The 56849-nt window shown below is 70.9% G+C and carries 55 protein-coding genes and 1 riboswitch (1 of these 56 only partly in view); of the genes, 50 read left to right on the plus strand and 5 right to left on the minus strand.

The window, feature by feature from the left end:
- The first annotated feature begins 200 nt into the window (after window positions 1-200).
- The 15 genes from pyrH to HMPREF2833_RS01285 all read left to right on the plus strand — a co-directional run bounded on the left by pyrH (window position 201) and on the right by HMPREF2833_RS01285 (window position 15333).
- On the plus strand, window positions 201-932 hold the full coding sequence (pyrH, locus tag HMPREF2833_RS01215; RefSeq protein ID WP_029603509.1) for a UMP kinase: 732 nt from the start codon (window positions 201-203) through the stop codon (window positions 930-932).
- 128 nt (window positions 933-1060) lie between these two features.
- Window positions 1061-1618, plus strand: coding sequence for a ribosome recycling factor (frr, locus tag HMPREF2833_RS01220; RefSeq protein WP_019310869.1), 558 nt, complete (start codon window positions 1061-1063; stop codon window positions 1616-1618).
- Window positions 1618-2595: a phosphatidate cytidylyltransferase gene (locus HMPREF2833_RS01225; protein WP_039102327.1), complete on the plus strand. Its 978-nt coding sequence runs from the start codon at window positions 1618-1620 to the stop codon at window positions 2593-2595. Before frr ends, HMPREF2833_RS01225 begins: the two co-directional genes overlap by 1 nt.
- Before the next feature lie 76 nt (window positions 2596-2671).
- Window positions 2672-3352, plus strand: a complete 681-nt coding sequence (locus tag HMPREF2833_RS01230; RefSeq protein WP_070636358.1) for a DivIVA domain-containing protein — start codon at window positions 2672-2674, stop codon at window positions 3350-3352.
- A gap of 153 nt (window positions 3353-3505) precedes the next feature.
- On the plus strand, window positions 3506-3895 hold the full coding sequence (locus HMPREF2833_RS01235) for a DUF485 domain-containing protein (RefSeq protein WP_070636360.1): 390 nt from the start codon (window positions 3506-3508) through the stop codon (window positions 3893-3895).
- On the plus strand, window positions 3892-5532 hold the full coding sequence (locus HMPREF2833_RS01240) for a solute symporter family protein (RefSeq protein WP_070636361.1): 1641 nt from the start codon (window positions 3892-3894) through the stop codon (window positions 5530-5532). Before HMPREF2833_RS01235 ends, HMPREF2833_RS01240 begins: the two co-directional genes overlap by 4 nt.
- A gap of 150 nt (window positions 5533-5682) precedes the next feature.
- Complete coding sequence (locus tag HMPREF2833_RS01245) at window positions 5683-5946, plus strand: GlsB/YeaQ/YmgE family stress response membrane protein (RefSeq protein WP_047978649.1); 264 nt, start codon at window positions 5683-5685, stop codon at window positions 5944-5946.
- 168 nt (window positions 5947-6114) lie between these two features.
- The gene (dxr, locus tag HMPREF2833_RS01250) at window positions 6115-7395 is read left to right on the plus strand and encodes a 1-deoxy-D-xylulose-5-phosphate reductoisomerase (protein ID WP_083310888.1); all 1281 of its coding nucleotides are present in this window, start codon (window positions 6115-6117) and stop codon (window positions 7393-7395) included.
- A 191-nt stretch (window positions 7396-7586) separates the two neighbouring features.
- A riboswitch (SAM riboswitch) is annotated at window positions 7587-7701 on the plus strand.
- Window positions 7702-7792: 91 nt separating this feature from the next.
- Complete coding sequence (locus tag HMPREF2833_RS01255; RefSeq protein WP_019310875.1) at window positions 7793-8674, plus strand: MetQ/NlpA family ABC transporter substrate-binding protein; 882 nt, start codon at window positions 7793-7795, stop codon at window positions 8672-8674.
- On the plus strand, window positions 8671-9723 hold the full coding sequence (locus HMPREF2833_RS01260) for a methionine ABC transporter ATP-binding protein (RefSeq protein ID WP_019310876.1): 1053 nt from the start codon (window positions 8671-8673) through the stop codon (window positions 9721-9723). The genes HMPREF2833_RS01255 and HMPREF2833_RS01260 overlap by 4 nt, the downstream gene beginning before the upstream one ends.
- Complete coding sequence (locus HMPREF2833_RS01265; RefSeq protein ID WP_019310877.1) at window positions 9723-10379, plus strand: methionine ABC transporter permease; 657 nt, start codon at window positions 9723-9725, stop codon at window positions 10377-10379. Before HMPREF2833_RS01260 ends, HMPREF2833_RS01265 begins: the two co-directional genes overlap by 1 nt.
- Before the next feature lie 179 nt (window positions 10380-10558).
- Complete coding sequence (gene ispG, locus HMPREF2833_RS01270; RefSeq protein WP_019310878.1) at window positions 10559-11725, plus strand: flavodoxin-dependent (E)-4-hydroxy-3-methylbut-2-enyl-diphosphate synthase; 1167 nt, start codon at window positions 10559-10561, stop codon at window positions 11723-11725.
- Window positions 11722-12579, plus strand: coding sequence for a GNAT family N-acetyltransferase (locus tag HMPREF2833_RS01275; RefSeq protein WP_019310879.1), 858 nt, complete (start codon window positions 11722-11724; stop codon window positions 12577-12579). The genes ispG and HMPREF2833_RS01275 overlap by 4 nt, the downstream gene beginning before the upstream one ends.
- Window positions 12580-12678: 99 nt before the next feature.
- Window positions 12679-14505 (plus strand): proline--tRNA ligase, encoded by a 1827-nt coding sequence (locus tag HMPREF2833_RS01280; RefSeq protein ID WP_019310880.1) that lies wholly within the window; start codon window positions 12679-12681, stop codon window positions 14503-14505.
- 21 nt (window positions 14506-14526) lie between these two features.
- On the plus strand, window positions 14527-15333 hold the full coding sequence (locus HMPREF2833_RS01285) for a sulfite exporter TauE/SafE family protein (RefSeq protein ID WP_019310881.1): 807 nt from the start codon (window positions 14527-14529) through the stop codon (window positions 15331-15333).
- Window positions 15334-15370: 37 nt separating this feature from the next.
- On the opposite strand, the gene HMPREF2833_RS01290 is transcribed toward HMPREF2833_RS01285, so the two are convergent.
- Window positions 15371-16423: a hypothetical protein gene (locus tag HMPREF2833_RS01290; protein WP_029603517.1), complete on the minus strand. Its 1053-nt coding sequence runs from the start codon at window positions 16421-16423 to the stop codon at window positions 15371-15373.
- 96 nt (window positions 16424-16519) lie between these two features.
- Between HMPREF2833_RS01290 and rimP the strand changes: the two genes are divergently transcribed.
- The 9 genes from rimP (at window position 16520) to HMPREF2833_RS01335 (ending at window position 25431) form a co-directional block, all read left to right on the plus strand.
- Window positions 16520-17011 (plus strand): ribosome maturation factor RimP, encoded by a 492-nt coding sequence (gene rimP, locus HMPREF2833_RS01295; RefSeq protein WP_019310882.1) that lies wholly within the window; start codon window positions 16520-16522, stop codon window positions 17009-17011.
- A gap of 149 nt (window positions 17012-17160) precedes the next feature.
- On the plus strand, window positions 17161-18138 hold the full coding sequence (gene nusA / locus HMPREF2833_RS01300; protein WP_019310883.1) for a transcription termination factor NusA: 978 nt from the start codon (window positions 17161-17163) through the stop codon (window positions 18136-18138).
- Between the two features lie 127 nt (window positions 18139-18265).
- Window positions 18266-18598 carry a YlxR family protein gene (locus HMPREF2833_RS01305; protein WP_019310884.1) on the plus strand — a complete coding sequence of 111 codons (333 nt, stop codon included), beginning with the start codon at window positions 18266-18268 and terminating at the stop codon, window positions 18596-18598.
- 125 nt (window positions 18599-18723) lie between these two features.
- Window positions 18724-21615, plus strand: coding sequence for a translation initiation factor IF-2 (gene infB / locus HMPREF2833_RS01310; protein ID WP_070636365.1), 2892 nt, complete (start codon window positions 18724-18726; stop codon window positions 21613-21615).
- Between the two features lie 213 nt (window positions 21616-21828).
- Window positions 21829-22290, plus strand: coding sequence for a 30S ribosome-binding factor RbfA (gene rbfA / locus HMPREF2833_RS01315; RefSeq protein ID WP_019310886.1), 462 nt, complete (start codon window positions 21829-21831; stop codon window positions 22288-22290).
- 5 nt (window positions 22291-22295) lie between these two features.
- Window positions 22296-23474 (plus strand): tRNA pseudouridine(55) synthase TruB, encoded by a 1179-nt coding sequence (gene truB, locus HMPREF2833_RS01320; RefSeq protein ID WP_019310887.1) that lies wholly within the window; start codon window positions 22296-22298, stop codon window positions 23472-23474.
- Complete coding sequence (locus tag HMPREF2833_RS01325) at window positions 23474-23845, plus strand: hypothetical protein (RefSeq protein ID WP_019310888.1); 372 nt, start codon at window positions 23474-23476, stop codon at window positions 23843-23845. The genes truB and HMPREF2833_RS01325 overlap by 1 nt, the downstream gene beginning before the upstream one ends.
- A gap of 44 nt (window positions 23846-23889) precedes the next feature.
- Window positions 23890-24357, plus strand: a complete 468-nt coding sequence (locus HMPREF2833_RS01330; RefSeq protein WP_019310889.1) for a hypothetical protein — start codon at window positions 23890-23892, stop codon at window positions 24355-24357.
- Window positions 24358-24402: 45 nt separating this feature from the next.
- Window positions 24403-25431, plus strand: a complete 1029-nt coding sequence (locus tag HMPREF2833_RS01335) for a bifunctional riboflavin kinase/FAD synthetase (RefSeq protein WP_019310890.1) — start codon at window positions 24403-24405, stop codon at window positions 25429-25431.
- A gap of 211 nt (window positions 25432-25642) precedes the next feature.
- On the opposite strand, the gene HMPREF2833_RS01340 is transcribed toward HMPREF2833_RS01335, so the two are convergent.
- Together HMPREF2833_RS01340 and mtnN are read right to left on the minus strand one after the other, a co-directional pair.
- Window positions 25643-26515, minus strand: a complete 873-nt coding sequence (locus tag HMPREF2833_RS01340) for an aldo/keto reductase (RefSeq protein WP_019310891.1) — start codon at window positions 26513-26515, stop codon at window positions 25643-25645.
- 77 nt (window positions 26516-26592) lie between these two features.
- Window positions 26593-27354 carry a 5'-methylthioadenosine/S-adenosylhomocysteine nucleosidase gene (gene mtnN, locus HMPREF2833_RS01345; protein WP_019310892.1) on the minus strand — a complete coding sequence of 254 codons (762 nt, stop codon included), beginning with the start codon at window positions 27352-27354 and terminating at the stop codon, window positions 26593-26595.
- 188 nt (window positions 27355-27542) lie between these two features.
- On the opposite strand from mtnN, the gene rpsO reads away from it, so the two are divergent.
- The 17 genes from rpsO (at window position 27543) to dapF (ending at window position 46459) form a co-directional block, all read left to right on the plus strand.
- Entirely contained in the window at window positions 27543-27812 is a 270-nt protein-coding gene (gene rpsO / locus HMPREF2833_RS01350; RefSeq protein WP_019310893.1) for a 30S ribosomal protein S15, read from the plus strand.
- A 274-nt stretch (window positions 27813-28086) separates the two neighbouring features.
- On the plus strand, window positions 28087-30342 hold the full coding sequence (locus tag HMPREF2833_RS01355; RefSeq protein ID WP_019310894.1) for a polyribonucleotide nucleotidyltransferase: 2256 nt from the start codon (window positions 28087-28089) through the stop codon (window positions 30340-30342).
- 20 nt (window positions 30343-30362) lie between these two features.
- On the plus strand, window positions 30363-31769 hold the full coding sequence (locus tag HMPREF2833_RS01360; RefSeq protein WP_019310895.1) for a M16 family metallopeptidase: 1407 nt from the start codon (window positions 30363-30365) through the stop codon (window positions 31767-31769).
- 11 nt (window positions 31770-31780) lie between these two features.
- Window positions 31781-32539 carry a 4-hydroxy-tetrahydrodipicolinate reductase gene (gene dapB / locus HMPREF2833_RS01365; RefSeq protein ID WP_019310896.1) on the plus strand — a complete coding sequence of 253 codons (759 nt, stop codon included), beginning with the start codon at window positions 31781-31783 and terminating at the stop codon, window positions 32537-32539.
- On the plus strand, window positions 32536-33171 hold the full coding sequence (locus HMPREF2833_RS01370) for a tetratricopeptide repeat protein (protein WP_019310897.1): 636 nt from the start codon (window positions 32536-32538) through the stop codon (window positions 33169-33171). Before dapB ends, HMPREF2833_RS01370 begins: the two co-directional genes overlap by 4 nt.
- A 9-nt stretch (window positions 33172-33180) precedes the next feature.
- On the plus strand, window positions 33181-34116 hold the full coding sequence (gene dapA / locus HMPREF2833_RS01375) for a 4-hydroxy-tetrahydrodipicolinate synthase (protein WP_019310898.1): 936 nt from the start codon (window positions 33181-33183) through the stop codon (window positions 34114-34116).
- 16 nt (window positions 34117-34132) lie between these two features.
- Window positions 34133-35827, plus strand: coding sequence for a ribonuclease J (locus tag HMPREF2833_RS01380; RefSeq protein ID WP_019310899.1), 1695 nt, complete (start codon window positions 34133-34135; stop codon window positions 35825-35827).
- Window positions 35828-35910: 83 nt separating this feature from the next.
- Complete coding sequence (locus tag HMPREF2833_RS01385; protein WP_019310900.1) at window positions 35911-38814, plus strand: FtsK/SpoIIIE family DNA translocase; 2904 nt, start codon at window positions 35911-35913, stop codon at window positions 38812-38814.
- On the plus strand, window positions 38811-39443 hold the full coding sequence (gene pgsA, locus HMPREF2833_RS01390) for a CDP-diacylglycerol--glycerol-3-phosphate 3-phosphatidyltransferase (protein ID WP_019310901.1): 633 nt from the start codon (window positions 38811-38813) through the stop codon (window positions 39441-39443). Before HMPREF2833_RS01385 ends, pgsA begins: the two co-directional genes overlap by 4 nt.
- A complete protein-coding gene (locus HMPREF2833_RS01395; RefSeq protein WP_019310902.1) occupies window positions 39440-39979 on the plus strand; it encodes a CinA family protein in 540 nt (179 codons plus the stop codon). Before pgsA ends, HMPREF2833_RS01395 begins: the two co-directional genes overlap by 4 nt.
- Before the next feature lie 148 nt (window positions 39980-40127).
- Window positions 40128-40553, plus strand: a complete 426-nt coding sequence (locus tag HMPREF2833_RS01400; protein WP_035885382.1) for a helix-turn-helix domain-containing protein — start codon at window positions 40128-40130, stop codon at window positions 40551-40553.
- Between the two features lie 177 nt (window positions 40554-40730).
- Window positions 40731-40952, plus strand: coding sequence for a DUF3046 domain-containing protein (locus HMPREF2833_RS01405; protein ID WP_019310904.1), 222 nt, complete (start codon window positions 40731-40733; stop codon window positions 40950-40952).
- Window positions 40953-41106: 154 nt separating this feature from the next.
- Window positions 41107-42258: a recombinase RecA gene (gene recA, locus HMPREF2833_RS01410; RefSeq protein WP_019310905.1), complete on the plus strand. Its 1152-nt coding sequence runs from the start codon at window positions 41107-41109 to the stop codon at window positions 42256-42258.
- A gap of 13 nt (window positions 42259-42271) precedes the next feature.
- The gene (locus HMPREF2833_RS01415) at window positions 42272-42955 is read left to right on the plus strand and encodes a regulatory protein RecX (RefSeq protein ID WP_237708752.1); all 684 of its coding nucleotides are present in this window, start codon (window positions 42272-42274) and stop codon (window positions 42953-42955) included.
- Between the two features lie 93 nt (window positions 42956-43048).
- Complete coding sequence (miaB, locus tag HMPREF2833_RS01420; protein WP_070636367.1) at window positions 43049-44572, plus strand: tRNA (N6-isopentenyl adenosine(37)-C2)-methylthiotransferase MiaB; 1524 nt, start codon at window positions 43049-43051, stop codon at window positions 44570-44572.
- Between the two features lie 5 nt (window positions 44573-44577).
- On the plus strand, window positions 44578-45504 hold the full coding sequence (gene miaA, locus HMPREF2833_RS01425) for a tRNA (adenosine(37)-N6)-dimethylallyltransferase MiaA (protein ID WP_019310908.1): 927 nt from the start codon (window positions 44578-44580) through the stop codon (window positions 45502-45504).
- A gap of 10 nt (window positions 45505-45514) precedes the next feature.
- On the plus strand, window positions 45515-46459 hold the full coding sequence (gene dapF, locus HMPREF2833_RS01430) for a diaminopimelate epimerase (RefSeq protein ID WP_050899515.1): 945 nt from the start codon (window positions 45515-45517) through the stop codon (window positions 46457-46459).
- Between the two features lie 91 nt (window positions 46460-46550).
- Here the strand turns inward: dapF and HMPREF2833_RS01435 are convergent, their stop codons facing one another.
- Entirely contained in the window at window positions 46551-47168 is a 618-nt protein-coding gene (locus HMPREF2833_RS01435) for a class I SAM-dependent methyltransferase (protein ID WP_019310910.1), read from the minus strand.
- Between the two features lie 85 nt (window positions 47169-47253).
- Here HMPREF2833_RS01435 and hflX point away from each other — a divergent pair, with 85 nt between their 5' ends.
- Window positions 47254-48915: a GTPase HflX gene (gene hflX / locus HMPREF2833_RS01440; protein WP_019310911.1), complete on the plus strand. Its 1662-nt coding sequence runs from the start codon at window positions 47254-47256 to the stop codon at window positions 48913-48915.
- Complete coding sequence (locus tag HMPREF2833_RS01445) at window positions 48912-50969, plus strand: ATP-dependent DNA helicase (protein WP_019310912.1); 2058 nt, start codon at window positions 48912-48914, stop codon at window positions 50967-50969. Before hflX ends, HMPREF2833_RS01445 begins: the two co-directional genes overlap by 4 nt.
- Before the next feature lie 21 nt (window positions 50970-50990).
- Here the strand turns inward: HMPREF2833_RS01445 and lexA are convergent, their stop codons facing one another.
- Window positions 50991-51749, minus strand: coding sequence for a transcriptional repressor LexA (gene lexA, locus HMPREF2833_RS01450; protein WP_070636369.1), 759 nt, complete (start codon window positions 51747-51749; stop codon window positions 50991-50993).
- Window positions 51750-52028: 279 nt separating this feature from the next.
- Here lexA and HMPREF2833_RS01455 point away from each other — a divergent pair, with 279 nt between their 5' ends.
- The 7 genes from HMPREF2833_RS01455 to HMPREF2833_RS01480 all read left to right on the plus strand — a co-directional run.
- Entirely contained in the window at window positions 52029-52466 is a 438-nt protein-coding gene (locus HMPREF2833_RS01455; RefSeq protein ID WP_019310914.1) for a LysM peptidoglycan-binding domain-containing protein, read from the plus strand.
- Window positions 52467-52511: 45 nt separating this feature from the next.
- Window positions 52512-53615 (plus strand): histidinol-phosphate transaminase, encoded by a 1104-nt coding sequence (locus HMPREF2833_RS01460; protein WP_019310915.1) that lies wholly within the window; start codon window positions 52512-52514, stop codon window positions 53613-53615.
- A 178-nt stretch (window positions 53616-53793) separates the two neighbouring features.
- Window positions 53794-54411: an imidazoleglycerol-phosphate dehydratase HisB gene (gene hisB / locus HMPREF2833_RS01465; protein WP_019310916.1), complete on the plus strand. Its 618-nt coding sequence runs from the start codon at window positions 53794-53796 to the stop codon at window positions 54409-54411.
- An 11-nt stretch (window positions 54412-54422) separates the two neighbouring features.
- The gene (gene hisH / locus HMPREF2833_RS01470; protein ID WP_050899518.1) at window positions 54423-55124 is read left to right on the plus strand and encodes an imidazole glycerol phosphate synthase subunit HisH; all 702 of its coding nucleotides are present in this window, start codon (window positions 54423-54425) and stop codon (window positions 55122-55124) included.
- A complete protein-coding gene (locus HMPREF2833_RS12480) occupies window positions 55121-55282 on the plus strand; it encodes a hypothetical protein (RefSeq protein ID WP_019310918.1) in 162 nt (53 codons plus the stop codon). Before hisH ends, HMPREF2833_RS12480 begins: the two co-directional genes overlap by 4 nt.
- Window positions 55283-55523: 241 nt before the next feature.
- Window positions 55524-56273 (plus strand): bifunctional 1-(5-phosphoribosyl)-5-((5-phosphoribosylamino)methylideneamino)imidazole-4-carboxamide isomerase/phosphoribosylanthranilate isomerase PriA, encoded by a 750-nt coding sequence (gene priA / locus HMPREF2833_RS01475; protein WP_019310919.1) that lies wholly within the window; start codon window positions 55524-55526, stop codon window positions 56271-56273.
- A protein-coding gene (locus HMPREF2833_RS01480) for an SseB family protein (RefSeq protein ID WP_070636371.1) crosses the window boundary here: on the plus strand, window positions 56266-56849 show its 5' portion. The gene runs 274 nt beyond the window's last position; only the first 584 of its 858 coding nucleotides appear in the window; its start codon is at window positions 56266-56268; its stop codon lies beyond the right edge, outside the window. Before priA ends, HMPREF2833_RS01480 begins: the two co-directional genes overlap by 8 nt.

Below are 56849 nucleotides of genomic sequence, written 5' to 3' on the forward strand. Positions count from 1 at the left end.
CCCCGCCGTTTCTGTATGCTGGAGGGCGGTCTGCCGAGCCCGTGACGGACGCGATGTGTCCGCTGTGCCGCCCGAGGGCGGGGACACGCCCTGCGGACGGGTCCGACGACCAGCTCGACCACTGCCCTGACGACTCATCGCCCCCGGGAGGATCCATGCCCACCACCAACGAATCCGAGCCCCAGGACGAGGCGATCCGCATGAGCCGCGACTCCCGCCGCGCCGAGCCGGCGCGCCGCAGGGTCCTGCTGAAGCTCTCGGGCGAGGTCTTCGGCGGTGGCAGCGTTGGCGTGGACACCACCGTGGTGCGCCAGATCGCCGAGCAGATCGCCGCGACCGTGGGCCAGGTGGAGACCTCCATCGTGGTGGGCGGCGGCAACTTCTTCCGCGGCGCCGAGCTCTCCCAGGCCGGGATGGACCGCTCGCGGGCGGACTACATGGGCATGCTGGGCACCGTGATGAACTGCCTGGCGCTGCAGGACTTCCTGGAGCAGTGCGGGGTGGACACGCGCGTGCAGTCCGCGATCAAGATGGAGCAGGTCGCGGAGACCTACATTCCGCGCCGGGCCATCCGACACATGGAGAAGGACCGCGTGGTCATCTTCGGTGCGGGTGCCGGACTGCCCTACTTCTCCACGGACACCGTGGCCGCCCAGCGCGCGCTGGAGGTGCACGCCACCGAGGTGCTGATGGCCAAGAACGGCGTGGACGGCGTCTACACCGCGGATCCCCGCAAGGACCCGGACGCGCAGCGCCTGGCGAGCCTGACCTACGACGAGGCCCTCGCGAGGGACATCCGCGTGATGGACCAGACCGCGTTCGCCCTGTGCCGGGACAACCACGTGACCATGCGCGTGTTCGGCATGGAGGGCGCGGGCAACGTGACCCGTGCGGTGCTGGGCGAGGAGATCGGCACCCTCGTCACCGCCTGACGGGGCCGGACCGTCCCGTGGCGTGAGAGCCCGGGCGCGACCACCCGGGCGCGACCGTTAGAGTGGAGACCACGTTCCGTTGCCGCCGGTGCCAGACGACCGCGGCCGTTGCATAAGGAGAACCACCCGTGATTTCAGACGTCCTCTCGGAGGCCACCACCAAGATGGGCAAGGCGGTGGACGCGGCGAAGACCGACTTCTCCACGGTGCGCACCGGCCGTGCGAACCCGGCCCTGTTCTCGAGCCTGCTCGTGGAGTACTACGGCACGCCCACCCCGCTGCAGCAGCTCGCGTCCTTCCAGACGCCCGAGGCCCGCACGCTGCTCATCACGCCCTACGACCGCAGCGCGCTCAACGACATCGAGAAGGCCCTGCGGGACTCGGACATCGGCGCCAACCCCGCGAACGACGGCAACGTGATCCGCGTGGTCATGCCCGAGCTCACCGAGGAGCGCCGCAAGGAGTACGTGAAGATCGTCCACGCCAAGGCCGAGGAGGCCCGGGTGTCGGTGCGCAACATCCGCCGCCACGCCAAGGAGTCCATCGAGAAGTTCGTCAAGGACGGGGACGTGGGCGAGGACGACGGCAAGCGCGGGGAGAAGGATCTCGACGCCGCCACCAAGAAGCACATCGACCAGGTGGACGAGCTGCTCAAGAACAAGGAAGCCGAACTGCTCGGCGCCTGATGGCCTCGCCAGACTCCGACTCCGCGCCCACCTCGCACCCCGCGACCGCGCCCACGGCGCCCGCGGGGCAGGGCGTGCCGCAGCGCGACCGGGACCCGCTGGCCACCGGCTCCCTGCGGCAGGTCCTCGCGCGCCCCTTCCACCGCAGCTCCGAGCACAGGGCACCGTCCCGTGCGGGACGCAACCTCCCCGCGGCCGTGACCGTGGCGGTGGTGCTGATCGCCACGCTGCTCACCGGCCTGTTCTACGTTCCGCTGGTGCTGGCCCTGCTGGCCGGGGCCGCGTCGGGCATCGGGGTGTGGGAGGTTGCACGGTCCCTGACCTACAAGGGTGTGCAGATCCCCAAGGTCCCCGCCGTCATCGCCGCGGTGCTCATGCCCCTGGCCGCGTTCTTCGGAGGCGGCGAGGCACTGTCCATGGCGCTCGTGCTCGCGGTGACGCTCGTGGTGGTGTGGCGCGCCTTCGGGCCGCGGCACGGCATGATGCTCTCGATCATGGGATCCGTGTTCGCCCTGGTGTGGGCGTCCTTCCTGCTGAGCACCGCGGTGCTGCTCTACCACTCGCCGGACGGCTCCCGGAAGGTGCTCACGGTCATTCTCCTGGCCATCAGCTCCGACACCTTCGGCTACGCGGTGGGGGTGGTGTGGGGCAAGCACCCCATGGCTCCCAGGATCTCGCCCAAGAAGTCCTGGGAGGGTTTCGCCGGCTCCGTGGGCGGCGCCGTGGTGGTGGGTGTGCTGTGCGCCGAGTTCCTGCTGGAGATGCCGTGGTGGCAGGGTGCGGTGCTGGCCGTGGCCATCGTGGCAGTCTCCACGGTGGGGGACTTCTCCGAGTCCATGATCAAGCGCGAGATCGGGATCAAGGACATGGGGACCCTGCTGCCGGGCCACGGCGGTGTGATGGACCGGATCGACTCGATCCTGTTCGCGGTGATCACCGGCTACGTCATCTTCGAACTGTTCAGCGCCCTGGCCTGACGCCACGCCGGGGCACCGCTGCCGGGGCCGGTCACCGCGCGTGACCGGTCCCGATCTCGTTCTCGAAAGGGCTCGCATGACATCTCAGGACCGTTTCCCCCGCTGCGGCGACCGGCTGTGGGGCTACGACACCGCCCAGGTGGACGACCTCCTGGACCGCCTCGACGCCCTGCGCGCCACCACGACGCCGCCCGCGGCCTCCGAGCCCGTGCCCACCTCCGTGCGGGTGGATTCCGCCGCCCGCACCCCCGCCGGCGAGGGCACCGACTCGGCCACGGGCTCCCACGCGGTGGGGGACCGGCGCATGGGCAGTCGGCAGCTGCGCGAGCGGGTCTTCGACCGCGCCCGCGGCGGCTACGACCCCGCGGCCGTGGACGCGCACCTGGACGTGCTGGAGGACGAGCTGTTCGAGCGCGAGCGCACCGTGTTCATCGAGGAGCACGGCGAGCAGCGGTGGAACGAGCACGTGGAGTGGCTGGGCGGGCTGCTGCTGGGACGGCTCAACCGGCCCCACTCCGAACGCTTCCGCCGCCCCCGCAAGCACCGCACCCAGGGGTACTCCGCGGCAGAGGTGGACGTCCTGTGCGACCGCCTGGTGGCGGAGCTGCGCAGCGGTGAGGACGTCTCTCCCGAGCTCCTGCGCCACGCGGTGTTCCGCCCGGCCCAGGGCCAGCGGTGCTACGAGGAGCAGCAGGTGGACGCCTTCCTGGACCGCGCGGTGGAGTTCGTGCTCGCGGTGCGCGGCAGGGGCGCCTGACCGGCGATTCTGTATACACAGTGTCGGACGATCTGCATGGACTGCCAGTGAATCGCCCGTAATTTCAAGGATTGTTGCAGCAGTTTTCCGCCACCTCTTGTGTCTTTGGATACACAACTCCTAGTGTGGTGCTCATCACACTAGGAGGCACTCATGGCATCCACGTCCTCGGTCGACCCGAACGGCTCCCCGGCAGCCTTCGTCATCGACTTCCCCGCGGTGCAGCGCTCGGAGCAGTTCCAGCGCCTGCGCAAGACCCACCGGTCCTTCGTGTTCCCCATGGCCGTGGCGTTCCTGGTCTGGTACCTGCTCTACGTGGTGCTGGCCATCTACGCTCCCGGCTTCATGTCCACCCCGGTGGCGGGCAACATCAACCTGGGGCTCGTCCTCGGGCTGCTGCAGTTCGTCACCACGTTCGGCATCACCGCGGCGTACGTCGCGTTCGCCAACCGCACCCTCGACCCGCAGGCCACGGCGCTGCGCGAGGAGCTCGAGGCATCCCTCGACAAGCAGACCGAGACCGACCAGGAGGTCCGGCCATGATCGCCGTTCCCGCCATGTCCCTGCCTGCGGTGCACCTCGCGCAGGAGAGCTCCGCGACCGTGGGCAACCCCGCGATCAACATCTCGATCTTCCTGGGCTTCGTGCTCGTCACGCTGGTGGTGGTGATCCGGGCGTCCAAGTCCACCGCCACGGCGGCCGACTACTACGCCGGCGGACGCTCCTTCTCCGGAACGCAGAACGGGCTGGCCATTGCCGGTGACTACCTCTCCGCGGCGTCGTTCCTGGGCATCGTGGGGGCCATCGCCCTGCAGGGCTACGACGGGTTCCTCTACTCGATCGGTTTCTTCGTCGCGTGGCTCGTGGCGCTGCTGCTCATCGCGGAGCCGCTGCGCAACACGGGCAAGTTCACCATGGCGGACGTCCTCTCGTTCCGGCTGCGCCAGCGCCCGGTCCGTGTGGCGGCCTCCATTTCTACGCTGGCGGTCACCTTCTTCTACCTTCTGGCGCAGATGGCGGGCGCGGGTGCGCTCGTGTCCCTCCTGCTGGGCATCAGCTCCAAGGCTGGCCAGTCACTGGTGATCGTGATCGTGGGCGTCATCATGATCGTCTATGTGCTTGTGGGTGGAATGAAGGGCACCACCTGGGTGCAGATCATCAAGGCGTGTCTGCTCGTGACCGGCGTGGCCGTCATGACGGTGTGGATCCTCGCGATGTTCGGCTTCAACCTCTCCGCCATCATGGGTGCCGCGGTGGAGACCAACAACAACCCCGCGATGCTCGAGCCCGGACTGAAGTACGGAGTGAGCGAGATCTCCAAGCTGGACTTCATCTCCCTCGGACTCGCGCTCGTGCTCGGCGCGGCGGGGCTGCCCCACGTGCTCATGCGCTTCTACACGGTCCCCACGGCCAAGGAGGCCCGCAAGTCCGTGGTGTGGGCCATCACCCTGATCGGCATGTTCTACCTCTTCACCCTGGTGCTCGGCTTCGGCGCCTCCGCCCTCATCGGAGCGGACCGGATCAAGAGCGCACCCGGGGGAGTGAACTCCGCCGCACCCCTGCTGGCCTACGAGCTCGGTGGATCGGTGCTCATGGGTCTGATCGCGGCGGTCGCGTTCGCCACCATCCTGGCCGTGGTCGCGGGACTGGCCATCACGGCGTCGGCGTCCTTCGCGCACGACATCTACACCTCCGTGATCAAGAAGGGGAACTCGGACCCGCGCCAGGAGCTGCGCGTGGCCAAGACCACCGTGGTGGTCATCGGCCTGATCTCCATCGCCGGCGGCATCGGCGCCCAGGGGCAGAACGTGGCATTCCTCGTGGCTCTGGCCTTCGCGGTTGCGGCCTCCGCCAACCTCCCGACCATCCTGTACTCCCTGTACTGGAAGCGCTTCACCACCCGCGGGGCCGTGTGGTCCATGTACGGCGGGCTGATCCTCTCCGTGGTGCTGATCGTCTTCTCGCCGGTGATGTCCGGCTCGGAGACCTCCATGATCCCCGGTGCGGACTTCGCCATCTACCCGCTGTCCAACCCGGGCATCATCTCCATCCCAGCCTCGTTCCTGCTGGGCTTCCTGGGATCGGTGACCGAGCGGCGCCGTGAGGATCCCCTCAAGCAGTCCGAGATGGAAGTGCGTTCCCTCACAGGTGTGGGCGCCGAGAAGGCCGTCTCGCACTGACTCCACCGCGACGGCCCCGGTTTTCAGGGGCCGCCGCGGTGCACCGGAGCCCATAGACCCCCAAACTGGTAGTACACTGAGCGACGGTTCGCTGACCAGAGCGACTGCGGGCAACCGCACGCGTTTGCAACGAAAACTTGAGGTGGAGAAATGGGCATTTTCAGCTGGATCATCCTCGGCATCATCGCTGGCGCTCTCGCCAAGCTGATCCTGCCGGGCAAGCAGGGTGGCGGGATCATCGTCACCATGATCCTCGGCATCGTGGGCGCCCTGCTGGGCGGCTGGCTCGGGTCGTTCATCCCGGGTCTGAGCAACGGCATCGACGGCATCAGCTTCGGCACCATCATCACGTCCATCGTGGGCGCGATCATCGTGCTGCTGATCTACGGCTTCGTCGTCGGCCGTCGCCGCTGACACGCACGGGTCCGAGAGGACCATTGGGCAAGGGCGTCACCCTCGGGTGGCGCCCTTGCCGTCTGTCCAGGGCCGTGACGACAACCCCCGGTGGCTAGGGCGGATCTCGGGCGTGCCAGAACCCTGGGCGGGGAAGGCCTGGTCGGACGGGCGCGTCATACTGGTGCCATGACCTCCGCAGCCATGACTCCCGACCTCGACCGCGCCACCCGTGAGGCTCCCCGCCGTCTGGTGGTTCTCGGCTCCACGGGGTCCATCGGCACGCAGGCGCTCGAGGTGGTCGGAGCCGCCGCCCGCCTGGCCCGTCCGGAGAGCGGAGCCACCCACCCGCCCTTCGAGGTCCTCGCCCTCGCCGCGGGTGCGGGCCACCTCGAGCTCCTCGCGCAGCAGGCGGTGGACTTCAGCGTGGCGGCCGTCGCCACCAGCGGGTCCGCGCAGGACGCCGCCCGGCTGGGTGAGCTGATCGACGACGCCGCCCGGGCGGCACGCTCCCCGGCGCCGCGGCCCGAGATCCTCCACGGCCCCCGAGCCGCCGCACAGGTGGCCGCGTGGGAGGGCGCGGACGTGGTCCTCAACGGCATCACCGGAAGCATCGGTCTGGAGCCCACGCTGGCGGCCCTGGAGGTCGGGCGCCGGGTGGCGCTCGCCAACAAGGAGTCGTTGATCGCGGGCGGTCCGCTGGTCACGGCGGCCGCCGCGGCCACGGGTCTCACGGATGCGCTGATCCCCGTGGACTCCGAGCACTCCGCGATCGCCCAGGCGCTGCGCTCCGGGACGGCCGGGGAGGTGGACCGTCTGGTGCTCACGGCGTCCGGGGGACCGTTTCGCGGCATGACCCGGGAGCAGCTGGCCCACGTGAGCCCCGAGCAGGCCCTGCGGCACCCCACCTGGGACATGGGCCCCATGGTCACCACGAATTCCGCGACCCTGGTCAACAAGGCCCTCGAGGTGCTCGAGGCCAGCCTGCTCTTCGACGTCCCGCTCGAGCGGATCGACGTGACGGTCCACCCCCAGTCCGTGGTGCACTCCATGGTCCAGTTCACGGACGGCTCCACTCTCGCGCAGGCCTCGCCGCCGGACATGCGGCTGCCGATCGCGCTGGGCATCGCGTGGCCCCACCGGGTCACGGGTGCGGCCGCCGCGTGCGACTGGACGCGCGCCGCCGAGTGGACCTTCGAGCCGCTGGACGCCGAGGCCTTCCCCGCCGTGGAGCTGATCAAGCACGCCGGGGGGCTCGGCGGCACGTGGCCCGCGGTGTTCAACGCCGCGAACGAGCAGGCGGTGCACGCGTTCCACCGCGGGGAGCTCGGATTCCTGCAGATCGTCGAGCTGGTCTCGCGCGTGGTCGACGAGCACGACGGCGTGCGCGAACCCCGCCTGGAGGACGTGCTCGAGGCGGAGACGTGGGCCAGGGCGCGCGCGGACGAACGGATCGCGGGAGGTCGCTGAACCGGTCTGCCAGTCCGAACTCCCACTGCGGGCGTCGCCATGCCCGGGGGGGCGCTCGAGGGGGGGGAGGGAGCCAGGCGCGGCCCCGGGGTGCGCCGTGGCACGCGATGACGCCGTGCGGACGGGGGCGGACCGGGCGGCGTCGTCCGGCGGTACGGGAACCTGCGAGCACCGTGCTACAGTTCTGGGCGGATGACGAGATCCGGCGCGAAGCTCTGGCTGGCCGGACGGCAACCCTCTCCCGTAGCGGGGTGCCCCAGATGACCATCCGGCCGCGGTTCGAACAGATCACGGCAAGTGCGGTTTTCCTCGAATGGCACGTGTCTGATCATTGCCCTCATCCAGGTGGGACTGTTTGCTCCGCGCATCCGTATCCCGACCCTGGAAAGGCATCACCGTGCGAAGCAAGCGCCTGATCCCCGTTGTACTGGCCACCACCCTGGGCCTGACCCTCACCGCGTGCGGCGGCCCCGAGAACACCGATCCCATGGCCGACGGCAAGATCACCATCGGCATCGTGGGCGCCACCCCCGTCCAGGATGCGTTCAAGGAGGTGGCGGCGCAGAACGACGTCACCGTGGAGTTCGTGGACTTCAGCGACTACAGCCAGCCGAATCCCGCCCTGAAGAGCGGGGACATCGACATGAACTGGTTCCAGCACATCGCCTACCTGGCGGACTACAACAACAACTCGGGTGACACGATCACCCCCGTGGGCTCCACGTCCATCTTCCCGCTGGGGCTGTACTCCAAGTCCGTGAAGTCCGTGGCCGACTTCAAGGACGGGGACGAGATCGCCGTTCCCAACGACTCCATCAACCTCTCCCGGGCGCTGAGCCTGCTGGAGCAGCAGGGCCTGGTGACCTTCACCAAGGACACGATCGCCCCCACCGAGCAGGACGTGGACACCGAGAAGTCCAAGGTGAAGGTCCGCCCCGTCTCCGCGGAGCAGACCGTGCTGTCCATGGATTCCGTGGCCGCCTCCGTGGTGAACAACGACTTCCTGGACCGCGCCGGGCTGGACCCGAACAAGGCACTGGCCCAGGACGACCCCACCGCGGACAGCGCCAAGGTGTACGACAACATCTTCGCCGCCACGCAGGCCAATGCGGAGAACGAGACCCTCAAGAAGGTTGCGGGTTTCTACTACGACGACAAGGTGCTGGAGGCCGAGAAGCAGGAGACCAAGGGCACCGCGGTGCCCACCGAGGTGGACCAGCAGGAGCTCAAGGACCTGCTGTCCCGCTACTCCGAGGACCTCAAGGGGCAGAGCAAGTGAGCCCGGCGCCCGAGGCGCAGACACTGGTCAGCTTCCGGGACGTCAGCAAGGTCTTCGTGACCGGCTCCAAGCGCCGCACGCGCACGGTCACCGCCGTGGACTCCGTGGACCTGGACATCCGGCGCGGGGAGATCTTCGCCGTCATCGGCTACTCGGGTGCCGGCAAGTCCACGCTGGTGCGCCTCATCAACGGCCTGGAACCCATCACGTCCGGCAGCCTGCAGGTGGCCGGCCGCCAGGTGGACGGCCGCAGCGAGACCCAGCTGGCCCCGATCCGCCGGGACATCGGGATGATCTTCCAGCAGTTCAACCTGTTCACGTCCCGCACCGTGGCCGGCAACATCGAGTTCCCGCTCAAACGGGCCGGGTGGAAGCCGGAGGACCGCAGGGCGCGGGTGGCAGAGCTGCTCGAGTTCGTGGGGCTCACCGAGCGCGCTGGCAACTACCCCGAGCAGCTCTCGGGCGGCCAGAAGCAGCGGGTGGGCATCGCGCGAGCGCTCGCCACCAACCCCGAGCTGCTGCTCGCGGACGAGTCCACGTCCGCACTGGACCCGGAGACCACGCAGGAGGTCCTGAGCCTGCTGCGACGCGTCAACCGTGAGCTGGGGATCACGATCGTGCTGATCACCCACGAGATGGACGTGGTGCGCGCCGTCGCCGACCGTGTGGCGGTCATGGACTCCGGGCGGGTCGTGGAGACCGGGACCACCGCGGAGCTCTTCGCGCACCCGAGGGCGGAGACCACCCGCAAGTTCGTGTCCTCCGTGATGCGCACCGTGCCGCAGGAGGACGAGCTCGCCAAGCTCCGGGCGGAGCACCCGGGCCGGCTCGTGCTCGTGGACGTCACCGACCGCAACAGGATCGGCTCGGTGCTCTCCGACGCCGCGCGGGACGGCGTGGCCTTCGAGATCGCGTTCGGCGGGATCTCCATCCTGCAGTCACACACGTTCGGGACGCTCACGCTGTCCCTCGACGGGCCCGACGACGCCGTGTCACGGGCCATCGAGGCCCTGCGCGCGGTCACCACGGTCCAGGAGGTGTCCGAGTAATGGACTGGTCCACTCTCGGCCCGCAGTTGCTGCAGGCAACCGGGCAGACGCTCTACATGGTCTCGGTGACCCTGGTCCTCGCGGGGCTCCTGGGCCTCGCGGTGGGCGTGGGGCTCTACGTGACACGCCGGGGCAACATCCTGGCGAACAGCGCGGTGTTCACCGTGCTGAACCTGCTGGTGAACTTCGTGCGACCCATCCCGTTCATCATCCTGCTCGCGGCACTGGGGCAGGTCACGGAGGCGGTGGTGGGCACCCGGCTGGGGCCCAACGCCGCGATCTTCGCCATGACCATCGGCGCCACGTTCGCCGTGGCGCGGATCGTGGAGCAGAACCTCATGACCGTGGACCCGGGGGTCGTGGAGGCCGCCCGGTCCATGGGGGTCTCGCGGTGGAAGATCATCACCACGGTGGTGCTCCCCGAGGCGCTCGGCCCCCTGGTGCTGGGCTACACCTTCCTGGTCATCGGCATCACGGACATGTCCGCGATGGCGGGGGCGATCGGTGCCGGCGGTCTGGGCGACTTCGCCCTGCGCCTGGGCTACCAGCGCTTCAACGACCAGGTCACGTGGGCCGCGGTGATCGTGATCATCATCCTGGTCCAGCTCGTGCAGTTCTTCGGCAACTGGCTCGCACGCAAGATCATGCGCCGGTGACTTTCCGTCCCGGGCTCGACGCCGCCCCCGGCCACGCACGCGCGTGGCCGGGGGCGGCGTCGTTATGCCGACGACCGGCGGGCGTCAGCCACGTCGGAGGAGTGGGGCACAATGGGGGGAGCAACGTTCGCGGGGCGCGCGACTCGGGCCCCGCAGGTCGATTCCCCTGGAGGAAACACGTGACGTCGGTCAATCTCGGCATGCCCGCAGCGCCCCAGCCCGTTCTGTCCCCGCGGCGCACAACCCGTCAGATCCGGGTGGGATCCGTGGGAGTGGGCTCGGAGTCGCCCATCAGCGTGCAGTCGATGACCACCACCCCCACCACCAACATCAACGCCACGCTGCAGCAGATCGCGGAGCTCAACGCCGCGGGCTGCGACATCGTGCGCGTGGCGTGCCCGTCCCAGGACGACGCCGACGCCCTGCCGATCATCGCGAAGAAGTCCCCGATTCCGGTGATCGCGGACATCCACTTCCAGCCCAAGTACGTCTACGCCGCGATTGACGCCGGGTGCGCCGGTGTCCGCGTGAACCCGGGCAACATCCGCAAGTTCGACGACCAGATCGAGGGCATCTCCCGCGCCGCGGAGGCCGCCGGGGTGTCCATCCGGATCGGCGTGAACGCGGGCTCCCTGGACAAGCGGCTGCTGGAGAAGTACGGCAAGGCCACCCCCGAGGCGCTCATGGAGTCCGCCGTGTGGGAGGCATCCCTCTTCGAGCAGCACGACTTCCACGACTTCAAGATCTCCGTGAAGCACAACGACCCCGTCACCATGGTGCGGGCCTACCAGCTGCTCGCGGAGCGCGGGGACTGGCCGCTGCACCTCGGTGTCACGGAGGCCGGGCCTGCGCTGCAGGGCACCGTGAAGTCCGCCACCGCGTTCGGCATCCTGCTGTCCCAGGGCATCGGGGACACCATCCGCGTGTCCCTGTCCGCCCCTCCCGTGGAGGAGGTCAAGGTGGGCAACCAGATCCTGCAGTCCCTCGGACTGCGCCCGCGCAAGCTGGAGATCGTCTCGTGCCCGTCCTGCGGGCGTGCGCAGGTGGACGTGTACAAGCTCGCGGAGGAGGTCAACGAGGGGCTCGCGCACCTCACCGTGCCGTTGCGCGTGGCCGTGATGGGCTGCGTGGTGAACGGGCCGGGCGAGGCCCGCGAGGCGGACCTCGGGGTGGCCTCGGGCAACGGCAAGGGCCAGATCTTCGTCAAGGGCGAGGTCGTCAAGACCGTTCCCGAGGACCAGATCGTGGAGACCCTGCTGGCCCAGGCCAACGAGATGGCCGAGAGCATGGAGCTGGACGAGAACGGCCAGCCCGTGGAGGGCTCCCCGGTCGTGACCGCCGGGTGATCCGGCGTCGGGGCGCGCGGGCGCTCGCACCCGCCGCCGTGGACCCCGCGGCACTGGACCGGCTTCTCGCGCAGGACCCGGTGGCCTCCGTGTTCGTGGCGTCGCACGTGCAGCGGGTTCGTGCCTCCGGGGCCCGCCGCCCGCCGGTGTACGGGGTGGCCGCACCCTCGGGGGAACTCGTGGGTGCGTGCTGGGCCGGGACCAACGTGGTCCCCGTGGTGCTGGACGAGCGGGGAACGGACCTCGTGGCGGACGCCCTGGCCCGGGGCGGGCCCCGCTTCGCCTCGTTCTTCGGCCCGGCAGAGCCGGTGCTCGGACTGTGGGAGCGGCTGCGGGACTCGTGGCCCGCGCCGTTCGACGTGCGTCCAGTGCAGCCCCTGCTGGTCATGGACCGAGACCCCGACCCCCGCCTGCTCGCCGGCCCCGCGAGTTCCGTGCACTGGGGGAGCGAGGCGGACCTCGAGCGGGTGCTCCCCGCGGCGGCCGCCATGTTCACCGAGGAGGTCGGCTACTCGCCCCTGGGCAGTGGCGCCCACGGCTACCGGGAGCGGATCCGGTCCCTGCTGCGCGACGGTCGCACCGCGGTGCTCGCCGACCACCGCGGGGACGTGGTGTTCAAGGCCGACATCGGCTCTCTGCACGGCGGGGTGTGCCAGATCCAGGGGGTGTGGGTGGCCCCCGAGCACCGGGGCAAGGGCCTCGCCGTCCCCTGCATGGCCGCGACCGTGGCCATGGCCCGGCGGCAGGCCCCAACCGTGAGCCTCTACGTCAACGACTACAACGCCCCCGCGCTGGCCACCTACCGCCGTGTGGGGTTCCACCGTCACGGGGATTTCGCCACCGTGCTCCTGTGAGCACGGTGGGGCTGACCCCCGGGACGCGCCACAGCGATAGACTCGCCGCAGACATCAGCAGCTTCGATCGGCCCGGTCACGGGCGGTTAGGACCTATTCGTGCCGCTTCGCCTCAGTTCCCTGTTCCTGCGCACCCTGCGTGAAGATCCGGTGGACGCCGACGTCGACAGCCACAAGCTGCTCGTGCGCGCCGGCTACATCCGCCGCGCCGCCCCCGGCATCTACACGTGGCTGCCCCTGGGCCTGGCCGTGCTGCGCAGGGTCGAGAAGATCGTCCGCGAGGAGATGGACGCGATCGGCGCCCAGGAGGTCCACTTCCCGGCGCTGCTGCCGCGTGAGCCGTACGAGGCCACCAACCGCTGGACCGAGTACGGCGAGAACCTCTTCCGGCTGCAGGACCGCAAGGGCGCGGACTACCTCCTGGCGCCCACGCACGAGGAGATGTTCACGCTGCTGGTCAAGGACATGTACTCGTCCTACAAGGACCTGCCCGCGATGCTCTACCAGATCCAGACCAAGTACCGTGACGAGGCCCGTCCCCGCGCCGGTCTGCTGCGCGGGCGCGAGTTCATCATGAAGGACTCCTACTCCTTCGACGTGGACGACGCCGGGCTGGACGAGTCCTACGCCAAGCACCGGGCGGCCTACGTGCGGATCTTCGAGCGGCTCGGGCTGCCCGTGGTGGCGGTCTCCGCCACCTCCGGTGCCATGGGTGGATCGCGCTCCGAGGAGTTCATGCACCCCTCGGCGGTCGGCGAGGACACCTTCGTCCGCTCCGCCGGCGGGTACGCCGCGAACGTGGAGGCCGTGACCACCGTGGTCCCGGAGTCCGTGGACTACGCGGACGCACCGCCCGCACAGGTGCACCGCACTCCGGACAGCCCCACGATCGAGACCCTCGTGGCCCGGTCCAACGAGCTGCACCCCCGCGAGGGCGAGCCCTGGACCGCGGCGGACACCCTCAAGAACGTGGTGCTCTCCGTCTCCCTGCCGGAGGGACGCAGACAGCTCGTGGCCGTGGGCATTCCCGGGGACCGGGACATCGACCTCAAGCGGGTGGAGGCCGGCATCGGCGAGGCCCTCGGCGAGGGTGGTGAGCTGGAGGTCGCGGCCGCCACGGAGGACGAGCTGCGGGCCGTCCCCGAACTGGTCAAGGGCTACATCGGTCCGGGACTGACCCGGGACGAGCCGCTGCTCGGCGCCGAGTCCCTGACCCGCATCCCCTACTTCGTGGATCCCCGGGTGGTGCCCGGCACGCGTTGGATCACGGGCGCGAACGTCGCGGAGTCCCACGTGTACGACCTCGTGGCGGAGCGCGACTTCACGTGGGACGGAACTCTGGAGGCCTGCACGGTCCGCGACGGCGATCCCGCACCGGACGGCTCCGGGCCGCTGGAGATCGCCCGTGGCATGGAGATGGGCCACGTGTTCCAGCTCGGCCGCAAGTACGCGGAGGCACTCGGCCTCAAGGTGCTGGACAGCAACGGCAAGCTGGTCACCGTGACCATGGGCTCCTACGGCATCGGGGTCACCCGGGCGCTCGCGGCCGTGGCGGAGTTCTACCACGACGACAACGGCCTGCTGTGGCCGCGCGATCTCAGCCCCGCGGACCTCCACGTGGTGGCCACGGGCAAGGGTCCGGAGGTGCTGGAGGCCGCCGAGGAGATCGTGGCGCACCTCGAGGCCGCGGGCATCAGCGTGCTCTTCGACGACCGTCCCAAGGTCTCCCCGGGCGTGAAGTTCCGGGACGCCGAGCTGCTCGGTGTGCCCACGGTGCTCGTGGTGGGGCGGGGGCTGGCCGACGGCCTGCTCGAGCTCAAGGACCGCCGCAGCGGCACCAGCCGGGACATCCGGCGGGACCAGGTGGTCGCGGAGATCACCGCCGAGCTGCAGGGTCAGAACGGCCCCGCAGCCGAGTCCCTGTAGCGGACGCGCGACGCACGGACGGTGGATGCCTCGTTCCTCAGCGGCTCCGGGCTGGAGTCGGCAACTCCCGGGCTGATCGCCCTGCTCATGGTCACCGGTCTGGCCGCGGGCTTCATCGACGCCGTGGTGGGTGGCGGCGGTCTGCTGCAGCTGCCGGTCACGCTCATGATCCCGGGACTGAGCCCGGTCCAGGCGCTGGCCACCAACAAGATGGGCTCCGTGTTCGGAACGGCCACCTCAGCGGTGACCTTCTACCGCAGGGTGCGCCCGGACCTGCGCACGGCGCTGCCGATGGCGGCGGTGGCCGCGCTCGCGGCGGGCGGGGGCGCGGCGGTGGCCGCGGCCCTGCCCGAGTCCGTGTTCACGCCGATCATCGTGCTGGCACTGATCGCGGTGCTCGTGTTCACGGTGGCGCGTCCGTCCATGGGCCAGCTCACCGAGCTGCGCCACACGGGCGCGCACCACTACGCCCGGGCCGTGGCGCTGGGTGCGCTGATCGGCTTCTACGACGGTGTCATGGGCCCCGGCACCGGATCCTTCCTTATCATCGCGCTCGTGTCCGTGCTGGGGTACAGCTTCCTGGAGGCCAGCGCGAAGGCCAAGATCGTGAACCTGGCCACGAACCTCGGGGCGCTGGCCGTGTTCGCGGCCCACGGCTCCGTCCTGTGGGGGCTGGGTCTGGTGCTTGGGCTGAGCAACATGACCGGCGGCTACCTCGGCGCGCGCACGGCCGTGGCGCGGGGCAGCTCCTTCATCAGGGTCGTGTTCTTCGTGGTGGTCACCGCGCTGATCGTCAAACTGGGGTGGGACGTGGTCTCCGGCTCGTGAGGTCCGTGGCCCCGCGCGGGCTCAGGGCCGTGCGTACTCAGGGCGCGGCGGGAAGCACGGGCACCGGTTCCTGCGGAGCAAGGGCCTGTGCCGTGCGGACGGTGTCCCGCAGGGCCGTGAGCAGCCACACGCGGTCCTCGGAGGGCGACGACGCCGCCGCGGCCAGCAGCGCGCGTGCCGTCTCCTGCTGCGTCAGTCCCACGCTCCGCGCCGGTTCCACCGCCAGGTCACGGGGGAGGTCGTGCCGGGCCGCCACGGGTGACGGCTCGCACGCCAGCAGGGGCTCGACCCGGGGCTGGGACAGCGTGGCGCGAACGTCGTTCGCCACGGTGGTCACGGTGTCCCGGGCGGGACCGTCAGCCATCACGGCGGTGGCGGCCTCGGCGGTGAACGCGGAGCGGTCCAGGGCGGTCGCAGCGGCGAGCAGGTCCTCCTGGCACGGGGCCTCTGTTCCGGTGGGGGAGCCGGCATCCGCGGTGCCCGGCATGGCCCCGGGACGTGCGGAGTCAAAACCCGTCCCGCCGGAGGAACTCGTTGGCACGGCGGCAGGGCTCGTTCCCCGGCCGGAGTCACCCGGGCCGCCCGTCGCCGGGCCCGCCCCCTCGCCGGAGGGGCCCCCGGCGGTGTCGAGCGGAGAGTCGGGCGCCTGCGCGGGAGTTTCCGCGCCCATGCTCTGCTGCGCGGCCCACCAGGACGCGGCCACGGAGGCCGTGTTCCCGGCCAGTTCCTCGTCCGGTGCTGCGACGGACAGGCGGGCCATCCGGTCCGCGGCGTCCGCCAGATCAGCCGGAGGGTTCCACTGCCCGCCCTGTTCGTCGAGGCGTCGTTGCTGCGCGGGTGTGGCCGCGGGACCGAGGGCATCCAGCTGCTGAGCCAGGGCGTCGTCGGGAAGCACGGCAGGATCCGGGGTCAGCTCGCTCCGCACGGACTCGACCGTGGCGCGCGCGGTGAGCCGGGCGGTGTCGTGCTCGGACAGGGGGCGCCAGTACGCCCAGGCGCCTCCCGCGAGCACCAGGATGAGGAGCACGGCGAGGACGGCGGCCGTGATGCGCCAGGGCCGCGCGGGGGCCGGGGACGGGTGGGAGCTCACGAAATTCCTCCGGGGGGACGGGTCTGCTCCATGATAGGGAGGACACCCGACCCGCACAGGCGCCCGGAGCACCGGGCGCGCACGAAAAGAGGACCGATGACTTCCGAGCACGATGCACCCATCCGCGCCGCCGTGGAGCCCGTGGTGGAGGCCGCCGGGCTGTTCCTGGAGGAGTGTGAGCTGAAGGGACAGGGCGGAACCCGGACCCTGCAGGTCCTCGTGGACCTCCCGGACGGCACGGACGCGCTGAGCCTGGACCGGGTGGCCGCCGTGGCGCAGGAGATCTCTGACGCCCTGGACCGCACGGACCCCGTGCCCGGTCCGCCCTACGAGCTCGAGGTGTCATCACCGGGCGCCACACGCTCGCTGGAGACGCCGCGGCACTGGCGGCGCACGGTGGGCCACCTGGTGCGGATCCGGCCGCTCGAGGGCGAGCGCTTCACGGCGCGGCTGCTCGAGGCGCACGACGACCACGCGGTGGTCCAGCGCTCCCACCAGCCCAAGAAGGGCATGCCCGTGAAGCTGCTGGACCCCGAGCGCGTGGACTACGCGAGCATCCGCGGGGCGAAGTCCGAGGTGGAGATCTGAGGCCGGGCCCGGCGATGTAGCATGGCCTGCAACAGATCACGACGTGAGACCCATGCAGCAGCGCACCGCACGCACCCGTGCGGCGCGCTGTTTGGTTCCCGGCCCCGCTCGGGCCGGACAGCCGCGTGGCGCGAAGGAAGGCCGGACACATGGACATCGACATGAGCACCCTGCGACTGCTGGAGCGCGAGCGGGACATCCCCGTGGACGTGTTGATCCCCACCATCGAGCAGGCGCTGCTGCTGGCCTACATGCGCTCGCCCGGAGCGATCGACGGCGCCCGTGCCGAGGTCGAGCGCCGCTCGGGCCACGTGACCATCTGGGCGCCCGAGCTGGACGAGGAGGACCGCCGGATCGGCGAGTTCGACGACACCCCCTCCGGCTTCGGACGGATCGCCGCCGCCACCGCGCGTCAGGTGATCCTGCAGAAGCTGCGGGACGTCGAGGACGACAACGTCCTGGGCCACTTCAAGGGCCGTGAGGGTGAGCTGGTGTCCGGCCAGATCCAGCAGGGCAACAACCCCAAGATGGTCCAGGTGAACCTGGGCACGGTCGAGGGGCTGCTGCCCCCGCACGAGCAGGTCCCGGGAGAGACCTACCGCCACGGCGACCGCATCCGCGCGTTCGTGGTGGAGGCCAAGCGCGGCTTCAAGGGCCCGTCCATCACGCTGTCCCGCTCCCACCCGGACCTGGTGCGCCGGTTGTTCGAGATGGAGGTCCCGGAGATCGCGGACGGCTCCGTGGAGATCGTCACCCTGGCCCGCGAGGCCGGGCACCGCACCAAGATGGCCGTGGAGGCCACGCGCCCCGGTGCGAACGCCAAGGGCGCGTGCATCGGGGACATGGGCTCGCGTGTGCGCGCGGTCATGAACGAGCTCGGGGACGAGAAGATCGACATCATCGACTTCTCCGAGGACCCGGCCGAGTTCATCCTCAATGCCCTGTCCCCGGCCCGGGTGTCGCGCGTCGTCGTGCTGGACGAGGCAGCCCGCTCCGCGCGTGCGGTCGTCCCGGACGCGCAGCTCTCGCTGGCCATCGGCAAGGAGGGACAGAACGCGCGCCTCGCGGCCCGGCTCACGGGCTGGAAGATCGACATCGTCCCGGAGTCCCGCGCAACGGATCGCTGAGACCCGCGGGATTCGGGGGAACGGCGCCCGGCGCGCTAGACTGTGATCTGATCAGGTGGACCATCTGTCGGGACCGTGCGCGCTCAGGCGCCGGGCGGTCCACGGGGATGGCACACGAGGGGCAGGGATGAGCACCACGAGCCTTCGCACCTGCGTGGGGTGTCGCACCGTGACGTCCCCCGATCAACTCGTCCGCGTGACGACGGAGAGCACCGCAGCCGGCCCCCGGGTCGTTGCGGATCTCCGCCGCCAGTTGGGAGGCCGTGGGGCCTGGGTGCACGCCACCCCCCGCTGCGTCGACCTCGCGATCCGGAAACGGGCCTTCAACCGCTCGTTCCGCACCGCGGTCAGCGCGCAGGACCTCATGGAACAGCTCCGCGTGCTCCTGCCCGTGCAGGAGGACGAACACCAGGAAAGCGAGTCAGAAGACCATGGAAAACCGATGAGTGCCGGCCGATGAGTACCTCCACGTACTCACCCCGCAGCCGTGCAGGACACCCGCGCACCGCGCTCGTGTCCGGCGGCGGCTTCAACGGAAGATAAACGGTTCGTACCTGTTTCGGTGCGGACCGAGACAGGAGAACAGTGGCCAAGCCCCGTGTCCACGAGCTCGCGAAAGAGCTCGGAATCACGTCCAAGGAAGCAATTTCCAAACTTCAGGAACTCGGTGAGTTCGTCCGTGGCGCATCGTCCACGGTCGAGCCGCCCGTAGCCAAGAAGCTGCGCACCGCGTTCCCCGCCGGCGGCGACAGCGCCGCGGCGTCCAAGCCCGCGGCCAAGGCCCCCTCCCAGGGTGCCAAGAAGCCCGCGGCCCCGGGCCCGAAGCCCGGCGCCAAGGCACCCGCCAAGCCCGGCGCGTCCAGCGACGCCGCACCGGCCGAGAAGCCCGCGGCGCGCGAGACCCCGAAGACGGCTGCCCCGAAGGCCGAGGCGCCGCAGCGAACCGAGCCGGCCGCGCCGTCGTCGGAGTCCGCAACCCCCGAGGCCCCGGCGAGCAGCGCTCCCAAGCCCGCGGGCGCCACTCCCGGCCCGCGCAAGAGCCCCGCGCCCGGCGCCAAGCCGGGGCAGTCCGCTCCCCGCCCCGGGAACAACCCGTTCGCCTCGCAGCAGGGGATGGGCCGTTCCGAGGGCGGCGCGCAGCGCGGCGGTCCTCGTCCGGGTGGCCAGCAGCGCTCCGCCAAGCCCGGTGCACCGCGCCCCGGCAACAACCCGTTCGCAGCCCAGCAGGGCATGCGCTCGGCCAACTCCGGTCAGGGCGGGCCCCGTCCGGGCGGTCCGCGCCCCGGAGGCCCCCGTCCCGCGCAGTCGGGCCAGGGCGGTCCGCGTCCCGGTGCGCCTCGCACGGGCGCTCCCCGTCAGGGCCAGGGCGGCCCCCGTCCCGGTGGTCCTCGCCCCTCGCCGAACATGATGCCCGGCCAGACCACGAGCGTGGCGCCGATCGGCAGCCGTCCGGCTCCGGGCAGCGGCCCGCGCCGCGGTGGCGGCGGTCCCGGTGGCGGACCCGGTGGCGGCGGCGGATTCCGCGGTCGCGGCGGTCGTGGCGGCACCCAGGGTGCCTTCGGCCGCGGCGGTGCCCGTGGCAAGCACCGCAAGTCGAAGCGGGCGAAGCGCCAGGAGCTCGAGCAGATGAGCGCACCCGCCGTCGGCGGTGTGTCGGTGCCCCACGGCGACGGCAGCACGGTTGTGCGCCTGCGCCGCGGTGCCTCGCTCATGGACTTCGCGGAGAAGATCAACGCCAACCCGGCGTCGCTCGTGACCGTCCTCATCCACCTGGGTGAGATGGCCACGCAGACCCAGTCCCTGGACGAGGAGACCTTCCAGCTCCTCGGTGCCGAGCTCGGCTACCAGATCCAGGTGGTCTCCCCGGAGGACGAGGAGCGCGAGCTGCTCGAGTCCTTCGACATCGACCTCGAGGCCGAGCTGGAGGCCGAGGGCGAGGACGTCCTCGCCCCGCGTCCCCCGGTGGTCACCGTCATGGGCCACGTGGACCACGGCAAGACCCGTCTGCTGGACGCGATCCGGAACACCAAGGTGATCGAGGGCGAGGCCGGTGGCATCACCCAGCACATCGGTGCGTACCAGATCTCCACCGAGGTGGACGACCAGGAGCGCCTGATCACGTTCATCGACACCCCGGGTCACGAGGCGTTCACCGCCATGCGTGCCCGTGGTGCGCAGGTCACGGACATCGCCGTGCTGGTGGTCGCCGCGGACGACGGCGTCATGCCGCAGACCGTGGAGGCGCTGAACCACGCGCAGGCGGCCAACGTGCCGATCGTGGTGGCCGTGAACAAGGTGGACAAGCCGGACGCGAACCCGGAGAAGATCCGCGGCCAGCTCACCGAGTACGGTCTCGTGCCGGAGGAGTACGGCGGCGACACCATGTTCGTGGACGTCTCCGCCCGCGAGAACCTCAACATCGACGACCTGCTGGACGCGATCGTGCTGACCGCGGACGGTGCACTGGAGCTGCAGGCCAACCCGGACAAGAACGCCCGCGGTGTGGCCATCGAGGCCAACCTGGACAAGGGACGCGGTGCCGTGTGCACCGTGCTGGTCCAGTCCGGCACGCTGAAGGTCGGCGACTCGATCGTCGCCGGCGCGGCGTACGGCCGTGTCCGCGCGATGTTCGACGAGATGGGCCGCACCGTGGAGGCGGCCACGCCGTCCCGTCCGGTGCAGGTGCTGGGTCTGTCCACCGTGCCGCGCGCCGGTGACACCTTCCTGGCCACCCAGGAGGAGCGCACCGCCCGCCAGATCGCCGAGAAGCGTGAGGCTGCGGACCGCAACGCCCAGCTGGCCAAGCGTCGCAAGCGCATCACGCTGGAGTCCTTCGACGAGGCCGTGGCCGAGGGCAAGATCGACACCCTCAACCTCATCATCAAGGGCGACGTGTCCGGTGCCGTGGAGGCGCTCGAGGACTCGCTGCTCAAGATCGACGTGGGCGAGGAGGTCCAGCTGCGCGTCATCCACCGCGGCGTGGGCGCCATCACGCAGAACGACGTGAACCTGGCCACGGTGGACAACGCCGTGATCATCGGCTTCAACGTCCGCCCGGCGGAGCGCGTCACGGAGCTCGCGGACCGCGAGGGTGTGGAGATGAAGTTCTACTCGGTCATCTACAACGCCATCGACGAGGTCGAGAGCGCGCTCAAGGGCATGCTCAAGCCGGAGTACGAGGAGGTGGAGCTCGGCACCGCCGAGATCCGCGAGGTGTTCCGCTCCTCCAAGTGGGGCAACATCGCCGGTGCCTACATCACCAAGGGCATCGTCCGCCGCAACGGCAAGGCCCGCCTGGTGCGCGACGGCAACGTGGTGCAGGACAACCTCACCATCGACTCGCTGCGCCGCTTCAAGGACGACGCCACCGAGGTCCGCGAGGGCTACGAGTGCGGTATCGGGCTCGGCTCCTTCAACGACATCCACGAAGGTGACATCATCGAGACCTGGGAGATGCGCGAGAAGCCGCGCGACTGACAGGCTCCACCGGCCGGGGCGCTCCTCGCGGGGCGCCGCGGCCGGTGCGCACGACAGCGTGACCGGATGCCCGGGGACTCCTCGCAGAGGCCCCGGGCATCCGCCCGCACCGCGGTGCGTTCCCGACGCGCCGCTCCGGGCGGACCCGCTCCGGCGGTTCCGCCCCCCGACTTCGGCGGCGCGCCGCGCCGCCCGCACACGAGGAGTTCCACCATGGCCGACGCCGCACGCGCCGCACGACTGGCCGATCGCATCAAGGTGATCGTGGCCCAGGCTCTCGAACGCAGGATCAAGGACCCCCGGCTGGGTTTCGTGACCGTGACCGACGCCCGGGTGACCAACGACCTCCAGCACGCCACGCTCTACTACACGGTCTACGGGGACGAGGAGCAGCGTGAGGAGACGGCCCGCGCGCTGGAGTCCGCCAAGGGCATCCTGCGCTCCGAGGTGGGCAAGAACATCACCGCGCGGCTGACCCCCACGCTCACGTTCGTGGCGGACGAGATCCCCGCGGACGCCGCCCGGTTGGAGACCCTGCTGCGCTCGGCCCGTGAGAAGGACGCCCAGGTGGCGGCCCAGGCAGAGGGCGCCCAGTACGCGGCGGGGGAGGACGCCTACCGCACACCGTCCGACGAGGACGACGCCGAGGGCCCCCGCAGCACTCCGCAGGTCTGAGCGCGGTGGGCGCGCGAGAGGACGTCCCCACCCCGGCCCCGTCCCTTCCGAGGGTCCCGGGGCTCGTGGTCGTGGACAAGCCGCTGGGCTGGACCTCGCACGACGTCGTCGCGCGCATGCGCCGACTGGCGGGGACCCGGAAGGTGGGTCACGCCGGGACACTGGACCCGGCGGCGTCGGGCGTGCTGGTGATCGGTGTGGAGAAGGCCACCAAGCTGCTCACCTGGGTCACCGGCACGGACAAGACCTACCGCGCCGGCATCCGTCTGGGGGCTGCCACCGTGACCGACGACGCCGAGGGCGACGTCACGCGCACGGCGGACCCCGAGCTGCTGGCCGGGATCACGGACGAGCAGGTCATGGCCGCCGTGGCGCGGCTCACGGGCGAGATCCAGCAGGTCCCCTCCGCGGTGAGCGCGATCAAGGTGGACGGTCAGCGCTCCTACGCGAGGGTGCGCAGCGGAGAGGACGTGCAGCTGCCGGCCCGCCCGGTCACGGTGTCCCGGTTCGAGGTGCACTCGATCCGCCGCGCGGAGTCCGCAGCGGGCGACGGCCCCGGGGCGCCCAGGGCCATCGACGTGGACGCGACCGTGACGTGCTCCTCCGGAACGTACGTCCGCGCGCTCGCCCGGGACCTGGGGGAGGACCTCGGCGTGGGCGGACACCTCACGGCGCTGCGGCGCACCCGCGTGGGATCCTTCACGCTGGACTCCGCCCACACGCTGGAGGAGCTCACGGAACAGGTGCGCTCCGGTGCCACGGTGACCACGCTGGCCATTGCCGACGCCGCGCGGAAGCTCTTCCCGGTGCGCGAGCTCACGGCCACGGAGGCCACGGACCTCTCCCACGGCCGTCGCATCCCGGCCTCCAGGACTCCCCGCCACGACGCCGCCCGGGGAGCCGCGGAGACTCCCGTCGCGTGCTTCGCGCCGGACGGGACGCTCGTGGCCCTGGCCGAGAACCGGGGGAGTGCGGAGCAGCGCTACACGACCTCGGTGCTGGGGATCACTGCGGGGACCACGTTCTCCGAGCCGGCACCACGGGAGACACCCGGGGCGGCGGAACACTCCGTGCAGCCGCACGCCGTTGCCGACCAGGCCCCCGGGACCCCGGGTGAGGACCGGGGGAGCGGAGCCACCACGGAAGACACGGACACGACACACGGAGAGCGGGCGGACGACTGATGCTGTGGGGATACGACGGGTGGTTCTGGGCCGCGGTGGTCCTCGGTGTGCTCTCCTGCGTGGTCTGCCTCGTGCAGGCACTGCGAGGTCGGGCACCGGACGACTTCTCCCAGGGCTCGGTGCTGGTCCTCGAGGCGTTCCTGCTGGTGTACTGCGTGGGCTCGCTGCTGCTGCCGGTCCTCGGCCCCTCGGCCTCCGGCAGCGTGCTGGAGTACTGGGGGTACCTCCTCACCGCGCTGCTGATTCCGGCGGGCACGTTCGTGTGGTCCCTCGTGGAGCGGTCCCGGTGGTCCACGCTGATCCTCGCGGCCGCGGGCCCCGTGGTGATCGTGATGGTCTACCGCATGAACTACATCTGGTACTACCAGTGACCCCTGGCGCGCCCGCACCCCAGCACTTCACGGAAGGACAGACGATGGACCGCGAGACCTCGCACAGCACCCTGCAGCAGCGCTTCGGCCGCCGCTCGGGTGCCCGGCGGCACGACCGCAAGAGCACCGGCTTCGGCCGCGTGCTGATCGTGGTCTACTGGGTCTTCTCCCTCTCCGCGGGTGTCCGCTCGCTGTACCAGCTGGCCACCGAGTTCAGCCTGGCGCCCCTGGCGATCCTGCTGTCCACGTTCTCCGCCGCCGTGTACGTGGTGGCCACGATCGCCCTGTCCCGTTCCGGCGCGCGCTGGCACCGCGTGGCCACCGCCGCGGTGCTCGTGGAGCTCGTGGGCGTGCTCGGCGTGGGACTGCTGAGCGTCCTGCACCCCGAGCTGTTCCCCAAGGCCAGCGTGTGGTCCGACTTCGGCGCGGGGTACGGCTACATCCCCCTCGTGCTCCCCGTGGTGGGGCTCGCGTGGCTCTGGGTGACGCGGCCGTCCCGCGCGGAGCGGTAGGCTCTACGAGATGCGCCACCAGCCGAGAAGACATCGAGGAGAGCTGTGATTCGCTGGAGAAGCCTGGACGAGGTCACGCCTGGATTCGGTCCCTCCGTGGTGAGCATCGGCAACTTCGACGGTGTCCACCGGGGCCACCAGGAGGTCTTCACCCGGCTCCTGGACACCGCCCGGCGGCGTGAGGCGCACTCGGTGGTGGTCACGTTTGACCCGCACCCCGCGCTGGTGCACCGTCCGGAGTCCCACCCCGGCCTCATCATGGGCCTCGAGGACAAGCTCGACGCGCTCGAGCAGACCGGTGTGGACGCCGTGCTCGTCCTGCCGTACAGCCTGGAGTTCTCCGAGCTCGGCCCCGAGGAGTTCCTCGTGGACTACCTCGTGAACCCGTTGCGCATGGTCTCCCTGGTCATCGGCTCCGACGTCCGGCTGGGCCGGGACAACTCGGGGGACCTCACCGCCATCCGCGAGCTGGGACACCAGCACGGCTTCGACGTGGTGGTCGTGGAGGACGTTCCCGGAACCCCCGTGGCAGCGGACGCCGATGACACGGACGGTTCCGCGCCACGCCGAGAGGATCGGCGCTGCTCGTCCACCTGGGTTCGCTCGTGCCTGGAGGCGGGTGACATCACGGGTGCCGCCCAGCTGCTCGGTCGGCCCCACCGCATGCGTGGCGAGGTGGTCCACGGTGCGGCCCGTGGCCGGCAGCTCGGCTTTCCCACCGCCAACCTGGCCCCGGAGGCCACGGGCTTCATCCCCGCGGACGGTGTCTACGCCGGGTGGCTCGTGGACCAGGAGGGCGCCCGGTGGCCCACCGCGATCTCCGTGGGGTCCAACCCCACGTTCGAGGGCGTCACCCGTCAGGTCGAGGCCCACGTGATCGACCGCCCCGAGGAGGCCGTGGAGGACTTTGACCTCTACGGGCAGACCGTGGTGGTCGAGTTCGTGGAACGGCTGCGCGGCATGGTGGCCTACCGGGGAGTGGACGCCCTCGTGCTGCAGATGCGCGACGACGTCAGACGCACGCGCGACATCCTGCGCGAACAGCGGCAGACGGGGGAGCGCACCGCGGACTGACGGCTCCGACGCCGCAGGGATCGGCGGCCCGACCGCTCCCGGCGCACGTGCCCGCGCTGCGCCGCGCCGCACGGCTCCCATGCTGCGCCCACGTGCCGTGGCCCGGGGCGTCGTCGGCCCGGGCGCGGCAGGGGTCGTGCAACACGCCTGACCGCCGGTGCCGTCTCTGTCGAGCACCGGCCGCGGGGAGATGACCCCGCGGCCGGTGGACTCACATCTCCTCGTGCACCGCCGGATCGAATCCGGACCCGCTGATCCCGGTGTGCATCATGCGCAACCGCTCCATCTGCTCGTCCGTGAGCTCCCAGCCGAACACGTCGATGTTCTCGGCCATCCGCTCCGGGTTGGAGGACTTGGGGATCGGCACGATGCCGGACTGCACGTGCCAGCGCAGCACCACCTGGGCGGGAGTGCGTCCCTGCCGACGCCCGATCTCCGCGAGCCACTCGTCCTGCAGCAGGTCGGTCTTGCGGCCCAGCGGGGACCACGCCTGCGTGAGGATGCGGTGCTCCTCGTGGAACCGGCGCAGAGCCTCCTGCTGGTACTGCGGGTGCAGCTCCACCTGGTTCACCACGGGCATCTCCCCGGTCTCCCGCTCGAGCCGCAGCAGGTGCTCCGGCAGGAAGTTGGACACACCCACGGAGCGCACGAGGCCCTCGTCCCGCGCGGCCAGCATCTCCTGCCAGGTCTGCACGTACTGGTCCACGCCCGGATTGGGCCAGTGGATCAGGTACAGGTCCAGGTGGTCGGTGCCCAGACGTGTGAGGGTCTCCTCGAGCGAGCGGCGCACGCTCGCCCGGCCGTGGTCGCGTCCGGGAATCTTGGAGGTCAGGAACAGATCGTCCCGGGGAATGCCGCTGTGGCGGATGCCCTGGCCCACGCCGCGCTCGTTGCCGTAGTTCACCGCGGTGTCGATGAGCCTGTAGCCGCGCCACAGGGCCTCCGGGATCAGGGCCTCCGCCTCGGCGTCGTCCATGGGGTACGTGCCGAAGCCCAGCTGCGGGATCTCGTGGCCGTCCCGCATCACGTGGGGGGCCACCTCCGGCGCGGTGTCCCGGAGGTCCTGGGTCTTGTCCTTGCTCATGCGTTCCTCGTCTTCCTCGATGCCTGTCTGGTCTGGTGCACTGCTCTCACCGGACAGTATCCCCGGTGATCCTGGATTCACGCCCGGTCGGCGCCCTCGAGCGCGGGCAGCACCCGCAGCACAGCCCGGGCGCTGATCCGTGCGACCACGTCCAGCTCCAGGTGGAACTGCTGGTCGGCCGCGGGGCCGCACAGGTCGGAGATGCTGCGCACCGCGAGGAACGGGGTCCCGTGGCCCGTGCACACCTGCGCCAGGGCGGTGGTCTCCATGTCGGTGCTCAGCGCCTCGGGGAAGACGTCACGGGTGGCCCCCACGTTCTCGGCGGTGACGAACGAGCCGCCGGAGAGCATGGTGCCGCGCCACAGCTGCCGTCCCTCCTCCGCGGTGAGGCGCTCCGCCGCGGTCACGAGGGGCTCGGCGGCGGTGAAGGACTCGGGCATCCCGGGCACCTGCCCCGGGGCGTACCCGAAGGCGGTCGCGTCCGCGTCCGCGTAGCGGAACTGCGTCCCGACCACGAGGTCGCCCACGTTCACGTCCGCGCGCAGCCCGCCGCAGGACCCCGCGGACACGACGGCGCTCGGCTCGAACCGCTCGAGGGCGGACGTCAGCGCCGAGGCCGCGTTGACCAGCCCGATGCCCGTGCGGACCAGGAGCACGGGCCCGCCCTCCAGCTCCAGGGCGTGCAGCTGCGCGCCTCCCACCTGCTGGGGGATCGAGCAGCGGGCCGTGGCGAGGTCGAGGAAGGGCTGCGCCTCCTCGGCCATGGCGACCACCACGGCGGGTGCGCCCACGCAGGCGGCGAACAGGGCGGCGTCGTCGGACGTGTCTGTGCTGTGCATGCCACCATTGTCCCAGTCCGCTCGGACACGCACGCCAGGGGAGCGGTGCGGTGCTCCGCGGCGGCATCGGCTAGGATGGTCAACGGTCTGACTGCGGTCCGTGGCGGTCGGGCCCCGGGGCACGCCCCGGACCCCGGGCGGGAATCTCACGCACCGGGCGGTCACGGTACTGACTCTAGGAGTTACCCATGGCACTGGATGCCGCTGTCAAGAACCAGATCATCACCGAGTACGCCACCCACGAGGGCGACACCGGTTCACCCGAGGTGCAGATCGCCGTTCTGTCTCGCCGGATCTCCGATCTGACCGAGCACCTGAAGATGCACAAGCACGACCACCACACCCGTCGCGGCCTCATGGCCCTGGTGGGACGCCGTCGTCGCATGCTTGACTACCTGCGTCGCACTGACATCGCCCGCTACCGTGCGCTCATCGAGCGCCTCGGCCTGCGCAAGTGATGTGAGTCCCGGCGATTCCCCGCCCTCCCCACCGGGAGCGCGGGGAATCACCACACCCGGCGCTGTCCGTGACGGACACCGCCGCGGCCCGCGGTGACGCGAGCCGACCGGGTCCACAGGACCCGCAACCACAGAACCAACCATCAGACTGTGCAGCCCGCCGCATGTCGCGGTCCTCGACAGTGGCCTTCGCAACGCGGGAGCGGTGCGAGCGCCTCGATCGAAGACCGGTGTGTCGCGCGGGTTGCGCACCACGAAGAAACGGAGGTGACCCGTGGAGGGTCCCGAGATCCAGAGTGCAGAAGCCGTCATCGACAACGGCTCCTACGGACAGCGCGTCGTGCGCTTCGAAACCGGGCGGCTCGCCCGTCAGGCCGCCGGTGCGGCCATGGTCTACATCGACGAGGAGACCTCGATGCTCTCGGCCACGGCCGTGGGCAAGCACCCCCGTGAGGGCTTCGACTTCTTCCCTCTGACGGTGGACGTCGAGGAGCGCATGTACGCCGCGGGCCGCATCCCCGGCTCGTTCTTCCGCCGCGAGGGCCGCCCGTCCACGGACGCGATCCTCACGTGCCGCCTGATCGACCGCCCGCTGCGCCCCGCGTTCGGCAAGGGCCTGCGCAACGAGGTGCAGGTGGTCGTCACCGTCATGTCCATCGCGCCGGACGAGATCTACAACACCGTGGCGATCAACGCCGCCTCCATGTCCACCACGCTCTCCGGCATGCCCTTCCAGGGCCCCGTGGGCGGCGTGCGCATGGCGCTCATGGCAGAGGAGAACGGCGGCCACCAGTGGATCGCGTTCCCCAAGCACTCCCAGCTGGAGAACGCCGTGTTCGACATGGCCGTGGCCGGCCGCGTGGTGACCACCAAGGACGGCGGCCAGGACGTCGCCATCATGATGGTCGAGGCCGAGGCCACCGACAACGCGTGGGAGCTCATCAAGGGCCAGGGTGCCGTCGCGCCGTCGGAGGAGCTCGTGGCCGAGGGCCTCGAGGCCTCCAAGCCGTTCATCAAGGCGCTGTGCGACGCCCAGGCGGACCTCGCGGCCCGCAACCGCAAGCCCGAGCTGGATCTGCCCCGCTTCGGCGGTTTCGGTGACGACGCCGCCCAGGCCGTCGAGGAGTTCGCGGGCGAGCGCATGGCCCAGGTCTACTCGATCGCCGGCAAGCAGGAGCGCGAGGCCGCCACGGACGAGCTGCACCAGTCCACGCTGGCCGAGCTCACCGGGGAGGGCAAGCCCTTCGAGGGCCGCGCGGACGAGGTCAACGGCGCCTACCAGGCCCTGACCAAACAGACCGTGCGCCAGCGCATCCTCAAGGACAAGGTGCGCATCGACGGCCGCGGTCTCACGGACATCCGCCAGCTCAGCGCCGAGGTGGACGTGCTCCCGCGCGTGCACGGCTCCGCGCTGTTCGAGCGCGGCGAGACCCAGATCATGGGTGTCACCACGCTGAACATGCTCAAGCTGGAGCAGCAGATCGACTCGCTGTCCCCGGTGAAGAGCAAGCGCTACATCCACCACTACAACTTCCCGCCGTACTCCACGGGCGAGACCGGTCGCGTGGGTTCCCCCAAGCGCCGCGAGATCGGCCACGGCGCCCTCGCCGAGCGTGCGATCACCCCCGTGCTGCCCTCGCGCGAGGAGTTCCCCTACGCGATCCGCCAGGTCTCCGAGGCGCTGGGCTCCAACGGCTCCACCTCCATGGGCTCCGTGTGCGCCGCCACGCTGTCGCTGTTCAACGCCGGTGTGCCCCTGCGCGCCCCTGTGGCGGGCATCGCCATGGGCCTGGTCTCCGACACCGTGGACGGTGAGGTCCAGTACGCGGCCCTGACCGACATCCTCGGTGCCGAGGACGCCCTGGGCGACATGGACTTCAAGGTCGCCGGCACCTCCGAGTTCGTCACGGCCATCCAGCTGGACACCAAGCTGGACGGCATCCCCGCCTCCGTGCTGGCGTCCGCGCTGACCCAGGCCCGTGAGGCCCGCCTCTACATCCTGGACGTGCTGACCTCCGCGATCGACGCCCCGGACGAGATGAGCGAGTTCGCCCCGCGCGTGATCTCCGTGAACGTCCCCGTCTCCAAGATCGGCGAGGTCATCGGCCCCAAGGGCAAGATGATCAACCAGATCCAGGAGGACACCGGCACGGACATCTCCATCGAGGACGACGGCACCGTGTACATCGGTGCCACCGACGGCCCCTCCGCCGAGGCCGCGCGCTCGGCGATCAACGCGATCGCCAACCCGCAGGTCCCGGAGGTGGGCGAGCGCTACCTGGGCACCGTGGTCAAGACCACCACGTTCGGTGCGTTCGTGTCCCTCACCCCGGGCAAGGACGGTCTGCTGCACATCTCCGAGATGCGCAAGCTCAACGACGACAAGCGCGTCAACGAGGTGGACGACGTCCTGTCCGTGGGCCAGAAGGTCCAGGTGGAGATCACCAAGGTGGACGACCGCGGCAAGCTGTCGCTCGCCCCGGTGGTGGCCGGATCCGACTCGGACGCCGCGTCCGAGGACGAGAACTGAGCAGAGGTCACCCGCACCAGATGACGGTTGTTCACCTTCCCCTGAAGGCGGGCAGTCCCGAGGAGCACGGCTCCCCGGAGGACGCCCGCCTTCGGGCGTATCCAGACACGGACCCGGCCGGAGGCTTCACCCACACGGTCCACGACGACGCCGACGGCGCGGTCATCATGCGCACGGTCCTGCCGTGCGGCACCCGCGTGCTCACGGAGAAGATGCCCGGGCAGCGCTCGGTGTCCGTGGGGTTCTGGGTGAGCCTGGGCTCCCGGGACGAGGCCCCGGGCATGCTGGGCTCCACCCACTTCCTGGAGCACCTGCTGTTCAAGGGCACGGCCCGGCGCAGCTCCCTGGAGATCGCCGAGGCCTTCGACCGAGTGGGCGGAGAGTCCAACGCGTTCACGTCCCACGAGCACACGTGCTACCACGCCCGGGTGCTCTCCGAGGCGCTGCCCATGGCCGTGGACGTCCTCGCGGACATGTTCACGGGCGCGGTGCTGGACCCCGAGGAGTTCGACCGCGAGCGCGGCGTGATCCTCGAGGAGATCGCCATGGACCGGGACGACCCCACGGACTTCGCGTTCGAGCAGTTCACCGAGCAGGTCTTCCACGGCTCCCCGCTGGCGCGTCCGATCGCGGGCACGCCCGAGGAGATCCGCAGCGTGGCCCGGGACGCGGTGTGGGAGCACTACCGCGGGGCCTACCGGCCCGAGAACCTGGTGGTCACGGTCGCGGGCGGGCTCGAGCACGAGAACGTGGTCCAGCTGGTCCGCGAGTCGCTGGCCCGCGCGGGCTGGGATCCGGACACCGCCGGGGGAGCGGGCGCGCGCCGCCCCACCACCCCCGCGCTGCTGACGCCGCTCACGGGCACCCGCGCGCTGAACAGACCGGTGGAGCAGGCCAACGTGGTGCTGGGCGGGGCCGGGCTGCAGTCCGGTGACGAGCGTCGTTTCACCATGACCGTGCTCAACGCGGCCCTGGGTGGTGGCATGTCCTCCCGGCTGTTCCACACCATCCGCGAGCAGAAGGGCCTGGCGTACTCCACGTTCTCGTTCTCCGGCTCGTACTCGGACGCCGGGTTCTTCGGCATGTACGCCGGCTGCACGGCGGACCGCGTGGACCGGGTCACCGGGCTGATGCGCGACGAGCTGGACCGCCTGGCCCAGGACGGCATGGACGCCGCGGAGCTCGCCAAGGTGGAGGGCCAGCTCAGCGGGGCCACCGTCCTCGCCCTGGAGGACACGGGCTCGCGGATGTCCCGGCTGGGTTCCGCGGAGCTCAAGACCGGGGTGTTCATGGACCTGGACGAGTCCCTGCGCCGGATCCGCGCGGTCACGTCCCAGGACGTCCAGCAGCTCGCCGCGGATCTCGGCGCGGACGCGACCGTCCGCACGGTGGTGGGACCCGGCGTCGCCCGGGAACCGCAGGAATGAGGGGAACGGACATGGCAGAACCGATCCGGGTGGCCGTCCTCGGCCGCGACGGCCGCATGGGCTCCGAGGCGGTGCGCGCCGTCGACGCCGCCCCGGACCTCGAGCTGGTCGCGGCACTTGGCCGCGGGGACGGTCTGGAGCAGCTGCTCGAGGCCCGCGCGGAGGTGGTCGTGGACCTCACGGTGCCCGCCGCCACGCGGGAGAACGTGCGCTTCGCGGTGTCCCACGGGATGCACGCGGTCGTGGGCACCACGGGCTGGGACCGGGCCGCCCTGGACGAGCTCGAGGCCCAGCTCGCCGAGTCCCCCGCAACCGGGGTGCTGATCGCCCCGAACTTCGCGGTGGGGGCGGTGCTGGCCATGAAGTTCTCGGAGCTGGCAGCACGGTTCTTCGACTCCGTCGAGGTCGTGGAGCTGCACCACCCGCGCAAGCTCGACGCGCCGTCGGGCACCGCGGCCCGGACCGCCGCCCTCGTGGCCGCGGCCCGCCAACGGGCGGGTGTGGGAGCCTCCCCGGACGCCACGGAGTCCGATCCGCACGGCGCACGCGGTGCGGTGGTGGACGGCGTGCACGTGCACTCCGTGCGGCTGCAGGGTCTGGTGGCCCACCAGGAGACCCTGCTGGGAAACACGGGGGAGCAGCTCACCGTGCGCCACGACTCCTTCGACCGCGCCTCGTTCATGACCGGTGTGCTGCTGGGGATCCGCCGGGTGGCGGAGCACCCCGGGCTCACGCACGGTCTGGACGGCTACATGGATCTCGGACTGTGAGCCGGGCAACGGGGCGCAGCGGGCTGCGCTGGTGGGCCGCACTGGCCATCCTGCTGCTGGTCCTCACCGTCCTGCTGCTGCCCATCCCGTCCGTGTCCAAGGTGTGGATCATCGCGGTGCTGGTCTTCGCGGGCGTGTTCACGGTGCTCGAGGCCGGGTCCATGGGGCGCGCCCTCGCCGCGCTCATGATCGCCCTGCTGACCCTCTACCTGGGGGTGTCCTTCCAGCGGGCCTGGCTGCTGCTGGGCACCGAGGGCTGGGTGCCCAAGCTGCTGGGGCTCGCCATGGTCGTGATCCCCGCGGTGGGCACGTGGGCCATGGTGCGGGAGATCCTCTTCGGAGCCCGCACCGCGCGGCTGGGGCGCGAGCTCGCGGCCCGCGGCGAGCTGCCGGTCGACGAGCTGCCCCGCACACCGTCGGGACGCTACGTGCGCGCCGCCGCGGACGCGCACTTCGACGTGGTGCGGCGGGAGGTCGAGGCGAGCCCCGAGGACTGGGGCGGGTGGTACCGCCTGGGCCTGGCCTACTCGGCCAGCGGTGACAGCCGCCGGGCCCGGGGCGCCATGCGCACGGCGATCGCCCTGCACCGGGGGGCGGACCCCGAGACGGCGCTCGCGCGGTCCGGGCGGTAACCTGTGGGCATGACACACGAGAGCTTCCCCGCGCCCACGGACCGTCCCGCGCCCCTGTTCGGGACCCTGCTCACCGCCATGGTCACGGTCTTCCACGAGGACCGCTCCGTGGACCTCGAGGCCACCGCGGCCCTCGCCGTGCAGCTCGTGGACGACGGCTGCGACGGCCTGGTGGTGTGCGGCACCACGGGGGAGTACTCGACCATGACGGACGAGGAGAACCTCTCGGTGTTCCGCGCCGTCAAGGACGCCGTGGGCGGGAGGGTCCCCCTGCTCGCGGGCACGGGATCCAACGACACCGAGCACTCCCGGTACCTCTGCCTCGAGGCGGAGAAGATCGGGATGGACGGTCTGCTCGTGGTCACCCCGTACTACAACAAGCCCACCCAGGCCGGTGTCGAGGCCCACTTCCGCTCGCTCGCGGACTCCGTGGACACGCCCATCATGATGTACGACATCCCGGGCCGCTCCGGGATTCCGATCGAGCCCGGGACCATGATCTCGCTCGCCTCGCACCCCAACATCGTGGCCGTCAAGGATGCCAAGGCGGATTTCGTCGCCGCGTCCCGCGTCATGGCGGAGACGGACCTCGTGTTCTACTCCGGCGACGACGGTCTCACCCTCCCGTGGATGGCCACCGGCGCCGCCGGGCTCGTGGGCGTGACCACCCACGTGGACACCGCGCGCTACCGCCGCATGATCGACGCCGTGCTGGCCTCGGACCTCGAGACCGCCCGCAGGCTCAACGCGGAGCTGCTGCCCCTCGTGCGCGCCACCATGACGCGCGTGCCCGGGGCCGTGGCCGCCAAGACCATTCTTCAGTGGCAGGACCGCCTGCCGAACGCCGTGGTGCGCCTGCCGCACCTGGCACCAACGCACACCGAGCTGGAGCAGATCCGTGCGGATCTGAGCACGTCGGTGATTGCGGACACTCTGACCAACTAGCAATGAAAGGGGTCTCATGACCCAGTGGAACTCTTCCGATCTCGCTGAACCCCCCGCCCTGGCCAAGGACACGCTCCGCGTGGTCCCCCTGGGTGGCCTGGGGGAGGTCGGCCGGAACATGACCGTGTTCGAGATCAACGGGCAGCTGCTCGTGGTGGACTGCGGTGTGCTCTTCCCCGAGGAGACCCAGCCCGGCGTGGATCTCATCCTCCCGGACATCAACAACATCCGGGACCGCGTGGACGACATCGTGGCGATCGTGCTCACGCACGGCCACGAGGACCACATCGGCGCCGTCCCGTACCTGCTCAAGCGCCGCCCGGACATCCCCGTGATCGGCTCCCAGCTCACCCTCGCGCTGATCGAGGCCAAGCTCCAGGAGCACCGCATCAAGCCGTTCACCATGGCCGTGCGCGAGGGCCAGGTGGAGCGCCTCGGCGAGTTCGAGTGCGAGTTCGTGGCCGTGAACCACTCCATCCCGGACGCCCTGGCCGTGTTCCTGCGCACCAAGGCCGGCACCGTGCTGCACACGGGTGACTTCAAGATGGACCAGCTGCCCCTGGACGGGCGCATCACGGACCTGCGCCACTTCGCACGTCTGGGCGAGGAGGGCGTGGACCTCTTCCTCACGGACTCCACGAACTCCGAGGTCCCGGGGTTCATCCCCTCCGAGAAGGCGATCGGTCCCGTGCTCGCGGACGTGGTCTCGCGAGCCAAGCAGCGCGTGATCGTGGCCTCATTCTCCTCCCACGTGCACCGCGTGCAGCAGGTGCTCGACGCCGCCGTGGCCAGCGGTCGCAAGGTCGTCCTCATGGGCCGCTCCATGATCCGCAACATGGCGATCGCGGAGAAGCTCGGCTACCTGGACGTCCCGCCGAACGTGCTCGTGGACCAGAAGAAGGTCGGGGACTACCCGGACGACAAGATCGTCATCATGTGCACCGGTTCCCAGGGCGAGCCCATGGCCGCGCTGTCCCGCATGGCCAACGGGGACCACAAGGTGCAGGTCAACGCGGGGGACACCGTGATTCTCGCGTCGTCGCTGATCCCCGGCAACGAGAACTCCGTGTTCCGCGTGATCAACGGCCTCATGCGCCTGGGCGCGAACGTGGTGCACAAGGGCAACGCCAAGGTCCACGTCTCCGGCCACGCCGGTGCCGGAGAGCTGCTCTACTGCTACAACATCGTGGAGCCCGAGTACGTCATGCCGGTGCACGGCGAGATCCGCCACCTGATTGCCAACGGCGAGCTGGCGCGGGAGACCGGCGTGCCGGACGACCACGTGATCCTCGCCGAGAACGGAACCGTGGTGGACATGCACGCCGGGAAGGTGAAGATCACCGGCCAGGTGGAGTGCGGCTTCATCTACGTGGACGGCTCCTCCGTGGGGGAGATCACGGACGCGGACCTCAAGGACCGCATGACCCTCGGTGAGGAGGGCTTCATCTCGGTGGTGACCGTCGTGAACCGGGACACGGGCAAGATCGTCTCCGGTCCGGACATCCACGCCCGCGGCGTGGCCGAGGAGGACAAGGTCTTCAACGAAATCCGCCCCAAGGTGGCCGCGGCCCTCGAGGACGCCCTGAGCGAGAGCGGCAAGAACCACACCGCCCACCAGCTGCAGCAGATCGTGCGCCGCACCGTGGGCTCGTGGGTCTCCCGCAGGCTGCGTCGCAAGCCCATGATCGTGCCGGTGGTCGTGGAGGCCTGACGCCCCCGCGCCCCGCACGCACCCCACGGCCCGTCCGGTCACCCGACCGGACGGGCCGTCGTGCGTCCGGGTACCCTGGAGCAATGGCGTCACGAACTACCCCCGCGCGCTCGTCGAAGACCACCAGCCGGTCCAAGGCCCCCGCGCGGTCCCCCAGGAACGGCAAGAAGACCCCGGCACGCACCACGCCCGCGGGGCCCTCTGCCGGCACCACCGCGCTGCGCGCCGTGGTGGGGGCGTGGTCCGGGGCCGGACACGTGGTGGGCGCTGCGGTGCGTCGCGTGGGCACGCTGCGCACGGACATCGCCCCCGAGCAGCGCCGCGACGGCGGAGCGCTCGTGTGGCTCGTGCTCGCCGTGCTGATCGCCGCGGTGGAGTGGTGGAACCTGCGCGGCGTGGACTTCGCCCCGATCGCGGTTCCGGCCTCGTGGGTGCACTCCGTGGTCGGCGGCACGTTCGGCTTCATGGCCCTGGTGCTCCCCATCTTCTGCTTCTGCTTCGCCATCCGCGTGTTCCGCCACCCGGAGCCCACGCAGGCCAACAACCGCGTGGCGATCGGCCTGCTGGCCCTCACCGTCGCAGGCTCCGGCACCGCCCACCTTGCGGGGGGCTCCCCGGACCTCGGGGACGGCTTCGAGGCCGTGTGGCGCGCCGGCGGCTTCGTGGGCTTCCTCGCCGCAGATCCGCTGTCCTCACTCATCACCCCGTGGGGAGCGCTCGCCGTCTTCGTCCTGCTGGCCGTCCTGGCACTGCTGGTGATGACCGCCACACCCGTGGGGGAGATCGGCCCGCGCCTGCGCGAGCTCTACCGCCGTCTGACCGGTCAGACCGAACCCCGCACCACGGACCTCTCGGCGCCCGAGCACGACCGCTCGTACCTGGATCCCGCGCCCGCACGCGGTTCCAAGCGCGCGTCCCGGGCGGAGAAGCGCCGGCAGCGTCAGGACCTCGACCGCTACGACGGGGACGAGGCCTTCGAACGCGCCGTGGTGGACGAGGCCAACCGCCGGGAGGCGCGCGGTGCCGCGGCCACGAGCGTGTTCGACGTGGGATCCCACACCGCAGAGCCGGCCGCCCGCCGCGCCGGCTCCTCCGGCACCCGCGCGGGCACGGCGGCGTCGGGCTCCAGCGCCGCGGACTCCCAGGCCACCGAGGTCGTGGGGAGCCCCGAGCCCGGGCCGCGCCCCGGCGAGAAGCGCCCCACGCGTTCCCAGCGGGAGGCCCAGAAGCTGCGCGAAGAGCAGGGGATCACGCCCGCCGCGGACACCGCGGCGGCCTCGGACGCCCCCGCGCTCGACGTCACGGCCGAGGCCGACGCCGCGCGCACCCACACGCCCAGCACGCCCATCCCCGCCCGGTCCGAGCAGCTCAAGCTCGCGGGCGACGTCGCCTACAGCCTCCCGCCCGTCGCGGACCTCGTGCAGGGCCCGCCCGCCAAGGAGCGCTCCGAGGCCAACGACCAGGTGGTCAGCGCCCTCACCAGCGTGCTGCAGCAGTTCAAGGTGGACGCCGAGGTCACCGGCTTCTCCCGCGGCCCCACGGTCACGCGGTACGAGATCGAGCTCGGCTCGGGCACCAAGGTAGAGCGTGTCACCGCGCTGTCCAAGAACATCGCCTACGCGGTGGCCTCCGCGGACGTGCGCATCCTGTCGCCGATCCCCGGCAAGTCCGCGATCGGCATCGAGATTCCCAACACGGACCGCGAGACCGTGGCGCTGGGCGACGTCCTGCGCTCCCAGAAGGCGCGCGCGTCCGAGCACCCCATGGTCATGGGCGTGGGCAAGGACGTCGAGGGCGGGTTCGTGCTCGCGAACCTCGCCAAGATGCCGCACATGCTCGTGGCGGGTGCCACGGGTGCGGGCAAGTCCTCGTTCGTGAACTCGATGATCGTCTCCATCCTCATGCGCTCCACCCCGGACGAGGTCCGCCTGGTCATGGTGGACCCCAAGCGCGTGGAGCTCACCGCGTACGAGGGCGTGCCCCACCTGATCACGCCCATCATCACCAACCCCAAGAAGGCCGCGGAGGCCCTGCAGTGGGTGGTGCGGGAGATGGACGCGCGCTACGACGACCTCTCGCACTTCGGGTACAAGCACATCGACGACTTCAACAAGGCCGTGCGCAACGGCAAGGTGCAGCCGGAGCCCGGATCCAAGCGGACCATCCGGCCCTACCCGTACCTGCTGGTGATCGTGGACGAGCTCGCGGACCTCATGATGGTGGCCCCTCGGGACGTGGAGGACGCGATCGTGCGCATCACGCAGCTCGCGCGTGCGGCCGGCATCCACCTGGTGCTGGCCACCCAGCGGCCCTCCGTGGACGTGGTCACCGGTCTGATCAAGGCCAACGTGCCCTCCCGCATGGCGTTCGCCACGTCCTCCGTGACGGACTCCCGCGTGGTCCTGGACCAGGCCGGCGCGGAGAAGCTGATCGGCCAGGGTGACGCCCTGTTCCTGCCGATGGGCGCCTCCAAGCCCATGCGCGTGCAGGGGGCGTGGGTCTCGGAGTCCGAGATCCACAAGGTCGTGGAGCACGTCAAGTCGCAGATGACCGTGGACTACCGGGACGACGTCGTCCAGGAGGCCCCGCAGAAGACCATCGACGAGGACATCGGTGACGACCTCGACGTCCTGCTGCAGGCCGCCGAGCTGGTCATCACCACCCAGTTCGGCTCCACGTCCATGCTGCAGCGCAAGCTGCGCGTGGGCTTCGCCAAGGCCGGGCGGCTCATGGACCTGCTCGAGTCCCGGGGCGTGGTGAGCCCGTCCGAGGGTTCCAAGGCGCGGGACGTGCTGGTCAAGCCCGACGACCTCGCCGCGACCCTCGCGCTGATCCGCGGGGAGGAGCCGCCCGCGCCCGATCCGCAGCCCGTGGGCGGTTCCGTGGACTACGGCGAGGACCCCGTGGAGGCGTCGCTCGCCGACGTGGCCCACGACTACCACGACGGATCCACCACCGAGGACGCATGGGAGCTGACAGGACGATGACCGCACACCAGGCCGCCGCACCGCACGGAGAGCCGGCACCCAACAGCTCCAACTGGAACCTGCCCAACGCGCTGACGGCGCTGCGCATCGTGATGGTGCCGTTCTTCATCTGGTTCCTGTGGGCCGGAGGGCCCCACGGCCAGGACTCCACGGGCATGCGCTGGGCTGCGGTGATCGCGTTCGGGCTGGCCATGTACACGGACAAGCTGGACGGGGACCTCGCCCGGGCCCGCAACCTCATCACGAGCTTCGGCAAGATCGCGGACCCGATCGCGGACAAGCTGCTCACGGGCTCGGCCTTCGTGGTGCTGTCGCTGCTGGGCGAGCTGTGGTGGTGGGTGACCATCCTGATCCTCGTGCGCGAGTGGGGCATCACGGTCATGCGCTTCGTGGTCATCCGCTACGGCGTGATGGCGGCTTCCAAGGGCGGCAAGACCAAGACGGTGCTGCAGACCGCGGCCCTGATCGCGCTGCTGCTGCCGCTCTCGCCGGTTCTGGGCGAGTGGTGGCTGTGGTTCGCGTGGTTCCTCACCGCGCTCGCCCTCGCCGCCACCCTGGTCACCGGCGTCGACTACGTGGTCAAGGCCGTGCAGCTGCGCAACCGGGCGGTGCGCGGGGAGACCGCGTGACGGCCTCGGGCCGGGGGCACGACGCCGCCGCGGCCGGTTCCGGGGCACCGCACCCCGCGTGCGGTGCGGCCGAGCTGGTGCACCGCGCCACGGCGCGCGGCGTGAGCGTGGGGACCGCGGAGTCCCTCACGGGCGGGGCGGTGGCCTCGGAGATCGTCACGGTGGCCGGGGCGTCGTCGTGCTTCGAGGGCGCGGTGGTGAGCTACTCGCACGACGTCAAGGAACGGGTGCTGGGAGTGCCCCACGAGCTGCTGGAGGATCGCGGCGCCGTGGACCCGGACGTGGCGGTCGCCATGGCCCGGGGCGCCCGCGCGTGCCTGGGCGTGGACTGGGCGGTGTCCACCACGGGGGTGGCCGGTCCGGAGCCGCACGACGGCCACGCCGTGGGGACGGTGTTCGTGGGGATCAGCGGGCCCGGTGTAAACCGGGCCGAGCGCCTGGACCTGCCGGGGGACCGGGCCGCGATCCGCGCCGCCACGGTCCGTCACGCGATCGACACACTGGCGACTCAAATCTCATTCCCAGGCAACGCCTAGTGCATTTCGTCCGACGGCAGGGAACAATTGAACATGCAAGCACGTTATGAGTGACAGAGCTTGAGCCGTCAGGGCGCAAGACCTCGAACCCGTCGCATCCGATGGATGTGCAGAGCCCGTTCGTTCACACGAGGAGTAGGCAATTCACATGACGAAGCAACCCGTGTCTGTCAATGGTGTCGTCCGTTGGAAGGACGTGGGTGTGGCAGATGACGTCAGCACGGACTCCCACGAGGCCAAGGTGGGCGTCCTGCGCCAGGAGATCGGGGAGGTGCTGCGCAGCGTCCGGCAGCGTCAGGGCCGCACCCTCCGCGAGGTCTCGCACCTCGCCCGTGTCTCCCTGGGGTACCTGAGCGAGGTGGAGCGCGGCCAGAAGGAGGCCTCCTCCGAGCTGCTCGCCTCGATCTGCACGGCACTGGACATTCCCATGTCCCAGATGCTGCGCGAGGTGGCGGACCGGCTGGCCTACGCCGAGGGCAACTACATCCCCGACACCGTTCCGTCCGAGCTGACCGACGAGTTCACCCGCGAGGTGCGTCAGCTGCGCGGAGGCACGGCGGCCGGCGCCCACTGATCCACTCCCACCGACCCGTCGGGCGCACCACCGCGTGAGCCCGGAGCAGCAGCGGACCCACCCAGGGGGTGGGTCCGCTGCCGTGTCCGCCGTGCGGCGACGTCCGATTCACTGGGCCCACCGGATTCGACCGGTCAGCACCCGTGCCTCTGCACCACCATCCGAGGAGTTCACGCCATGCGAGTCAGCACGTTCTGGGAGCTGATGTCCCACGAGTTCGGGGCCGGCTACTGCCGGGTCCTCGCGGACGACCTGGTGCTGAGTGAGGTGGGGGAGCGCACCGCCACGGAGGCCCTTGCGGCCGGGGTGGACCCCAAGTCCGTGTGGTTCGCGGTGTGCCGCGCGCAGGACGTCCCCGAGTCCCGGTGGTGGGGCCCGGACCAGCCGCCCAGGAGCTGACGTGCACCGAGCATGATTCGAAGGTATATTCGAAGGGCGTCACGCGGGCTCCACAGGCGGCCCGGTTCCTTATGGGTGTCGGACACCCTCGTTAGCGTGGACCGCGAAGACATCGACAGGGCCTGGACCAGGCCCCTGAGACCCGAGGTGAATCATGGCAGCCAAGTCCAAGGGTGCATCCGCTCCCACGCCGTCTCAGACGGCCGGCTCCGATCGGCAGAAGGCGCTCGACACCGTCCTCTCGCAGATCGACAAGAACTACGGCAAGGGCTCGGTCATGCGCCTGGGCGACCGCCCGGCCACCAAGATCGAGACCATCCCCACGGGCTCCATCGCGCTGGACGTCGCCCTGGGCATCGGCGGCTTCCCCCGCGGCCGCGTGGTCGAGATCTACGGCCCGGAGTCCTCCGGCAAGACCACCGTGGCACTGCACGCCGTGGCCAGTGTCCAGAAAGCGGGCGGCATTGCGGCCTTCATCGACGCGGAGCACGCGCTGGACCCGGCCTACGCGGAGAAGCTCGGTGTGGACACCGACAACCTCCTCGTGTCCCAGCCGGACACCGGTGAGCAGGCCCTGGAGATCATGGACATGCTCGTGGGCTCCGGGTCCATCGACATCATCGTCATCGACTCCGTGGCCGCGCTGGTGCCCAAGGCCGAGATCGAGGGCGAGATGGGCGACAGCCATGTGGGTCTGCAGGCCCGCCTGATGTCCCAGGCGCTGCGGAAGATCACAGGCCGGCTGTCCCACACGAACACCACGGCCATCTTCATCAACCAGCTGCGCGAGAAGATCGGCGTGTTCTTCGGCTCCCCGGAGACCACCACGGGTGGCAAGGCGCTGAAGTTCTACGCCTCCGTGCGCGTGGACGTCCGGCGTATCGAGACGCTCAAGGACGGCGCCAACCCCGTGGGCAACCGCACCCGCGCCAAGATCGTGAAGAACAAGATGGCTCCGCCCTTCAAGCAGGCCGAGTTCGACATCCTCTACGGCCAGGGCATCTCCATCGAGGGCGGCCTGATCGACATGGGGGTCGAACACGGGATCGTCAAGAAGTCCGGCGCCTGGTTCACCTACGAGGGTGACCAGCTGGGCCAGGGCAAGGAGAACTCCCGCCGCTTCCTCAAGGACAATCCCGAGCTGGCGCAGGAGATCGAACGGAAGATCCTGGTGAAGCTGGGCATCTCGGAGGACCCGGACGAGGCCTCGCAGGACCCGGAGGGGCTGGACACGGAAACCGGGGAGCTGGATCCGGATGCACCCTTCGCCCCGCAGCAGAGCGACACCGAGCTGCCCGCCTTCTGAGTGAGGTGATCCGGTGGTGAACCAGTCCTCGCAGCACGGCTCCCGGGCTCGCCGGACCACGGTCTCGCGCCGTGGTCCGGCGAGCCCGGGGGATGCGGCGTCGCGGTTCGCGGTCGCAGAAGCAGATGCTCAGGTGGTGGACACGGCGGAGACCGCAAGCGCGGAGCAGCTCGAGACGGCTCGCGGCATTGTGCTGCGGCAGCTCACGGCCTCGGCCAAGTCACGCCGCCAGCTCGAGGACAAGCTCGCGGAACGGGATGTCCCGGAGCATGTTGCCCAGGAGGTGCTCGACCGCTTCGAGCAGGTCGGTCTGGTGGACGACCGTGAGTACGCCGCCATGTTCGTCCGCTCCCGTGCCGAGACCCGCAAACTCTCGCGGGCGGCTCTGCGGCGTGAGCTCTCCCAGCGCGGCATCACGGGGGAACTGGCGGAGCAGGCCCTTGAGCAGCGTCACGAGGAGGACGAAGTGCGTGACGCGCACGAGCTCGTCCGCAGGAAGCTTCCAGCGTCGGCGGACCTCACGGACCGCAAGGAACGGGACAAGCTCACCCGCCGACTGGTGAGCATGCTGGGCCGCAAGGGGTACCCGTCCGGCATGGCGTTCGCCGTGGTCAAGGAGGAGCTCGCAGGGCTCGGATCCCTGTCCGATCCGGTCTCGGAGGACGGCGCGGGCGCCGAGGTCTGGGACACCCCGTGAGGGGTCGTTCCGTTCTCCGGGTGCTGCCCGGTGAACGGGCAGGCACGGCCCCGGAAGATTTGACCCCGTCCCTAAGATGATGGGGTGACTCAGATGCCCCACACCGCCGTAGCCCCCTCCGCACCGGTCCCGTCGGACGCTCCGCCCGCCTACGAGGTGCGGACCCTCGGCTGCCAGATGAACGCCCACGACTCCGAGCGCATCACAGGCCTGCTCGAGAATGCGGGGTACATCCCGGCCGTGGGGCGCGAGCCTGACCTGGTGGTGTTCAACACCTGCGCGGTGCGCGAGAACGCGGACAACAAGCTCTACGGACAGCTGGGCCAGCTCACTCCGGTCAAGCGCCGCAACGACCGGATGCAGATCGCCGTGGGCGGGTGCCTCGCGCAGAAGGACCGGGCCACCATCGTGGAGAAGGCTCCGTGGGTGGACGTGGTCTTCGGCACCCACAACATCGGCTCGCTGCCGGTGCTGCTGGAACGCGCCCGGCACAACGAGCAGGCTCAGGTGGAGATCCTGGAGGCGCTCGAGACCTTCCCCTCCGCGCTGCCCACCAAACGCGAGCAGGCGTACGCGGGATGGGTGTCCATCTCGGTGGGGTGCAACAACACGTGCACGTTCTGCATCGTCCCGCAGCTGCGGGGTAAGGAGAAGGACCGGCGTCCGGGGGACATTCTCGCGGAGGTCCAGGCCCTCGTGGACTCCGGAGCGGTGGAAGTCACGCTGCTCGGGCAGAACGTGAACTCCTACGGTGTGGAGTTCGGTGACCGCGGCGCCTTCGCCAAGCTGCTGCGCGCGTGCGGTGACATCCAGGGACTGGAGCGGGTCCGGTTCACGAGCCCCCACCCCGCGGCCTTCACGGACGACGTGATCGACGCCATGGCCGAAACCCCGAACGTGATGCCGCAGCTGCACATGCCGCTGCAGTCGGGCTCGGACCGGATCCTGAAGGACATGCGCCGCTCGTACCGGTCCAAGAAGTTCCTGGGGATCCTGGAACGGGTGCGGGAGCGCATCCCGCAGGCGGCCATCACCACGGACATCATCGTGGGCTTCCCCGGGGAGACGGAGCAGGACTTCCAGGACACGCTGGACGTGGTGGGGGCCTCGGAGTTCTCCTCCGCGTTCACGTTCCAGTACTCGATCCGCCCGGGAACCCCGGCGGGAGAGATGGCGGAGCAGGTGCCCGCAGCCGTCGTGCAGGAGCGGTTCGAGCGCCTGACTGCGCTGCAGGACGCCATCAGCGCCCGGCTCAACCGCCAGCTCGTGGGTACGCGTGCGGAGCTGCTCGTGAGCGCGCAGTCCGGGCGCAAGTCCGGTGCCACGCACCGGCTCTCGGGACGCAGCCGTGACCAGCGCCTGGTGCACTTCAGCGTGCCGGAGGGCTCACCCGTGCCGCGCCCCGGGGACTTCGTCACCGTGCCGGTCACGGGCGCCGCGGCCTACCACCTGCTCGCGGACCCAGCGGATGCCTCCGAGTACCACGTGCGGCCGTCGCGCGGCGGGGACGCGTGGGAGGCGGCCCAGGCGGAGAGCTGCGGCGCGCCGTCGTCCGGTGGGGCCACCGGACCTGCCGGGACCGTGGGGCTGGGGATGCCGGCACTGCGGAAGCCCTGACCGGGATGGCAGACCGCGGCGCACCCACGCCCCTCGTGGCCGTGGTGGGCCCCACGGGCACGGGCAAGTCCGACCTCGGCATCGCCCTGTCCCACGAGCTGGGCGGCGAGGTGATCAACGCGGACGCCCTGCAGCTCTACCGGGGCATGGACATCGGCACGGCCAAGCTGCCGCCCGAGGAGCGGGACGGTGTGCCCCACCACCTGCTCGACGTCCTGGACATCCACGAGGAAGCCTCCGTGGCCGCGTTCCAGCGGGATGCCCGGCGGTGCGCGGAACAGATCCGGGAACGGGGTCGCGTGCCCGTCCTCGTGGGCGGCTCGGGGCTGTACGTGCGGGCCGCCCTGGACGCCATCGAGTTCCCCGGAACGGACCCCGGGATCAGGGCTCGGCGCGAGGACCAGCTGCGGCGTGACGGCCGTGCGGTGCTGCTGCGGGAACTGGCCAGGGTGGACCCGGAGTCCGCAGCGCGCGTCAAGGACGACCGGCGTCTGGTGCGGGCCCTCGAGGTCCACGACCTCACGGGGCGGCCCTTCACGTCCTTCATGCCGCAGCGCCGGTACGTGCGCCCCACGGTCCAGATCGGGCTGGCCATGGACCGGGACGAACTCAACGGCAGGCTGGCGCGCCGTGTGGACCTCATGCTGGAGCGGGGCTGGCTGGACGAGGTCAGGGCTCTCGCCGCACGCGGTCTACGAGAGAGTCCCACGGCCGGCAGGGCGCTCGGGTACCCGCAGCTGCTCGCCGTGCTGGACGGCACCATGACCCTGGCGCAGGCCCGCGAGGACACCGTGGCGGCCACCCGCAGGTTCACCAAACGGCAGCGCACGTGGTTCCGCGCCGATCCGCGCGTGCACTGGCTCGAGTGCTGCGCAGGGCGCAGCGTCACGGACCTCGCGGCTCGTGCCCTGGAGGTGGTCCGTGCTCAGTAGGATGACGCGCATGAGTGCAACCAACAAGGGGACGGGACCAGCAGTGGGCAGCGGTGAACTGGCGGGCGTGCGGGTGAGCAAGGCGCACGGCACGGGCAACGACTTCGTGGTCTGCACGGACCGCGACGGGACGCTGGACGTCTCTGCAGAGACCGTGGCGAGCGTGTGCGACCGGCACGCAGGGCTCGGCGGGGACGGACTGATCCGTGCCGTGCGCTCCCGGCACCTGGAGGAGGGGCGACGGCTGCTGGAGCGGCATCCGGATGCCGAGTGGTTCATGGACTACCGCAACGCGGACGGCTCACTCGCCCAGATGTGCGGCAACGGCGTGCGGGTCTTCGTGGACCACCTGGTCCGCGAGGGACTGCTGAGCCTGCCCCCCGGCGCGCGGGTGCGGATCGGGACCCGCGCTGGGGCCCGAACGGTGGCGCGCACCTCCGCCGGGTACGCCGTGGACATGGGGCCCTGGAGCTTCAGCCACGGCGAGGAGGCCCGCGAGCGGGGTTCGGACTGCGTGGTCACCGCCCACGGTCTCACCGTCCCGCGACCGGGCGTGTCCATCGACATGGGCAACCCGCACACGGTGGTCGTGCTGTCCGAGGGGGAGAAGCTCGACGCCCTGGACCTGCACGCCGCGCCCGTGGTGGACCCGGTGCCCTCGAACGGCACCAACGTGGAGTTCGTGGTCCCGCTCGACCACGACGACACCGAGGTGGGCCGGCTCGAGATGCGCGTGCACGAGCGCGGCGTGGGGGAGACGCTCTCCTGCGGCACCGGAGCGTGCGCGGCTGCGGCCGCAGCCCGTTTCTGGGGCGGGCCCGAGTCCCCGGACCGGTGGTTCGTGCAGGTTCCCGGCGGGGTTCTCTCGGTCACGTTCGTGGCCGCCCCGGACGGCACCGAGCACGTGGTGCTCGCGGGGCCGGTCCGTGTGGTCGCCACTGCGGAGCTCGTGTAGCGGGTCCGGGACGTCACGCGCCGGTCGCGCGGAGGCGGGCGGGCGGCGTCGTGCGGTGTGGGCGTCGTGCGAGGCGGGGCCGTGGAGGCCCTCAGTCCCGGTGGACGGCGATGATGCGGAAGCCCTTGTCCGTGGCCGCACGCTCCACGCGGAAGTCCGCGGTCAGGGTCTGCGCGAGCCAGCGCTGCAGCGAGTCCCCGCCCAGGTTCTTCTGGGCCACCAGCCACGCCGTGCCGCCGGGGTTGAGGCGGGGCAACCACGTGGTCAGGATCTCGTGCAGGGCGTCCTTGCCCACCCGGATCGGGGGGTTGGACCAGATGGTGTCGAACGTGCGACCTTCCGGAACGTCCTGCGGCAGAGCGGTCTCCACGCCGGTCAGGCCCAGGGACCGGGCGTTCTCAGCGGTGAGCTGGAGGCTGCGCTGGTTGACGTCCACGGCCGTGACGCGCGCCTCGGGCGCCGCCTGGGCCAGTGCGATCGTGATCGGACCCCACCCGCAGCCGATGTCCAGCAGGTCTGTGCCCTGCGGATCCGGCACGGTGCGCAGCAGCGCCGCTGTCCCCTTGTCCAGGTCCCCGGGGGAGAACACGCCAGCGGCGGTCACCACGTCCACGTGCCGACCTCGCAGCTCCACGCCGATACGGCGCCGCTTCTCCGGCAGCGACGGATCGGAGACGAAGTAGTGGGGGACGGGGTGTTCGGCGGCCATGGCTCCACATGGTAGTGCCCACGGAGTCGTGTCGCCGCCCGGCGCTAGACTGGGCCAACCCGTCACCAGCACAGATCAAGGAACCATGACTGACTCTCTTCCGCCCCGGAACCACGCCTCGGAACCCTCCGAGCGTTCCGGCGAACTGTCCGCCTCGGAACTCGAGGACGTGGTCTCGCGCGTCCTGGCGCGCGCCCGGTCCCGCAACGAGCCCACCGCCACTCAGGACGACGACGCCGCCGCGCCCCGCGCGGGCCACGAGCGTCTCGGACGGGCCCGGGAGCTCGTGGACGAGGAGGACACCTACGTCCCCTCCGACGGGGACCAGCAGGACCTCGCCGAGCGCCACGCGCTGCGGCGCGTGGCCGGACTGTCCACCGAGCTCGAGGACGTCACCGAGGTCGAGTACCGGCAGCTGCGCCTGGAGCGAGTGGTGCTCGCCGGTCTGTACTCCAGCGGCACACTCGCGGACGCGGAGAACTCCCTGCGGGAACTCGCCGCGCTCGCCGAGACCGCGGGCTCCGAGGTCATGGACGGCATGCTGCAGCGGCGCGTGAACCCGGATCCGGGCACGTACCTGGGCTCCGGCAAGGCCCTCGAGCTCAAGGACGTGGTGGCCGCCACCGGTGCGGACACGGTCATCGTGGACGCCGAGCTCGCCCCCTCCCAGCGGCGCGCGCTCGAGGACGTGGTCAAGGTCAAGGTCATCGACCGCACCGGCCTGATCCTGGACATCTTCGCGCAGCACGCGAAGTCCAAGGAAGGCAAGGCCCAGGTGGAGCTCGCGCAGCTGGAGTACATGCTCCCGCGGCTGCGCGGCTGGGGCGAGTCCCTGTCCCGCCAGGCCGGCGGCCGGGCGGCGTCGGGCGAGGGCATCGGCAGCCGCGGACCGGGTGAGACCAAGATCGAGCTGGACCGCCGTCGCATTCGCCAGCGGATGGCCAAGCTGCGCCGGGAGATCGCGGCCATGAAGCCCGCCCGGGAGACCAAGCGGTTGAACCGCAAGCGCAACTCGGTGCCCTCCGTGGCGATCGCGGGCTACACCAACGCCGGGAAGTCCTCCCTGCTGAACCGGCTCACGGACGCCGGTGTGCTCGTGGAGAACGCCCTGTTCGCCACCCTGGACCCCACGGTGCGCAAGGCGCAGACCCCGGACGGCATCGGCTACACCCTGGCGGACACCGTGGGCTTCGTGCGGTCCCTTCCCACGCAGCTGGTCGAGGCGTTCCGCTCCACGCTCGAGGAGGTCGCGGACGCGGACGTCATCGTCCACGTGGTCGACGCCTCCCACCCGGATCCGGAGGGTCAGCTCAAGGCCGTGCGGGACGTTCTCACGGACGTGGGGGCCAACGACATCCCCGAGATCGTGGCCCTCAACAAGGCGGACATCGCGGATCCCGTGGTGCTCGCCCGGCTGCGCAACCACGAGAGCCCCTCCGTGGCGGTCTCGGCACGCACGGGAGAGGGCATCGAGGAGCTGCAGCGGCTGATCTCCGGCGCCATCCCACGGCCCGACCACGAGCTGGACCTCCTGGTCCCGTACACCCACGGGGAAGTGGTGTCACGGCTCCACGCTCAGGACGCGGAGATCCTCAGCACCGAGCACACCCCCGAGGGCACACGTCTGCACGTGCGGGTGCGCGAAGACCTGGTGGACGACCTCGAGCGCTACCTCAGTGCCCCCCACACCCCTGCCGGGGACGAGGCCCAGGGGCGGGAGCAGGCGCAGGACTCGCAGGGCGCATGAGCGCACCGTTCATCGACGAGACCGGCAAGGACGTTTCGGAGGTCCGCCCGGAGTCCCTCCCCGGTGGCGCGGACGCCCTCGAGCTGCTCGACGCCGCCGTCACCGCCCTCGGGGGGCAGCGGCGGGACGGTCAGCGCTTCATGGCGGCCAAGGTGGCCGAGGCCCTGCAGACCCACCGCCACCTGCTGGTGCAGGCGGGCACGGGCACGGGCAAGTCGCTCGCCTACCTGGTTCCCGCGCTGGTCCACGCCAGGACCTCGGACAAGCCGGTGGTGGTGGCCACGGCCACCCTGGCCCTGCAGTCGCAGATCACCGGCCGCGACGTCCCCCGCCTGCTCGACGCACTGGAGGACGAGCTCGACGACCGCCCGGACGTGGCCCTGCTCAAGGGACGCTCCAACTACGCGTGCCTGCACAAGGTGGAGGGCGGGTACCCGGAGGACGACGACGCCGCTCTGTTCAGCGCTCCGGTCGCACCGTCCGGCGGCGTGGGAACGGACCGCCCTCTCGGAGGGCTGGCGCAGCAGGTTCTCCGCCTGCGCGAGTGGGTCGAGACCACCGAGAGCGGGGACCGGGACGACATCCAGCCGGGGGTCTCGGACGCCGCGTGGCGCCAGGTCTCCGTGACGGCCAAGGAGTGCCTGGGGCGCAAGTGCCCGCTCGTGGAGGAGTGCTTCGCGGAACGTGCCCGCGCTCAGGCGGGTGAGGCGGACATCGTCATCACCAACCACGCCCTCCTCGCGATCAACGCCTTCGAGGGCCTCGCGGTGCTCCCGGAGCACGACGTCGTCATCGTGGACGAGGCGCACGAGCTGCGCGACCGGGTCACCGGCGCGGTCACGGCGTCGTTGTCCGCGGCGGCCGTGCGCGCGGCGAGCACCGCCGTCCGCAAGCACACGGCGGCCTCCAGCGACGCGCTGGAACGCGCCGCGCAGGCCTTCGACAAGGCGTTCGACGACGAGGACTCGGGTCTGCTGCCCCGGGGATTCACCGAGGAGCAGGTCTACGCGGTGCGGGGGATCCAGGACGCCGCCCGCACGGGACTCAGCGACACCAAGGGCGATTCCAAGGGAGAGGACGCCGGACGGCACGCCGCGCGTTCGCGGCTCTCGGAGCTGCTGGACACCTCCGAGCGCATGCTCGGGGCGGACACCGCGCACGACGTCCTGTGGGTTTCGCGTGTGGGCCGGTGGAGCCCCACGGAGGGGTACGTGGGCACCTCGGCGGGAGAGCCTGCCACGCTCAGCATTGCGCCCCTGAGCGTGGCGGGGCCCCTGCGCGAGGGCCTCTTCGACGGCCGCACGGTGGTGCTCACCTCCGCGACACTGGCCGTGGGGTCGTCCTTCTCGTCGGTCGCCGGGTCCCTCGGCCTGCAGGGCCCGGGGGCGCCCCCCTGGCGGGGCGTGGACGTGGGAAGCCCCTTCGACTACCGCCGCCAGGGGATCCTCTACGTGGCCAAGCACCTGGCCAAGCCCGGGAGGGGAGTCTCGGAGGAGCAACTGGGCGAGCTGCTCGAGCTGCTCGAGGCCTCCGGAGGCGGGGCGCTCGGCCTGTTCTCCTCACGACGCGCGGCGGAGGACGCCGCAGAGGCGTTGCGGGAGCGGACCGAGCTGCCCATCCTGTGCCAGGGGGACGCCTCGCTGCCCTCTCTCGTCAAGGCGTTCACGGACGACCCCGCGGCCAGCCTGTTCGGCACCATGAGCCTGTGGCAGGGGGTGGACGTCCCCGGGCAGTCCTGCCGGCTGGTGGTGATCGACCGGATCCCGTTCCCCCGCCCGGATGATCCACTGGGCACCGCCCGCACCCGTGCCGCCGAGCGCGCCGGGGGCAACGGCTTCATGACGGTGTCCGCCTCGCACGCGGCTGTTCGGCTCGCCCAGGGCGCGGGACGGCTGATCCGTGCGAGCGGGGACAAGGGTGTGGTGGCGGTTCTGGACTCCCGCCTTGCGACGGCCCGCTACGGGTCCTTCCTCGCCCGGTCGCTGCCCCCGCTGTGGCCCACCACGGACAAGTCCACCGTGCTGGGGGCGCTGCAGCGGCTGGGCCGGCAGTGAGGTGAGGGCCCCGCGCCGCCGCTACAGAGAGCGCAGGACGGAGACGACCTTGCCCATCACGGTGGCGTGGTCGCCGAGTATGGGTTCGTAGCGGGTGTTCTGCGGCAGGAGCCAGGTGTGGCCGTCGCGCTGCCGGAAGGTCTTCACCGTGGCCTCGTCGTCCAGCAGGGCAGCCACGACGTCCCCGTTCTCCGCGGAGTTCTGCTGGCGCACGACCACCCAGTCGCCGTCGCAGATGGCGGCGTCGATCATCGAGTCCCCGGCGACCTTGAGCATGAACAGCCGGCCGTGGCCCACGAACTGCCGTGGCAGCGAGTAGACCTCCTCGACGGACTGCTCGGCGGTGATGGGGCCGCCCGCGGCAATGCGGCCCACCAGGGGCACGGGCACCATGGTGTCGTCCTCGTCCGCGGCGGGCACCGAGCCCAGGGTGGGCGTGAGGGGCGAGACCGTGGCACCGCCGGAGGCTTCACCCTCCTGGGGATCCTCCTTGCCCAGGTGGTGGTCCAGCTCCTGCTGGCTGAGCGGTCGCAGCACCTCCATGGCCCGGGGGCGTCGGGGGTCACGGCGGAGGTACCCCCACTTCTCCAGCTGACCGAGCTGGTGCGTGACGCTCGACAGGGACGCGAGCCCCACGATGTCCCCGATCTCCCGCATGGACGGAGGGTACCCCCGCGTGGCGATCGAGCGCTGCACGGCGCCCAGGATCCTCGCCTGACGGTCCGAGAGTGTTCGAACGGGTCGGCCAGGTGTCTGCTGAGCGGGGGAAGTGGTGCTCACGAGCGGGGTCCTTTCGCCGTGCCGCACAGGGCGTGCCCGGGGGCCGGGCCGCGGACCGCTTATGCGTGTCGGAGACGTGGGGTCGACTGTCACATGTGTGGGGCCAGCTTAACCCGGGTGACCTGCGCATTCAAATATGTGTTCGAAACGGACCTCGACACCGTTCGTACATCCGTGCTAGAACTGTCACCAGACATTCGAAGATGTGTTCTACCCGCTACCGCGGTTCGAACACCGCCGCCCGGTGGGCGGCATCGACCGGAACACCAGGAGGTTGCCATGACCGCTCTCATCATGCCGAGGCCCGTTCGCCGGGCCACCGGAGTACGTGGCCAGTCCAGCATCCAAGCCGGTGTCGCCCGTCAGCAGGACGCCGCCGGCGGGGCAGGGCACGATCTCGGACCGGGGATCATGCGCTTGACCCGCCGCGGCAGACTGCTGCTGATCGGACTGCCCGTGGTCACCGGAGCCGCAGCGCTGCTCGTGGTGGCCGCGGTGTTCCTGCTGCCGCCCACCGTCAACGCCTCCACGGACCCCGTGGGTGAGCCCGTGACCCAGAGCGTCACGGTGCAGGCCCGGCAGAGTCTGTGGGAGATCGCGGTGGCCGCCGACCCCGACCGCGACCCGCGGGAGGTCATGGACGACATCGCGGAGCTCAACGGCCTCAGCTCGTCCCAGCTCTCGGCCGGCCAGGTCCTCGAAGTTCCGGCCCGGTAGGCCCTGCTGACTCTGCGGCCCCTGCGGGCCCGATAGGATGAACCGGTGAATTCCGCCGCAGATCCTCTGGCCTCCCTCCCGATGCGTGACGACCTGCAGGGGATGTCCCCGTACGGGGCTCCGCAGCTGCAGGTGGAGGTCGCGCTGAACACCAACGAGAACACCCACCCCGTTCCCGACGCCGTCGTGGACGCGATCACGGATCGTGTGAACCTCGTGGCCGGGGCGCTGAACAGGTACCCGGACCGGGACTTCACCGCCCTGCGGAAGGCCCTGGCCTCCTACCTGGGGCACGGCCTCGACGAGCGGAACATCTGGGCGGGCAACGGCTCCAACGAGGTGCTGCAGCAGATCCTCCAGGCCTTCGGGGGACCGGGGCGTTCTCTCCTCAGCTTCGTTCCCACGTACTCCATGTATCCGTTGCTCGCACTGGGAACGGGCACACGGTTCATCGCGGGGGAGCGGGACGCCGACTTCTCCCTCACGGCGGACGCCGCGGCCCGGCAGGTGGCCGAGCACGCGCCCAGCGTGGTGTTCCTGTGCTCGCCCAACAATCCCACGGGGACCGCTCTCGAGCTCGACGTGGTCGATGCCGTGTGCCGCGCCGGAGAGGCGCACCGCACGGTCGTGGTGGTGGACGAGGCCTACGCCGAGTTCGCCCGCGGGGGAACACCGTCCGCGCTGACCCTGCTCGAGGACCGCCCCCGGCTCATCGTGTCCCGGACCATGAGCAAGGCCTTCGCCCTGGCTGGAGCCCGCCTCGGCTACTTCGCGGCGGCGCCGGAGATCGCGGATGCCATGCGGCTCGTCCGGTTGCCCTACCACCTGTCCTCCGTCACCCAGGCCACCGCGCTGGCGGCACTCGAGCACCACGGTGCGCTGCTGGCCACCGTGGAGGGCATCAAGACCCAGCGTGACCGGATCGTGCGGGAACTCACCCGTCTGGGGCTCGCACCGTCGGCGTCGGACTCGAACTTCGTGTTCTTCGACTGCGGCGGAGACGCGCACGCGATGTGGCAGGCCCTCCTGGACGACGGGGTGCTCGTGCGGGACGTGGGGATTCCCGGGCACCTGCGGGTCACCGCCGGCACGGAGACCGAGACGTCCGCGTTCCTGGACGCCGTGACGGGGTACCTGTCCGCGCGCTGAGTCACGACGGACCCACGGTCGCCGGAGGCCGGGGGCTGGCTGCGGGCGGCGCGTCGGCCAGGGCGCGGAGCAACTGCGGTCCCGCCTAGACTGGAACGACCCGCGCGCACCACGCGTCCCGCCATTGCCGGACCGGCCGCGCGCGGGCGGATCGAACCACGAGGAGTCAGTGCCAGACATGAGTGCGACCGAGAAGCAGCGCACCGCCACGGTGGAACGCGTCACGAGCGAGTCCACGGTGCGGGTGAGCCTGGACCTGGACGGCACGGGCACCTCCCGCATCGACACGAGCGTGCCGTTCTACGACCACATGCTCACCGCCCTGTCGAGGCACTCGCTCATCGACCTGGACGTCACGGCGCACGGGGACACCCACATCGACGTCCACCACACGGTCGAGGACACGGCCATCGTGCTGGGCGAGGCATTGCGGGAGGCGCTCGGGGACAAGCGCGGGATCCGCAGGTTCGGGCAGGCCACTGTTCCCCTGGACGAGGCCCTCGCCTCGGCGGTGGTGGACGTCTCCGGCCGCCCCTACGTGGTGCACACCGGAGAGCCCGAGGGACAGCAGTACCACCTGATCGGTGGCCACTTCACGGGGTCCATGACCCGTCACGTGCTGGAGTCCCTGGCCCACCACGCGCAGCTGTGCCTGCACATGGACGTGGTGCGCGGGAGGGACCCCCACCACATCGTGGAGGCGCAGTTCAAAGCGCTGGCCCGTGCACTGCGCGAGGCCGTGGAGCTGGATCCGCGGATGGCCGGCACCATCCCGTCCACCAAGGGCGCCCTGTGAGCGCCGAGGTGATGGACGCGCAGGACGCGCCGAGCGTCGTCGTGCTGGACTACGGCGCGGGGAACGTGCGCTCGGCGGTCCGCGCGCTGGAGGCCGCGGGCGCGCGCGTGCGACTCAGCGCGGACCCGCGCGACGTCCTGGACGCGGACGGGCTCGTGGTGCCGGGCGTGGGTGCGTTCGAAGCGGTGATGGAGGGGCTGCGGTCGGTGGACGCCCCCCGGCTCATCGACCGGCGCGTGAGTGGCGGCCGCCCCGTGCTGGGGATCTGCGTGGGTCTGCAGGTGATGTTCGACCGCGGCGTGGAGCACGGCCGCGAGACCGCGGGCCTCGCGCAGTGGCCCGGAACCGTGGAGCGACTGGCCGCGCCCGTGGTGCCCCACATGGGCTGGAACACGGTGCGCCCGCCCGAGGAATCGGTGCTCTTCCGGGGCCTCGAGAACGAGCGCTTCTACTTCGTGCACTCCTACGGTGTGCAGGACTGGGCGTTCGACCAGAGCATCGAGGTCATGGCTCCTCCCGCCGTGACCTGGTCCGAGCACGGCACGCCGTTCGTGGCCGCGGTGGAGAACGGACCGCTGAGTGCCACGCAGTTCCATCCCGAGAAGTCCTCGCACGCGGGGATCGCCCTGCTGCGCAACTGGCTGGCCACGCTGCCTCGCACGGGCCGGCTGGACGACCGTCTTTCCGACCCCGCAACGGAGCATGCCTCATGACCGCCTCGGTCCTCGTCCTCGTCGCCGGCGCCTTCTTCGTCGGTGGCGCCATATCGTTCGCCCAGCAGCGCAAACCCGTGTGGTCGATCGTGCTGCTCGCCCTGGTCGCCGCCGCGCTGATCGGATACGGCGCGTACTCGTGGTTCACGAGCGTGTGAGCACGTTTTTCGGCACGGCGGGCGTGCTGCCGGTGACGCGGTGCGCAGCCCCGCCCAGGACCTGACCCGGCTCGCCACACCGGGCGTCGCCCCGGACCTGATCCTGCTCGCCGCCTCGGCGCCGCATCCGAGACCCGGATCGGCGGAAGGACCGGGGCAGGCTCCCGAACCGGCCACCCCGCGCCCCACGGCGCGGACACCATTCGACGGCGCGCCGTCCGGCGCCCACGTGAGGAGACCCATGACAGAGAACACCGACCGTCGGCTCGAGCTGCTGCCCGCCGTGGACGTGCAGGGCGGGCAGGCCGTGCGCCTGGTCCAGGGCGAGGCCGGTTCCGAGACCGGCTACGGAGATCCACTGGAGGCCGCGCGTGCCTGGCAGGAGGCCGGGGCCGAGTGGCTGCACCTCGTGGACCTGGACGCCGCGTTCGGCCGAGGTGACAACATCGAGGTGCTGCGCCGTGTGGCGGAGAACCTCGACCTGAAGATCGAGATGTCCGGGGGCATCCGGGACGACGAGTCGCTCGAGCGCGTGCTGTCCCTGCGTCCCGCGCGCATCAACCTGGGCACGGCCGCGCTCGAGAACCCGCAGTGGACGCACCGCGTGATCGCGGAGCACGGGGACGTCATCGCCGTGGGCCTCGACGTGCGCGGCACCACGCTCGCGGCTCGCGGCTGGACCCGGGACGGCGGGGACCTCTGGGAGGTCCTGGACCGGCTCGAGGCGGACGGCTGCGCGCGCTACGTGGTCACGGACGTCACCAAGGACGGAACGCTGCGCGGACCCAACACCGAGCTGCTGGCGGAGGTCGCGCGCCGCACCGAGAAGCCCGTGGTGGCCTCGGGCGGCATCTCCTCTCTGGAGGACATCGCCGCGCTGCGCGAGCTGGTCCCCTCGGGTGTGGAGGGAGCCATCGTGGGCAAGGCGCTCTACGCGGGCAAGTTCACGCTCGCGCAGGCCCTCGACGTCGCGGGGCGCCCCGGTGCCTGACGACGCCGCCCGCCCCCTTCCCCCTCACATCGCCGCGCAGCTGCGCTCGGCCGGCGGCCCCACCGACACCGGCGGCCAGGCCTGGGAAGGGCGCAACCTGGGGGAGGGCACGAGCCACACCCACCAGTTCCCAGACGATCCCGGGACCGCCGACCCCGGCGCCGCCCGTGCGCTCGCCGCGTGGCGGGACGGCCAGGCGGGGGAGCAGAACGTGGTGGCCGCACTGGCCGGCATCCGCGTGTTCGTCCCGATCGTCGCCCAGGTCTCGCGCTCACACATCACGCAGGACGGGCTGGTCTCGGACAAGGAAGCCGACATGGCGCTCGTGAGCCTGCAGGCCTCCGACGGGCGCAAAGCCCTGCCTGTGTTCACCTCCACCGAGGCGCTGAGCGCGTGGAACCGGGACGCCCGTCCGGTGGCGGCGGACATCCGCCGTGCCGCGCTGTCCGCGGTGCAGGAAGGCTCGTCGCTGCTCGTGGTGGATCCGGCGTCGGACCCGGCCTTCGTGGTGCGGCGCCCGGCGCTGTGGGCCGTGGCCCAGGGGAGGGAGTGGACGCCGTCGTACCGGGACTTCGC

It is taken from the genome of Kocuria sp. HMSC066H03 (genome assembly GCF_001812045.1).
GTDB classification, from domain to species: Bacteria; Actinomycetota; Actinomycetes; order Actinomycetales; family Micrococcaceae; genus Kocuria; species Kocuria rhizophila.

Coding starts and splice junctions, on each gene's coding strand:
- pyrH (WP_029603509.1), top strand. CDS start 201: ATGAGCCGCGACTCCCGCCGCGCCGAGCCGGCGCGCCGCAGGGTCCTG.
- HMPREF2833_RS01225 (WP_039102327.1), top strand. CDS start 1,618: ATGGCCTCGCCAGACTCCGACTCCGCGCCCACCTCGCACCCCGCGACC.
- HMPREF2833_RS01230 (WP_070636358.1), top strand. CDS start 2,672: ATGACATCTCAGGACCGTTTCCCCCGCTGCGGCGACCGGCTGTGGGGC.
- HMPREF2833_RS01235 (WP_070636360.1), top strand. CDS start 3,506: ATGGCATCCACGTCCTCGGTCGACCCGAACGGCTCCCCGGCAGCCTTC.
- HMPREF2833_RS01240 (WP_070636361.1), top strand. CDS start 3,892: ATGATCGCCGTTCCCGCCATGTCCCTGCCTGCGGTGCACCTCGCGCAG.
- HMPREF2833_RS01245 (WP_047978649.1), top strand. CDS start 5,683: ATGGGCATTTTCAGCTGGATCATCCTCGGCATCATCGCTGGCGCTCTC.
- dxr (WP_083310888.1), top strand. CDS start 6,115: ATGACCTCCGCAGCCATGACTCCCGACCTCGACCGCGCCACCCGTGAG.
- HMPREF2833_RS01265 (WP_019310877.1), top strand. CDS start 9,723: ATGGACTGGTCCACTCTCGGCCCGCAGTTGCTGCAGGCAACCGGGCAG.
- rimP (WP_019310882.1), top strand. CDS start 16,520: ATGACTTCCGAGCACGATGCACCCATCCGCGCCGCCGTGGAGCCCGTG.
- nusA (WP_019310883.1), top strand. CDS start 17,161: ATGGACATCGACATGAGCACCCTGCGACTGCTGGAGCGCGAGCGGGAC.
- HMPREF2833_RS01305 (WP_019310884.1), top strand. CDS start 18,266: ATGAGCACCACGAGCCTTCGCACCTGCGTGGGGTGTCGCACCGTGACG.
- rbfA (WP_019310886.1), top strand. CDS start 21,829: ATGGCCGACGCCGCACGCGCCGCACGACTGGCCGATCGCATCAAGGTG.
- HMPREF2833_RS01325 (WP_019310888.1), top strand. CDS start 23,474: ATGCTGTGGGGATACGACGGGTGGTTCTGGGCCGCGGTGGTCCTCGGT.
- HMPREF2833_RS01330 (WP_019310889.1), top strand. CDS start 23,890: ATGGACCGCGAGACCTCGCACAGCACCCTGCAGCAGCGCTTCGGCCGC.
- HMPREF2833_RS01340 (WP_019310891.1), bottom strand. CDS start 26,515: ATGAGCAAGGACAAGACCCAGGACCTCCGGGACACCGCGCCGGAGGTG.
- mtnN (WP_019310892.1), bottom strand. CDS start 27,354: ATGCACAGCACAGACACGTCCGACGACGCCGCCCTGTTCGCCGCCTGC.
- rpsO (WP_019310893.1), top strand. CDS start 27,543: ATGGCACTGGATGCCGCTGTCAAGAACCAGATCATCACCGAGTACGCC.
- HMPREF2833_RS01360 (WP_019310895.1), top strand. CDS start 30,363: ATGACGGTTGTTCACCTTCCCCTGAAGGCGGGCAGTCCCGAGGAGCAC.
- dapB (WP_019310896.1), top strand. CDS start 31,781: ATGGCAGAACCGATCCGGGTGGCCGTCCTCGGCCGCGACGGCCGCATG.
- dapA (WP_019310898.1), top strand. CDS start 33,181: ATGACACACGAGAGCTTCCCCGCGCCCACGGACCGTCCCGCGCCCCTG.
- HMPREF2833_RS01380 (WP_019310899.1), top strand. CDS start 34,133: ATGACCCAGTGGAACTCTTCCGATCTCGCTGAACCCCCCGCCCTGGCC.
- HMPREF2833_RS01385 (WP_019310900.1), top strand. CDS start 35,911: ATGGCGTCACGAACTACCCCCGCGCGCTCGTCGAAGACCACCAGCCGG.
- pgsA (WP_019310901.1), top strand. CDS start 38,811: ATGACCGCACACCAGGCCGCCGCACCGCACGGAGAGCCGGCACCCAAC.
- HMPREF2833_RS01400 (WP_035885382.1), top strand. CDS start 40,128: ATGACGAAGCAACCCGTGTCTGTCAATGGTGTCGTCCGTTGGAAGGAC.
- HMPREF2833_RS01405 (WP_019310904.1), top strand. CDS start 40,731: ATGCGAGTCAGCACGTTCTGGGAGCTGATGTCCCACGAGTTCGGGGCC.
- recA (WP_019310905.1), top strand. CDS start 41,107: ATGGCAGCCAAGTCCAAGGGTGCATCCGCTCCCACGCCGTCTCAGACG.
- miaB (WP_070636367.1), top strand. CDS start 43,049: ATGCCCCACACCGCCGTAGCCCCCTCCGCACCGGTCCCGTCGGACGCT.
- miaA (WP_019310908.1), top strand. CDS start 44,578: ATGGCAGACCGCGGCGCACCCACGCCCCTCGTGGCCGTGGTGGGCCCC.
- dapF (WP_050899515.1), top strand. CDS start 45,515: ATGAGTGCAACCAACAAGGGGACGGGACCAGCAGTGGGCAGCGGTGAA.
- HMPREF2833_RS01435 (WP_019310910.1), bottom strand. CDS start 47,168: ATGGCCGCCGAACACCCCGTCCCCCACTACTTCGTCTCCGATCCGTCG.
- hflX (WP_019310911.1), top strand. CDS start 47,254: ATGACTGACTCTCTTCCGCCCCGGAACCACGCCTCGGAACCCTCCGAG.
- HMPREF2833_RS01445 (WP_019310912.1), top strand. CDS start 48,912: ATGAGCGCACCGTTCATCGACGAGACCGGCAAGGACGTTTCGGAGGTC.
- HMPREF2833_RS01455 (WP_019310914.1), top strand. CDS start 52,029: ATGACCGCTCTCATCATGCCGAGGCCCGTTCGCCGGGCCACCGGAGTA.
- hisB (WP_019310916.1), top strand. CDS start 53,794: ATGAGTGCGACCGAGAAGCAGCGCACCGCCACGGTGGAACGCGTCACG.
- hisH (WP_050899518.1), top strand. CDS start 54,423: ATGGACGCGCAGGACGCGCCGAGCGTCGTCGTGCTGGACTACGGCGCG.
- HMPREF2833_RS12480 (WP_019310918.1), top strand. CDS start 55,121: ATGACCGCCTCGGTCCTCGTCCTCGTCGCCGGCGCCTTCTTCGTCGGT.
- priA (WP_019310919.1), top strand. CDS start 55,524: ATGACAGAGAACACCGACCGTCGGCTCGAGCTGCTGCCCGCCGTGGAC.